Source organism: Trichococcus sp. K1Tr (assembly GCF_028309625.1).
GTDB lineage: Bacteria > Bacillota > Bacilli > Lactobacillales > Aerococcaceae > Trichococcus.
Window position 1 is genome coordinate 1 of sequence record NZ_JAQMHR010000001.1, and the last position, 57,671, is coordinate 57,671.

At 47.5% G+C, this 57,671-nt stretch carries 56 protein-coding genes, 5 tRNA genes, 1 riboswitch and 1 other annotated feature (1 of these 63 running past the window's edge); of the genes, 47 read left to right on the forward strand and 14 right to left on the reverse strand.

All coding sequences use genetic code 11. The features are described from left to right. Positions 1-16 precede the first annotated feature (16 nt). The 5 genes from PH235_RS00005 to PH235_RS00025 all read left to right on the forward strand — a co-directional run bounded on the left by PH235_RS00005 (position 17) and on the right by PH235_RS00025 (position 536). A tRNA-Ser gene (locus PH235_RS00005) sits at positions 17-104 on the forward strand. Positions 105-130: 26 nt separating this feature from the next. After that, positions 131-202 (forward strand) — tRNA-Glu (locus PH235_RS00010). Positions 203-234: 32 nt separating this feature from the next. Further along, positions 235-307 (forward strand) — tRNA-Met (locus PH235_RS00015). Between the two features lie 67 nt (positions 308-374). Then, positions 375-448: transfer RNA gene (locus PH235_RS00020), tRNA-Ile, on the forward strand. A 16-nt stretch (positions 449-464) separates the two neighbouring features. Beyond that, a tRNA-Glu gene (locus PH235_RS00025) sits at positions 465-536 on the forward strand. 92 nt (positions 537-628) lie between these two features. On the opposite strand, the gene PH235_RS00030 is transcribed toward PH235_RS00025, so the two are convergent. Further along, positions 629-1,435 carry a hypothetical protein gene (locus PH235_RS00030; RefSeq protein WP_272160392.1) on the reverse strand — a complete coding sequence of 269 codons (807 nt, stop codon included), beginning with the start codon at positions 1,433-1,435 and terminating at the stop codon, positions 629-631. Positions 1,436-1,673: 238 nt separating this feature from the next. After that, a riboswitch (SMK box riboswitch) is annotated at positions 1,674-1,749 on the forward strand. Between PH235_RS00030 and metK the strand changes: the two genes are divergently transcribed. Continuing rightward, positions 1,747-2,943: a methionine adenosyltransferase gene (gene metK / locus PH235_RS00035; RefSeq protein ID WP_106450954.1), complete on the forward strand. Its 1,197-nt coding sequence runs from the start codon at positions 1,747-1,749 to the stop codon at positions 2,941-2,943. (Overlaps the previous riboswitch by 3 nt.) Before the next feature lie 82 nt (positions 2,944-3,025). Here the strand turns inward: metK and PH235_RS00040 are convergent, their stop codons facing one another. Beyond that, on the reverse strand, positions 3,026-4,018 hold the full coding sequence (locus PH235_RS00040; RefSeq protein WP_272160395.1) for a TIGR01212 family radical SAM protein: 993 nt from the start codon (positions 4,016-4,018) through the stop codon (positions 3,026-3,028). A gap of 321 nt (positions 4,019-4,339) precedes the next feature. Here PH235_RS00040 and PH235_RS00045 point away from each other — a divergent pair, with 321 nt between their 5' ends. Together PH235_RS00045 and leuS are read left to right on the forward strand one after the other, a co-directional pair. Beyond that, positions 4,340-7,483 carry a LysM peptidoglycan-binding domain-containing protein gene (locus tag PH235_RS00045; protein WP_272161022.1) on the forward strand — a complete coding sequence of 1,048 codons (3,144 nt, stop codon included), beginning with the start codon at positions 4,340-4,342 and terminating at the stop codon, positions 7,481-7,483. An 88-nt stretch (positions 7,484-7,571) separates the two neighbouring features. Beyond that, positions 7,572-7,778, forward strand: a binding site (T-box leader). An 89-nt stretch (positions 7,779-7,867) separates the two neighbouring features. Next, positions 7,868-10,282: a leucine--tRNA ligase gene (leuS, locus tag PH235_RS00050; protein ID WP_272160396.1), complete on the forward strand. Its 2,415-nt coding sequence runs from the start codon at positions 7,868-7,870 to the stop codon at positions 10,280-10,282. A gap of 96 nt (positions 10,283-10,378) precedes the next feature. On the opposite strand, the gene PH235_RS00055 is transcribed toward leuS, so the two are convergent. After that, positions 10,379-11,806 (reverse strand): LysM peptidoglycan-binding domain-containing protein, encoded by a 1,428-nt coding sequence (locus tag PH235_RS00055; protein WP_272160397.1) that lies wholly within the window; start codon positions 11,804-11,806, stop codon positions 10,379-10,381. Positions 11,807-12,134: 328 nt separating this feature from the next. Here PH235_RS00055 and PH235_RS00060 point away from each other — a divergent pair, with 328 nt between their 5' ends. From PH235_RS00060 to pepV, 3 genes are all read left to right on the forward strand, one after another. Continuing rightward, complete coding sequence (locus PH235_RS00060; RefSeq protein WP_272160398.1) at positions 12,135-13,793, forward strand: putative polysaccharide biosynthesis protein; 1,659 nt, start codon at positions 12,135-12,137, stop codon at positions 13,791-13,793. 61 nt (positions 13,794-13,854) lie between these two features. Next, positions 13,855-14,598 (forward strand): pseudouridine synthase, encoded by a 744-nt coding sequence (locus PH235_RS00065; protein WP_272160399.1) that lies wholly within the window; start codon positions 13,855-13,857, stop codon positions 14,596-14,598. Positions 14,599-14,699: 101 nt separating this feature from the next. Beyond that, positions 14,700-16,103, forward strand: coding sequence for a dipeptidase PepV (pepV, locus tag PH235_RS00070; protein ID WP_272160400.1), 1,404 nt, complete (start codon positions 14,700-14,702; stop codon positions 16,101-16,103). Positions 16,104-16,197: 94 nt separating this feature from the next. Here the strand turns inward: pepV and PH235_RS00075 are convergent, their stop codons facing one another. Continuing rightward, positions 16,198-16,944, reverse strand: coding sequence for a TMEM164-related integral membrane acyltransferase (locus tag PH235_RS00075; protein WP_272160401.1), 747 nt, complete (start codon positions 16,942-16,944; stop codon positions 16,198-16,200). Positions 16,945-17,214: 270 nt separating this feature from the next. Between PH235_RS00075 and PH235_RS00080 the strand changes: the two genes are divergently transcribed. Continuing rightward, a complete protein-coding gene (locus tag PH235_RS00080; protein ID WP_140185643.1) occupies positions 17,215-17,646 on the forward strand; it encodes a GatB/YqeY domain-containing protein in 432 nt (143 codons plus the stop codon). 112 nt (positions 17,647-17,758) lie between these two features. On the opposite strand, the gene PH235_RS00085 is transcribed toward PH235_RS00080, so the two are convergent. Next, positions 17,759-17,938: a YjzC family protein gene (locus tag PH235_RS00085; protein WP_086941280.1), complete on the reverse strand. Its 180-nt coding sequence runs from the start codon at positions 17,936-17,938 to the stop codon at positions 17,759-17,761. A 249-nt stretch (positions 17,939-18,187) separates the two neighbouring features. Between PH235_RS00085 and PH235_RS00090 the strand changes: the two genes are divergently transcribed. The 5 genes from PH235_RS00090 (at position 18,188) to pheT (ending at position 24,822) form a co-directional block, all read left to right on the forward strand. Beyond that, a complete protein-coding gene (locus PH235_RS00090) occupies positions 18,188-19,501 on the forward strand; it encodes a murein hydrolase activator EnvC family protein (RefSeq protein ID WP_272160403.1) in 1,314 nt (437 codons plus the stop codon). Between the two features lie 115 nt (positions 19,502-19,616). After that, positions 19,617-20,375: a TrmH family RNA methyltransferase gene (locus tag PH235_RS00095; protein WP_272160404.1), complete on the forward strand. Its 759-nt coding sequence runs from the start codon at positions 19,617-19,619 to the stop codon at positions 20,373-20,375. A 337-nt stretch (positions 20,376-20,712) separates the two neighbouring features. Then, positions 20,713-21,027 carry a winged helix-turn-helix transcriptional regulator gene (locus PH235_RS00100; protein WP_443080829.1) on the forward strand — a complete coding sequence of 105 codons (315 nt, stop codon included), beginning with the start codon at positions 20,713-20,715 and terminating at the stop codon, positions 21,025-21,027. A 329-nt stretch (positions 21,028-21,356) separates the two neighbouring features. Beyond that, positions 21,357-22,403 (forward strand): phenylalanine--tRNA ligase subunit alpha, encoded by a 1,047-nt coding sequence (pheS, locus tag PH235_RS00105; protein ID WP_272160406.1) that lies wholly within the window; start codon positions 21,357-21,359, stop codon positions 22,401-22,403. A 4-nt stretch (positions 22,404-22,407) separates the two neighbouring features. Continuing rightward, positions 22,408-24,822: a phenylalanine--tRNA ligase subunit beta gene (pheT, locus tag PH235_RS00110; RefSeq protein WP_272160407.1), complete on the forward strand. Its 2,415-nt coding sequence runs from the start codon at positions 22,408-22,410 to the stop codon at positions 24,820-24,822. A gap of 111 nt (positions 24,823-24,933) precedes the next feature. Here pheT and rnhC read toward each other — a convergent pair whose 3' ends face one another. Continuing rightward, positions 24,934-25,884, reverse strand: coding sequence for a ribonuclease HIII (rnhC, locus tag PH235_RS00115; RefSeq protein ID WP_272160408.1), 951 nt, complete (start codon positions 25,882-25,884; stop codon positions 24,934-24,936). 221 nt (positions 25,885-26,105) lie between these two features. Here rnhC and PH235_RS00120 point away from each other — a divergent pair, with 221 nt between their 5' ends. The 5 genes from PH235_RS00120 to PH235_RS00140 all read left to right on the forward strand — a co-directional run bounded on the left by PH235_RS00120 (position 26,106) and on the right by PH235_RS00140 (position 30,679). Next, complete coding sequence (locus PH235_RS00120; RefSeq protein ID WP_272160409.1) at positions 26,106-26,894, forward strand: cell division protein ZapA; 789 nt, start codon at positions 26,106-26,108, stop codon at positions 26,892-26,894. 29 nt (positions 26,895-26,923) lie between these two features. Further along, positions 26,924-27,469, forward strand: coding sequence for a CvpA family protein (locus tag PH235_RS00125; protein ID WP_272160410.1), 546 nt, complete (start codon positions 26,924-26,926; stop codon positions 27,467-27,469). An 84-nt stretch (positions 27,470-27,553) separates the two neighbouring features. After that, positions 27,554-29,929 (forward strand): endonuclease MutS2, encoded by a 2,376-nt coding sequence (locus tag PH235_RS00130; RefSeq protein WP_272160411.1) that lies wholly within the window; start codon positions 27,554-27,556, stop codon positions 29,927-29,929. 75 nt (positions 29,930-30,004) lie between these two features. Further along, positions 30,005-30,316 carry a thioredoxin gene (gene trxA, locus PH235_RS00135; protein ID WP_106450936.1) on the forward strand — a complete coding sequence of 104 codons (312 nt, stop codon included), beginning with the start codon at positions 30,005-30,007 and terminating at the stop codon, positions 30,314-30,316. Between the two features lie 90 nt (positions 30,317-30,406). Then, positions 30,407-30,679, forward strand: a complete 273-nt coding sequence (locus PH235_RS00140; RefSeq protein ID WP_272160412.1) for a hypothetical protein — start codon at positions 30,407-30,409, stop codon at positions 30,677-30,679. On the opposite strand, the gene PH235_RS00145 is transcribed toward PH235_RS00140, so the two are convergent. Continuing rightward, positions 30,665-31,090 carry a YslB family protein gene (locus PH235_RS00145; RefSeq protein WP_161525956.1) on the reverse strand — a complete coding sequence of 142 codons (426 nt, stop codon included), beginning with the start codon at positions 31,088-31,090 and terminating at the stop codon, positions 30,665-30,667. The genes PH235_RS00140 and PH235_RS00145 overlap by 15 nt on opposite strands. 341 nt (positions 31,091-31,431) lie before the next feature. Continuing rightward, the gene (locus PH235_RS00150) at positions 31,432-31,737 is read right to left on the reverse strand and encodes a hypothetical protein (protein WP_272160414.1); all 306 of its coding nucleotides are present in this window, start codon (positions 31,735-31,737) and stop codon (positions 31,432-31,434) included. A gap of 212 nt (positions 31,738-31,949) precedes the next feature. On the opposite strand from PH235_RS00150, the gene racE reads away from it, so the two are divergent. The 4 genes from racE to cbpB all read left to right on the forward strand — a co-directional run bounded on the left by racE (position 31,950) and on the right by cbpB (position 34,500). Then, positions 31,950-32,774 carry a glutamate racemase gene (gene racE, locus PH235_RS00155; RefSeq protein WP_272160416.1) on the forward strand — a complete coding sequence of 275 codons (825 nt, stop codon included), beginning with the start codon at positions 31,950-31,952 and terminating at the stop codon, positions 32,772-32,774. Between the two features lie 15 nt (positions 32,775-32,789). Continuing rightward, the gene (locus PH235_RS00160; RefSeq protein ID WP_272160417.1) at positions 32,790-33,413 is read left to right on the forward strand and encodes an XTP/dITP diphosphatase; all 624 of its coding nucleotides are present in this window, start codon (positions 32,790-32,792) and stop codon (positions 33,411-33,413) included. Next, positions 33,414-33,932, forward strand: coding sequence for a metallophosphoesterase (locus PH235_RS00165; RefSeq protein WP_272160419.1), 519 nt, complete (start codon positions 33,414-33,416; stop codon positions 33,930-33,932). A 67-nt stretch (positions 33,933-33,999) separates the two neighbouring features. After that, positions 34,000-34,500: a cyclic-di-AMP-binding protein CbpB gene (gene cbpB, locus PH235_RS00170; protein ID WP_272160421.1), complete on the forward strand. Its 501-nt coding sequence runs from the start codon at positions 34,000-34,002 to the stop codon at positions 34,498-34,500. Positions 34,501-34,594: 94 nt separating this feature from the next. Here the strand turns inward: cbpB and PH235_RS00175 are convergent, their stop codons facing one another. Then, on the reverse strand, positions 34,595-35,500 hold the full coding sequence (locus PH235_RS00175) for a mechanosensitive ion channel family protein (RefSeq protein ID WP_272160423.1): 906 nt from the start codon (positions 35,498-35,500) through the stop codon (positions 34,595-34,597). A gap of 270 nt (positions 35,501-35,770) precedes the next feature. Here PH235_RS00175 and PH235_RS00180 point away from each other — a divergent pair, with 270 nt between their 5' ends. Next, positions 35,771-36,235, forward strand: a complete 465-nt coding sequence (locus PH235_RS00180) for a DUF948 domain-containing protein (protein ID WP_272160425.1) — start codon at positions 35,771-35,773, stop codon at positions 36,233-36,235. 40 nt (positions 36,236-36,275) lie between these two features. Then, positions 36,276-36,740 carry a YtxH domain-containing protein gene (locus tag PH235_RS00185; RefSeq protein WP_272160427.1) on the forward strand — a complete coding sequence of 155 codons (465 nt, stop codon included), beginning with the start codon at positions 36,276-36,278 and terminating at the stop codon, positions 36,738-36,740. An 84-nt stretch (positions 36,741-36,824) separates the two neighbouring features. On the opposite strand, the gene PH235_RS00190 is transcribed toward PH235_RS00185, so the two are convergent. Further along, on the reverse strand, positions 36,825-37,934 hold the full coding sequence (locus PH235_RS00190) for a M24 family metallopeptidase (RefSeq protein WP_272160429.1): 1,110 nt from the start codon (positions 37,932-37,934) through the stop codon (positions 36,825-36,827). Between the two features lie 226 nt (positions 37,935-38,160). On the opposite strand from PH235_RS00190, the gene ccpA reads away from it, so the two are divergent. Further along, complete coding sequence (gene ccpA / locus PH235_RS00195; protein ID WP_272160430.1) at positions 38,161-39,171, forward strand: catabolite control protein A; 1,011 nt, start codon at positions 38,161-38,163, stop codon at positions 39,169-39,171. Positions 39,172-39,331: 160 nt separating this feature from the next. Here ccpA and PH235_RS00200 read toward each other — a convergent pair whose 3' ends face one another. Continuing rightward, positions 39,332-42,082 (reverse strand): transglycosylase domain-containing protein, encoded by a 2,751-nt coding sequence (locus PH235_RS00200; RefSeq protein ID WP_272160432.1) that lies wholly within the window; start codon positions 42,080-42,082, stop codon positions 39,332-39,334. A gap of 145 nt (positions 42,083-42,227) precedes the next feature. Continuing rightward, positions 42,228-43,208, reverse strand: a complete 981-nt coding sequence (gene trhO, locus PH235_RS00205; protein WP_272160433.1) for an oxygen-dependent tRNA uridine(34) hydroxylase TrhO — start codon at positions 43,206-43,208, stop codon at positions 42,228-42,230. 172 nt (positions 43,209-43,380) lie between these two features. Here trhO and PH235_RS00210 point away from each other — a divergent pair, with 172 nt between their 5' ends. Continuing rightward, on the forward strand, positions 43,381-44,277 hold the full coding sequence (locus PH235_RS00210) for a diacylglycerol/lipid kinase family protein (protein WP_272160434.1): 897 nt from the start codon (positions 43,381-43,383) through the stop codon (positions 44,275-44,277). Positions 44,278-44,331: 54 nt separating this feature from the next. Here the strand turns inward: PH235_RS00210 and PH235_RS00215 are convergent, their stop codons facing one another. After that, on the reverse strand, positions 44,332-46,140 hold the full coding sequence (locus PH235_RS00215) for a M3 family oligoendopeptidase (protein WP_272160435.1): 1,809 nt from the start codon (positions 46,138-46,140) through the stop codon (positions 44,332-44,334). A gap of 109 nt (positions 46,141-46,249) precedes the next feature. Here PH235_RS00215 and PH235_RS00220 point away from each other — a divergent pair, with 109 nt between their 5' ends. The 4 genes from PH235_RS00220 (at position 46,250) to PH235_RS00235 (ending at position 48,648) form a co-directional block, all read left to right on the forward strand. After that, positions 46,250-46,747 carry a VanZ family protein gene (locus tag PH235_RS00220; RefSeq protein ID WP_272160437.1) on the forward strand — a complete coding sequence of 166 codons (498 nt, stop codon included), beginning with the start codon at positions 46,250-46,252 and terminating at the stop codon, positions 46,745-46,747. A 66-nt stretch (positions 46,748-46,813) separates the two neighbouring features. Further along, positions 46,814-47,551 (forward strand): YebC/PmpR family DNA-binding transcriptional regulator, encoded by a 738-nt coding sequence (locus PH235_RS00225; RefSeq protein ID WP_272160439.1) that lies wholly within the window; start codon positions 46,814-46,816, stop codon positions 47,549-47,551. A gap of 245 nt (positions 47,552-47,796) precedes the next feature. After that, positions 47,797-48,306 carry a DJ-1/PfpI family protein gene (locus PH235_RS00230; protein ID WP_272160440.1) on the forward strand — a complete coding sequence of 170 codons (510 nt, stop codon included), beginning with the start codon at positions 47,797-47,799 and terminating at the stop codon, positions 48,304-48,306. A gap of 45 nt (positions 48,307-48,351) precedes the next feature. Beyond that, positions 48,352-48,648 (forward strand): hypothetical protein, encoded by a 297-nt coding sequence (locus PH235_RS00235; protein WP_272160442.1) that lies wholly within the window; start codon positions 48,352-48,354, stop codon positions 48,646-48,648. 106 nt (positions 48,649-48,754) lie between these two features. On the opposite strand, the gene PH235_RS00240 is transcribed toward PH235_RS00235, so the two are convergent. Beyond that, positions 48,755-49,645, reverse strand: coding sequence for a YitT family protein (locus tag PH235_RS00240; RefSeq protein WP_272160444.1), 891 nt, complete (start codon positions 49,643-49,645; stop codon positions 48,755-48,757). A 169-nt stretch (positions 49,646-49,814) separates the two neighbouring features. On the opposite strand from PH235_RS00240, the gene comGA reads away from it, so the two are divergent. From comGA to xseA, 13 genes are all read left to right on the forward strand, one after another. Beyond that, a complete protein-coding gene (gene comGA / locus PH235_RS00245; protein ID WP_334223625.1) occupies positions 49,815-50,858 on the forward strand; it encodes a competence type IV pilus ATPase ComGA in 1,044 nt (347 codons plus the stop codon). Continuing rightward, complete coding sequence (comGB, locus tag PH235_RS00250; protein ID WP_272160448.1) at positions 50,815-51,882, forward strand: competence type IV pilus assembly protein ComGB; 1,068 nt, start codon at positions 50,815-50,817, stop codon at positions 51,880-51,882. The genes comGA and comGB overlap by 44 nt, the downstream gene beginning before the upstream one ends. Continuing rightward, complete coding sequence (gene comGC / locus PH235_RS00255; protein ID WP_272160450.1) at positions 51,882-52,202, forward strand: competence type IV pilus major pilin ComGC; 321 nt, start codon at positions 51,882-51,884, stop codon at positions 52,200-52,202. Before comGB ends, comGC begins: the two co-directional genes overlap by 1 nt. Positions 52,203-52,222: 20 nt before the next feature. After that, positions 52,223-52,666, forward strand: a complete 444-nt coding sequence (locus PH235_RS00260; protein ID WP_272160452.1) for a prepilin-type N-terminal cleavage/methylation domain-containing protein — start codon at positions 52,223-52,225, stop codon at positions 52,664-52,666. Then, positions 52,641-52,982, forward strand: a complete 342-nt coding sequence (locus PH235_RS00265; RefSeq protein WP_272160453.1) for a hypothetical protein — start codon at positions 52,641-52,643, stop codon at positions 52,980-52,982. Before PH235_RS00260 ends, PH235_RS00265 begins: the two co-directional genes overlap by 26 nt. Then, positions 52,951-53,418 (forward strand): competence type IV pilus minor pilin ComGF, encoded by a 468-nt coding sequence (gene comGF, locus PH235_RS00270; protein WP_272160454.1) that lies wholly within the window; start codon positions 52,951-52,953, stop codon positions 53,416-53,418. Before PH235_RS00265 ends, comGF begins: the two co-directional genes overlap by 32 nt. A gap of 34 nt (positions 53,419-53,452) precedes the next feature. Continuing rightward, positions 53,453-53,773, forward strand: a complete 321-nt coding sequence (locus tag PH235_RS00275; RefSeq protein WP_272160455.1) for a hypothetical protein — start codon at positions 53,453-53,455, stop codon at positions 53,771-53,773. Between the two features lie 249 nt (positions 53,774-54,022). Continuing rightward, a complete protein-coding gene (locus PH235_RS00280) occupies positions 54,023-55,084 on the forward strand; it encodes a M24 family metallopeptidase (RefSeq protein ID WP_272160456.1) in 1,062 nt (353 codons plus the stop codon). Positions 55,085-55,152: 68 nt separating this feature from the next. Further along, positions 55,153-55,710, forward strand: coding sequence for an elongation factor P (gene efp / locus PH235_RS00285; RefSeq protein WP_086627787.1), 558 nt, complete (start codon positions 55,153-55,155; stop codon positions 55,708-55,710). A gap of 26 nt (positions 55,711-55,736) precedes the next feature. Further along, the gene (locus PH235_RS00290) at positions 55,737-56,162 is read left to right on the forward strand and encodes an Asp23/Gls24 family envelope stress response protein (protein ID WP_272160457.1); all 426 of its coding nucleotides are present in this window, start codon (positions 55,737-55,739) and stop codon (positions 56,160-56,162) included. Further along, on the forward strand, positions 56,159-56,614 hold the full coding sequence (gene nusB / locus PH235_RS00295; RefSeq protein WP_272160458.1) for a transcription antitermination factor NusB: 456 nt from the start codon (positions 56,159-56,161) through the stop codon (positions 56,612-56,614). Before PH235_RS00290 ends, nusB begins: the two co-directional genes overlap by 4 nt. Positions 56,615-56,740: 126 nt before the next feature. Then, on the forward strand, positions 56,741-57,580 hold the full coding sequence (gene folD / locus PH235_RS00300) for a bifunctional methylenetetrahydrofolate dehydrogenase/methenyltetrahydrofolate cyclohydrolase FolD (protein ID WP_086627790.1): 840 nt from the start codon (positions 56,741-56,743) through the stop codon (positions 57,578-57,580). A gap of 16 nt (positions 57,581-57,596) precedes the next feature. Further along, positions 57,597-57,671, forward strand: partial view of an exodeoxyribonuclease VII large subunit gene (gene xseA, locus PH235_RS00305; RefSeq protein WP_272160460.1) — the 5' portion only. It continues 1,260 nt past the right edge of the window; only the first 75 of its 1,335 coding nucleotides appear in the window; its start codon is at positions 57,597-57,599; the stop codon falls past the right edge of the window.

Here is a 57,671-nt window from a genome sequence, read left to right on the forward strand (position 1 = left end):
GAAAATTTCTTGTTATGGGGAAGTACTCAAGTGGCTGAAGAGGCGCCCCTGCTAAGGGTGTAGGTCGTTAACGCGGCGCGAGGGTTCAAATCCCTCCTTCTCCGTAGCTTTATCAAAAAAATAAAAGCATGGTCCGTTGGTCAAGCGGTTAAGACACCGCCCTTTCACGGCGGTAACACGGGTTCGATTCCCGTACGGATCATTGTCATGGCCCTTAGGTCATAATATTATTATCGCGGGGTGGAGCAGTTGGCAGCTCGCCGGGCTCATAACCCGGAGGTCACAGGTTCAAGTCCTGTCCCCGCAATTGATTCTGATTTCAGTTGAATGAGGATCTACTATCGCGAATCCGATTCGCGTCATGCGCTTTTGAAGGGCCTATAGCTCAGCTGGTTAGAGCGCACGCCTGATAAGCGTGAGGTCGATGGTTCGAGTCCATTTAGGCCCATTTTTACTATCTTTATGGTCCGTTGGTCAAGCGGTTAAGACACCGCCCTTTCACGGCGGTAACACGGGTTCGATTCCCGTACGGATCATCATTGCAAAGCACTCTTTTGAGTGCTTTTTTCTTATACGTAAACAGGCAGCTGCACCAGTCGAAATCGACCGGTGCAGCTGCCTGTTTCTGTTATACCAAAAATAGTAAAGAATAGACCAGTGTGAAAAGAAAACCGTAGTTGGCCAGATATTGTTCAATTCTGAGGGTGCCTTGAAATCTCCTCTTGAATAAAGGAAAGACCAGTAGGGCGGACAAGCCGAATATGATGATGGCCCATAGCGAGCTGCTGAGATTCAATATTTGAAAGATTGCTGTCGCATAGGCAAGCAGGAAGGAAATCATTTTCAAAGATTTTGAGTGTTTCATCAGCAATTGTTGGTAATAAGTCATTGGGCGATCGCTGCCCGCAGTATTCTTGACCTGAATCTGTATCAAACCAAAGATATGGAATAGGATCAATGGAAGCAATTCGTATTGCAGCTGAAGTGGAATAAAGTTTGCCTGCGAGAAGAATGCTATGGACGAAAGGATGAGTATTTTGAAGAAAGGTCTAAGCAATATCTCGTAAAAAGTATTTGTCATACTGTACGGATAAAATTGTAAAATCGAGTAAACAAAATACAGCAAAAGAATGGCAGCCAGGATCAGGTTCGATAAAGAGAAAATGATGGTCAATGATCCGATCGATAGGATCCCGGAGAATAAAATCATTTTAAAGGGAAGTTTGGCGCCGGATTGTTCACTCTTTGAAAGGAGCCGTTCGAGGGCATGGGTAAACATCAGAAATAGATAAAGCATGGAAAGCAGCAGATAGTTGGGTCCGTTGAATGTCATTCCTCTCCATGCGCCGAAAAGAAGCAGCGTCAAAGGGGCTGTCAGCATCGCCAATAAGGTGTGGTTCATAAGATGCATGTATTTTTTCTTGATTGTCAGCATAATCTCTTCCTTCTTCATTAATGGGTACAGTCAGGGTATCAACTCATATATATTGCGCAAATTCATCATAGGGTAACGTCATTGCGATGTCAAGCTACTGAAGAGTCACAAGCGACCAGAAAATGTTTGGAGGAGTAATTTTTTGTGGGCACGATCCGTGGCGCAAAGATGAAATTCTCTTATTTTTTGTTGCTTTTTCGGCGATGATAGCGTATATTAGGTATGTTGCTTTTCAGAGGCTAATTGCAATATCCCGATAGGATTCACAATATGTGAAGACGCCTTGTAACCAAAAAATGGGGGAATGAAAAATGGTAGAAAAAAGATTATTTACTTCAGAGTCAGTAACGGAAGGTCATCCGGATAAAATTGCTGATCAAATCAGCGATGCAATTCTGGATACACTGTTGGCTGCTGATCCAAATGCGCGTGTTGCTTGCGAAACGATCGTCACGACAGGATTGGTAGTTGTCTTTGGTGAGATCACTACAAGCGCATACGTAAACATCCAACAGATTGTCCGCGATACTGTAACTGAAATTGGTTATACGCGTGGTAAATTCGGTTTTGATGCGGATAATTTAGCTGTGATGGTATCCTTGGACGAACAATCCGACGATATCGCAATCGGCGTCAACGAATCATTGGAACGCAGAGAGTCAGTGACTACGGATTACAATGAAATCGGTGCAGGGGACCAAGGTTTGATGTTCGGTTTTGCGATCAACGAAACGGAAGAACTGATGCCTTTACCTATTTCGCTTAGTCATAAGTTAGCGAAACGTCTATCTGAAGTCCGCAAAGACGGCACTTTGGAATATTTAAGACCGGACGGAAAAACGCAAGTTACCGTGGAATACGATGAGAACGGCAAACCGAAACGTGTGGACACAATCGTTTTGAGCACGCAACATGATGAGAATGTCACGTTGGAACAATTGAAAAAAGATATTTTGGAGCATGTCATCCATGCGGTCATCGACGATGCATTATTGGATGCCGACACTAAATATTTCATCAATCCGACAGGACGCTTCGTTATCGGCGGACCTAAAGGTGATTCCGGTCTGACAGGAAGAAAGATCATCGTTGACACTTATGGTGGGTATGCGCGTCATGGTGGCGGTGCGTTCTCAGGTAAGGATGCTACAAAAGTTGACCGTTCCGCAAGTTATGCGGCCCGTTACATCGCGAAGAACATTGTTGCCGCAGGATTAGCGACAAAATGCGAAATCCAATTGGCGTATGCTATCGGCGTTGCTGAACCTGTATCGATTGCGATCGACACATTCGGTACAAGCGAATATCCTGAGGCCACTTTGATCGAAGCGGTACGCAAAAACTTCAACTTGACGCCAGCAGGCATCATCCAAATGTTGGATTTGCGTCGCCCAATCTTTAAAAAGACTGCAGCTTACGGACATTTTGGCCGTGAAGATGCTGATTTCACTTGGGAAAAGACGGACAAAACAGAAGCTTTGCTTTCATATGTCCAAGCTGGCAAATAATTTAAAGCTCAAAACCACAAATAAAAAAAGGAAAGCGACCGGTATTTGCCGGAACGCTTTCCTTTTTTTCTATTTCCTAAATTTATGACTGAAGTCCACTGCGGACAATGACATCTTCCGCAACCTTAGTTCTGATATTGTGGATCCCTTGATAGGTATTGCGACGTTCCAACTCATGGTCGATTGCGTTCAGCACTTCCCACTTTTTCAGGCTCCACATCGGACCGACGAGGGTGTCCCGCGGTGCGTCACCGGTGATGCGGTGGATGACGATTTCTTGCGGAATGACTTCCAGCTGGTCGCAGACGAGTTCCACATATTCGTCTTTCTCCAGCAATCTTAGCCTGCCTTGATGATAGTCCCGAAGCATTTTGGTGTTTTTCATCAAATGCAGCAAATGAATCTTGATGCCTTGGATATCCGAATCCAGGATGACACGGTTGACGCTCTCCATCATCATGTCATGGGTTTCACCCGGAAGCCCATTGATGAGGTGGGTGCACACCGGTATATGATGCGCACGCAGTTCTTCGACTGCCTTCAGGTAGGTATCATAAGAATGTGCGCGGTTGATGATTTTGCTTGTTTCTTCATGGATGGTCTGAAGTCCCAATTCCACCCATATATAATAGCGCTTGTTCAGTTCAGCCAAGTATTCGATTGTTTCCGGCGGCAGGCAGTCCGGGCGCGTTGCGATCATGATGCCTACAATGCCTTCCTCGTTGACGACCTGTTCATAGCGGTGGCGCAGGATATCCACCGGTGCGTGCGTATTGGTGAAGTTCTGGAAATAGGCGATGTAGCTTTTCACATTCGGCCATTTTTTGTGCATCATGTCGATGCCTTTGCGCAATTGGACAGGCAGCGGATCGATCCGGTCTTGAGCAAAATCGCCGGAACCGGAAACGGTGCAGAAGGTGCAGCCGCCATGCGCGACTGTGCCGTCGCGGTTCGGGCAATCAAAACCGCCGTCGATGGCGACTTTGAAAATCTTTTCGCCAAAGTGTTGTTGCAGATGGTAATTCCATGTATGGTAACGTTTGTTTGTGTCGCTGTATAAAAATTGATTTGTCAATACTTTCACCTCACCATCCATTTTATCATGATTTTTGGCCAGTCAGTAGACTATTTGACAGCTTGTGTTACATTTAAAGGTAGGTCAAAGATAGAAAGGGCTTACTTTTAAGTAACGGAAAGGATTGTTACAGATTCATTTCAATTGTTAAATATTGAATATAGTTATTAAAGCCATTCAAAAATTTGGGAAACAAACATATAATAGACGTATTGGATGATTTTCTTAAAAGAAATTTAAATTATTTCCAGATTATTTTATTTGATAGAATGTTTTCACTGCCAAACGGCAGTATTTTGATACAGGGAGTGGTATATTTTGGTGTTATCCAGAAACGAACGCATCGACCAAAAGAAAAAAGAACAACTGATCAATTCTTTTATCACCACGAATAAAAGACTGAAACGCAGCGTAGCGGTGTTGAGCACATCGTTCTTTATGACAACTGTTGTGAAGCCAGTCCAAATGGCTTTGGCAGCAGAGACGACTACGCTTGGAACAACGGATACACAAGTATATTCCACTAATCCCTTTTTGAACCAGATCATCCCGTCCGCGACCGTAATCGCTGCGCAAAATGACCTGTACGCCTCCGTGATGATGGCCCAAGCCATTTTGGAAAGTGGCTGGGGTACAAGCACTTTATCGAAGGCTCCCAACTACAACCTGTTCGGTATCAAAGGGGAGTACAATGGCGAGTCCATCAATATGGAAACCTTGGAAGACAGCGGTGGGCAGAATTATTATTCCATCAACGCCGAATTCAGAAAATATCCCTCGTATGCGGAATCTCTGCAGGATTACGCAAATCTTCTCGCAAACGGGACCAGCTGGAATCCGACTTATTATGCCGGCGCTTGGAAGAGCAATGCAGCCACCTATCAGGACGCAACGGCTTACCTGACTGGCCGCTATGCAACTGATACAGCCTACAGCACCAAATTGAACAGAATCATTGCACAGTACGGCTTGGATCAATATGATAACTATCAACCTGTCATCGAGGAAGATGTTGAAGAACCGGATGCAGGCAATATCGATTTTGAAACGCCGACTGAAACTCCTGAGCTACCGACTGTGGAGCTTCCGGAGAATACAGACGAAGATACTACAGAACAAGAGACACCCACTGAACCTACAGAGGATGCGGAAGATGCTGTAACACCGACAACGCCAGAAACACCAGAAACTCCGATTCAAGCGGGGGATGCTGTCCATGTTGTCCAATCCGGCGACACGCTATACGCTATCGCTAAAAAATACGGGATTTCGTTAGTCGATCTGTTGTCACTGAATAAATTGAATTCCAATATGATCTATGTGGGTGACCGGCTGGTGCTGCCTGACAGTATCGTCGTTGAGGAAGAGACGCCTATGCAAGAGGTGGATGAAGAAACAACTACGCCAACCACACCAACCGAAACGCCATCAAATACGACAACTGCGTCCTATACGGTAGTCGCTGGCGATACCTTATACAAAATCGCTAATGCAAATGGCTTGACGATCAGTGAATTGAAGAGCTTGAATACTCTGACGAGCGATACCATTTACGTGGGCCAGAAGTTATTGTTGGGCAAAGCGGCAACGACTACTCCGGATACGACCGAAAACGGATCAAACAGCAATACGGGGCAAACGACCACCCAATCCTATACGGTAAAATCGGGAGACACACTGTGGTCGATTGCGAACGCGAACAGCATGACCGTTGCCGCATTGAAGACCGCAAACAGTCTGACGTCCGATGCGATCTATCCGGGTCAACTTTTGAAAACAACCGGTACTTCGACAGGCACTACAACGCCAACTACCGGAACGAATACGGGCACTACGGGAACCACTATCACAGGTGCTTTCATCAAACCGGCCAGCGGATACATTTCATCTCCATTCGGATACCGTACGTCTCCTATCAATGGGGCATTGGAATTCCATCGGGGCATCGATCTTGCAGGCAGCGGCAATATTTCCGCGTCGCAAGCAGGCGTTGTGGAAGTCGCCGCTTATCATTACAGCTACGGCAATTACGTCGTCATCAACCACGGGAAAATAAATGGCGTGACAATCAAAACCTTGTATGCGCATATGCAATCCGGTCTTTCGGTATCCGTAGGACAGACAGTCAGCCAAGGTCAAAAAATTGGCGTGATGGGAACTACCGGCAGTTCGACAGGCGTCCATCTGCATTTTGAAGTGCAGGAAAACGGTACAGTCGTCAATCCGGTGAACTACATCAATGGGACAACGGTGACACCTGGAGTCACAACACCAACGACACCGACAATTACGCCATCCACAGGCAGCAGCGTTGTTGTCGTGTCCGGAGATACTTTGTGGAAGATTGCGACCGCGAACGGATTGACGGTTGCCGAATTAAAAACGCTGAACAACCTGACTAGTGATGCGATCCTGACTGGGCAAACACTGCTCTTGAAGAGCGCGGCCACGGTAACGCCAACCACACCGACAACCCCGACAGTGACGCCGGGAACAACAAGCGGTAACGTAACGGTCGCATCAGGCGACACGCTTTGGAAAATCGCGAACGCAAACGGATTGAGCGTAACTGAACTGAAGGCGCTGAACAATCTGACGAGCGACGTCATCGTTCCAGGCCAAACATTGTTGCTTAAACAAACTACGACAACGCCGAGTGTGACACAACCGACGACACCAACAACACCAACAACACCAACAACACCGTCGACTGCAAGTACGATCACGGTAGCGTCAGGCGATACGCTTTGGAAAATCGCGAACGCCAACGGTTTGAGCGTATCGGCACTGAAAACATTGAACAGTCTGACTTCTGATATGATTGTTCCAGGGCAAGTGTTGACACTCAAGAGCACGACAGTCACTGCGCCAACCGTTACCCAGCCGACGACAACAGCGCCGACAACGTCCACCACGACGAGCACAATCACCGTGGCGACCGGCGATACGCTCTGGAAAATCGCGAATGCGAACGGCCTGACGGTAACTGAATTGAAGGCACTGAACAACCTGAGTTCCGATTATATTTATCCAGGTCAATCGTTGAAAGTGAAGGCCACAGTAACGACCGGGAATGCTTCTACAGTCGTAACGACGCCGGCTGTAACAACACCTTCTGTTCCGACTGTAACGAACAAAGTGTACACGGTCCAAAAAGGGGATACGCTCTATAAGATCGCATCCGCTAATGGCGTTTCGGTTGCCGACCTGAAGACTTGGAATAGTTTGAGCACGGATATCATTTTTGTGAACCAATCGCTGAAAGTGGCTGCAACAACAACTTCTGTGCAGGCAACAGCACCAACAACTAGTGCGCCTGCAGCATCCGCCAATTCGTATACCGTCGTAAAAGGCGACACTTTGTACAGCATTGCCAAGAAGAATGGTGTTAGCTTAGCAGCTTTGATCGAAGCGAATGATATCACGTCCAACGTCATTTATGTCGGGCAAGTCATCACTTTCTAAGTCATCAGCCGAATGATTATTGCAGGCATCAAGTCTTGATGAAATGAGTTTTATTTGTTAAAATAGCAGATGAATCAATTCATAACTGAAACAAACATAGAGAAGGATTAGTAGGGAGCAGCTTTTTTGAAGAGAGTGCATGGGTGGTGAAAATGCACAAAGAGCCTCTTGAACTCGCCTTTGAGTTGTTCCGCCGAAAGCATCAGTAAGCGGGACCGCATCGCTGCGTTACAGGCATGATAAGGAATGCAAAGACATTCAATATAGGTGGTACCACGAAAAACTCGTCCTATAGGCAGAACCAGTGATGGACGCTGCCTATGGGACTTTTTTTATGGCCAATCGCCTGTTTGGATGAATGAAAAGAAAAGGATGTTGCTGGAAATGGGTTATACGCATAAAACGATCGAGAAAAAATGGCAAAAATATTGGGCAGACAACCGCACCTTCAAAACGACCGAAGAGGGCGGGAAACCGAAATATTATGTATTGGATATGTTCCCTTACCCATCCGGCCAAGGCTTGCATGTAGGCCATCCGGAAGGCTACACGGCGACGGATATCGTTGCCCGCGCAAAACGCGCACAAGGTTTTAACGTATTGCATCCGATGGGTTGGGATGCTTTCGGATTGCCGGCTGAGCAATATGCGTTGGACACCGGTAATGATCCGGCTGATTTTACCGAGCTTAACATCAAGACTTTCAAACGCCAGATCCAATCATTGGGATTCAGCTATGACTGGAGCCGCGAAATCAATACGACGGATCCAAGCTACTACAAATGGACGCAATGGATCTTCACAAAATTGTACGAACAAGGTTTGGCCTATGAGGCGGAAGTTTCCGTCAACTGGTGTCCGGCGCTGGGTACCGTCCTTGCCAACGAAGAAGTCGTCGACGGCGTCAGCGAACGTGGTGGCCATCCGGTCTACCGTAAACCGATGAGACAGTGGATGCTGAAAATCACTGCCTATGCAGAACGCCTGCTGGACGATCTGGAATTGGTGGACTGGCCTGAAAGCATCAAAGAGATGCAACGGAACTGGATCGGACGTTCGGAAGGTTCGAACGTCACTTTCAAGATCAAAGATACGGATAAAGACTTCACGGTCTTCACGACCAGACCGGACACGTTATACGGTGCTACCTATGCGGTTATGGCGCCTGAATTGCCATTGGTGAAGGAAATCATGTCAGGTCAGCAAGCCGAAGCCGTTGAAGCTTACATCGATTCCATTTCACTGAAGAGCGATCTTGACCGTACGGAGCTTGCGAAAGAAAAGACCGGCGTATTCACTGGCGCTTATGCGATCAATCCGGTGAACGGCAAAGAAATCCCGATCTGGATTGCCGACTATGTATTGGCGACATACGGAACCGGCGCCATCATGGCTGTACCTGCCCATGACACCCGCGACTATGAATTTGCCAAAACATTCGATTTGGAGATCATTCCGGTTCTTGAAGGCGGGAACGTCGAAGAGGAAGCCTATACGGAAGATGGTTTGCACATAAATTCCGATTTCCTGAACGGATTGGATAAAGCGACAGGGATTTTGAAGATGAATGACTGGTTGTCCGAAAACGGACTGGGCGAAAAAGTGATTTCCTATCGTCTGCGCGATTGGTTGTTCTCGAGACAGAGATATTGGGGCGAACCAATCCCAGTCATCCACTGGGAAGATGGCACATCGACTACGGTTCCTGAGAATGAACTGCCATTGCTGTTGCCGAAGACCGATCAAGTGAAACCGAGCGGCACTGGGGAATCCCCGCTTGCCGTCATCGCTGAATGGGTCAATGTTGTCGATCCTGTCACGGGTATGAAAGGCAGACGCGAGACCAACACAATGCCGCAATGGGCAGGCAGCTCATGGTACTTCCTGCGCTTCATGGATCCGCATAACCGCAACGACCTTGCTTCAAAAGAAAGACTGGACTATTGGCAGAACGTCGATCTTTATATCGGTGGTGCTGAACATGCGGTGCTTCATCTGCTGTATGCGCGCTTCTGGCATAAATTCCTTTACGATATCGGCATCGTCCCGACGAAAGAGCCATTCCAAAAATTGTACAACCAAGGCATGATCCTGGGCGAAAACAATGAAAAAATGTCCAAATCCAAAGGGAATGTCGTCAATCCGGATGACATCGTGGAAAGATATGGCGCAGATACACTCCGCATGTACGAAATGTTCATGGGACCGTTGGATGCATCATCGACATGGAGTGAAGGCGGCATCGAAGGCAGCCGCAAGTTCCTGGATCGCATTTGGCGCCTGCTTTTGGATGAAAATGATAAGATGCGCGACCGCATCACAACCATCAATACGCATGAATTGGACAAGGTTTACCATCAGACAGTCAAGAAGGTAACCGAGGATTACGATAATCTGCACTTCAATACGGCAATCTCGCAAATGATGATTTTCATCAATGAAGCCTACAAAGTGGATGCATTGCCGTTCGAATACGTCACTGGCTTTGTTCAATTGCTTGCTCCGGTCGCGCCTCACTTCGGTGAAGAGCTTTGGGTGAAACTGGGCAAACCGGAAGGCATTTCCTACGTTGCATGGCCAACTTATGATGAATCTTTCCTTGTCGAAGACGAGATCGAAGTCGTTTTCCAGATCAATGGTAAAGTGAAAACAAAAGAAATGGTTCCCTCTGATATTTCCAATGATGACATGATCGCATTGGCATTGGAAAACAGTGTCATCAAGGAAGGCATCGAAGGCAAAACCGTCAGAAAAACCATCGCCATCCCAGGTAGATTGGTCAATATTGTAGCGAATTAATCTGAAATAATAAAGAGAACGCACACCCCCAACTCTGACGGGGTGTGCGTTCTCTTTATTATGTGTGTTCTTTTAAATAGGCTTCTGCGGACATACTTAAGGGATGATCAACACTTGGCCGACACGGATAAGATTCGGATTGGTTATGCCGTTAGCATTCACGAGTTGCGTGATGGTTACGCCATAACGAAGCGCGATCGCATATAAAGTATCCCCGGCTTTGACTGTATAGGACGTTCCGGTTGTCGGTGTAGTTGGAGTCGTCGGCGTTCCGGTGCCAGGTATCGTCAATACCTGGCCGATACTGATCAGATTGGCGTTCGCGATGTTATTGGCGGTAACGATCTGTTGGACCGTCACGCCATACCGCAAGGCGATGGCATACAAGGTATCCCCGGCTTTGACTGTGTAAGTTGTTCCGGTCGTCGGCGTTGTAGGAGTCGTAGGTGTTGTCGGCGTGCTTGTTCCCGGAATCGTCAACACTTGTCCGACGCGGATCAGGTTGGCGTTTGTGATGCCATTTGCATTAACGATCGCTTGGACCGTCACACCATACCGCAAGGCGATGGCATACAGGGTATCCCCGGCTTTGACTGTATAGGATGTGCCGGTCGTCGGCGTTGTAGGAGTCGTAGGTGTTGTCGGCGTGCCTGTTCCCGGAATCGTCAACACTTGTCCGACGCGGATCAGGTTGGCGTTTGTGATGCCATTGGCGTTAACGATCGCTTGGACCGTCACACCATACCGCAAGGCGATTGCATAAAGGGTGTCACCCGCTTGGACGGTGTAGTTGGTTCCTGAACCTGTTCCCGGCGTGCTTGTGGTGTTCATTAGCTGAGAAAGGGTCACGAACGAGTAGCCCATCGCACGCAGCTGATTGATCATGTTCGGCAATGCGGCAGTTGTCCCATTTGCGCCGTATCCGGCATGCAGCAATACGATGGCTCCCGGTACGACGTTGTTGATGACGCGGTTGTAGATGTCAGTGGCTGAATTGCCTGTCCAGTCGAGCGAGTCGATTGTCCACTGGAATGTGTAAGTATATCCGGCGTTTCCGACAGTTTGCAGGACGGTACTGTTATAGGATCCGAAAGGAGCGCGGAAAAATGGTTTTGTGCTCTTGCCGGTGAGGTTTGCGATGATTGTTTCGGTTCGGTTGAGTTGGTTTGTCATCTCGGTTGTCGATACGGTTGTGAAATCCGGATGATTATAGGAGTGGTTTCCGATGTCATGGCCAGCTGCGACAATGTTCTTGATTGCCTGTGGATGATTTTCAGCACCTTGACCAGTGAGGAAGAAAGTGGCTTTTACATTATTGGCTGATAATGTGTTCAGAATTGATTGGATATAATATCCGTCCGATCCATCATCAAACGTTAAGGCAACAACCTTATTGGATGTAGAACCTTGGTAAATAATCTGCGAGGTAGCAGCCAAAGCAGGAGTTGCCGAAAAGGTGAAGAAAAGCAGGAGCGAAAGGATGACTCCGAATAAATGTCTGAACCCCTTTCTTGAGGTGTTCATTTTTATTCCTCTTTTCTATTGCAGCCTGTGCGACACGGTTGACGTGACAGCGTTGAAAGCCAAGTGCCTGTGAATTGTGATTTTGGCAAAAAAATGGATTGGCTCAGTTCTTTCCCACACTTACATTTTACCATAAACGTTTAGGTGATGGTATGAAAACGCATGCAAACAGATGGGCGGTTAGCCTGGAAATGTCAGGGATTATTCTGAAATTGTTAGGATTTTGCAAAATAAGACTGCTATAGATTGAAAAAACCCGGATTTTTGGTAAAATACTTGAGTGATGGTATTATTATCTTTCGTTCATCGGGAAGAAAGCAGGTTGCAAATGTCAACAGATAGAAAAATTAACGAAGAAAATGAAACAACCAACAATAAGATGGTGCAGGGGACTTTTTGGATGACTTTCGGGAGCATTTTTTCCCGCTTGATCGGCGCTCTCTACATCATCCCATGGAATGCCTTGATGGGCTCGACGGATGCGGCCAACACGGCCAATGCCCTTTATTCGATAGGCTACACACCTTATCAGCTGTTCCTTTCGATCGGGATAGCAGGCTTCCCTGCAGCGATGTCCAAGCAGGTGGCCCAATACAATGCAAAAAATCAATATCGCACCGGTATCGACATCTTCAAGAAGAGCATGTTCTTCATGATTTTGACGGGCGCCGTCAGTGCCGCATTGATGTACGGTTTGGCACCGTTGATCGCTGAGAACAGCCCGGCAGCTTCGCCTGAAGACGGAGCATTGGTTATTCGGGCGTTGGCTCCGGCTTTATTGCTGGTGCCAGGCATGAGTTTGATGCGCGGTTTTTTCCAGGGCTATCAGGATATGGTGCCTTCAGCGATCTCGCAAGTGTTCGAACAGGTCGGCAGGGTAATCTACATTCTGGGAGCCACCTACATTGTGATGCAACTTCTGGATGGCAGCATCGCCACAGCTGTTGCGCATTCCACTTTCGCGGCGTTGGTGGGCGCGATTGTTGCAACCATCATCCTACTTTTTTATTACAAAAAGAAAATGGCCGAATATCAGCCATTGATCGCCAACAGTGAACCTTCCAGCAACATCCAGACCACTGCGGCCATCAAGAGCATGTTGCAGGAATCGATCCCGTTCATCCTGATCGGCTCAGGCATCACTTTCGCTAAGCTGATCGATCAAGTGACGTTCAAACCGATGATGGAGAACCTGACGAGCTACTCCGGCAAAGAAATCGAAGATCTTTTCGGACTGTTCAGTTTCAACGCCGACAAATTGATCATGATCATCGTTTCCTTGGCGGTCGGAATGGCCACAGCCGCGGTTCCACTGATTGCTGCCGAGTTCACGAAAGGAAACTTCCGTGTGCTGCAGAGCCAGGTGAGGGAGATCATCCAATTGTTCGCTTTCATCATGCTGCCGGCATCATTGGGGATGATGATCGTTTCAGAACCGATTTACAACGTGTTCTATCCGCTTCATCCGGTAGGTCCTACGCTATTGGCGGTATCGGCTCTGATGAGCATCGTTTTGGGTCTGTTCACGGTTCTCGGGTCGATTTTGCAGTCTTTGAGCCGACATAAGACAATGATCTCCTATCTGCTGGTTGGGCTTGCGGTCAAAGTGCTCATGCAGTATCCGATGTTGGCTTTGTTCGATACGGCAGGCGCATTGGTTGCGACGACGATCGGATTCATCGTGACTGTGCTGTTGAGCGGTTGGAAAATCTATCACCTGACCCATTTCGGGCTGGTTGACACATTGCGGAAAACCGGGAAAATTTTGGCAGTCGCCTTGGTCATGACGGCCTGCGCGTTTATCGCCTTGAAAGCCAGCATGCTGGTCATTCCGATCGATCGCAAGTTGACGGCACTTGTGGTTGTCGCCATCGTAGCGGCAGTCGGAGGCTTCGTCTACTTGTTCCTGACCCTGAAATTACGCATCGCTGATGACATTTTGGGCGCCAAAGCAAACGGCCTGCGCAGAAAAATGCGCATCAAATAAAATAAACAAAACCGAAAAGCAGCCTTAGTGGGTGCTTTTTGGTTTATAAGGGAGAAAAAATATGCGTTTGGATAAACTGCTGTCGAATTCCGGATTCGGATCGAGAAAAGAAGTCAAAGTGTTATTGAAAAAGAAATGGGTGACGGTCAATGGGGAAATTGAAACGAAAGCCGAAGCCAAAGTGGACAGCGAAAAGGACACAATTCTGGTCGGTGGTGATCCTGTCAGCTATCAGGAATACATTTACCTGATGATGAATAAGCCACAGGGCGTCCTCAGTGCGACGGAGGATAATCACCAAAAGACGGTCATCGACCTGTTGGCTTTCGAACTGCATCAGCAGGAACTCTTTCCCGTGGGCCGACTGGACAAGGATACGGAAGGGTTGCTGCTGTTGACGAACGATGGCCAATTGGCGCATTTCCTGCTGTCACCGAAACGGCATGTGGACAAGGTCTACTTCGCGGAAGTAGCCGGACGGATGACGGAAGAAGACCAAAAAGCCTTTACTGAAGGACTCATACTGGAAGATGGTTACCGTTGCCTGCCGGCAAAACTGGAGCTCCTGCGCTATGATGAAGAAAAGGATTGTTCAGAGGTGGAAATCACGATCAAAGAAGGGAAGTTCCATCAAGTGAAACGGATGGTACTGGCCTGCGGGAAAGAGGTCACTTTCCTGAAAAGGTTGACAATGGGGCCTTTGCATTTGGATGAGCAATTGGCAAAAGGGGACTATCGCCCATTGCGCGATGAGGAACTTGCAGCATTGCGGGAACATCTGCCGGAGTCGATTAAAAAAGGCTAAGAAATTGTGGGTTGTTGGGCCTAAATACCAAGCTTTTATTTGGTTATTTTGCCAAAAATGATATGATGATAGCATGATATTTTAAGTTAGGATGTGTGCGTATGGAAATCAATTGGAAAAAAGAAGTGGAAGTCAGAAAAACGGAACTGCTCGAGGATTTGTTCACATTATTGCGGATCGACAGTGTGCGGGACGATTCGAAAATAACCCCTGATGCCCCGGTCGGACCAGGCCCTAAAGAAGCTCTTGAAGCTTTCTTGGCTATCGGCGAACGCGACGGTTTCATCACGAAAAATGTCGGCAATCTGGCTGGACATATCGAATTCGGCGAAGGCGAAGAATTGATGGGCGTATTCGGCCACGTCGATGTTGTCCCTACCGGAACTGGTTGGGATACGGATCCCTTCGTGCCTGTCATCATCGATGACCGCATCTACGCCCGCGGATCCAGCGATGACAAGGGGCCTACGATGGCAGCTTATTATGCATTGAAGATCATCCGCGACCTGAAATTGCCGATCTCCAAAAAGGTCCGCGTCATCATCGGCACGGATGAAGAGAGCGGCTGGAAATGCATGGACCACTATCTTGAAAACGAACGGATTCCGGATTTCGGTTTTTCTCCGGATGCCGAGTTCCCGATCATCAATGGTGAAAAAGGCATGCAGACATTCATGGTCCAATTCAGAGGCGACAACAAAGGCGGCAAGAACGAGCTATTGAGCTTTGATGCAGGCCTGCGCGAAAACATGGTCCCTCAGGATGCGACTGCCGTATTCATCAGCCCGGAGGTCGACAAAATTGAGCAGGCATTCGCTGCTTTCCTTGAAAACAATCCGGTCAAAGGAACGATTTCTGTGGAAGGCGACCAAGTAACTGTCGAATTGATCGGTAAAGCCGCTCACGGCATGAATCCGGCTGCCGGCGTGAACGCGGGCACTTATCTTGCCACTTTCCTGAACAAATTCAACTTCGGCGGACAAGCGGCCACTTTCCTCGAATTGATCGCGGACCGCATCCACCTGCAGCATGATGCACAGAAATTGAACTTGGCTTACACGGATTCGGTCATGGGCGGATTGACCATGAATGCCGGCATTTTCACCTTCACACCTACAACCGGCGGCGAAGTGGCTTTGAACTTCCGTTACCCGCAAGGGGTTTCCGAAGAAGGCATCGAAATCAAGTTGGAAGCGGCATTGGCTTCTTATGGCGTGACGATCGCAAAAGGCGGACACGGCAAATTGCCGCATTACGTCCCTGCTGACGATCCGTTGGTCAAAACGTTGTTGGCTGTCTACGAAAAACATACAGGCCTGAAGGGGCATGAACAATCCATCGGCGGCGGAACCTACGGACGCCTGTTGGAACGCGGCGTTGCCTATGGCGCGATGTTCCCCGACAGCATCGATACGATGCACCAAGCGAACGAATTCATCGCTCTGGATGATCTATTCCGCGCGACCGCCATCTACGCGGATGCCATGTACGAGCTATTGAAATAAATATACTATTTAATAGTTTTATACCGTTAAAAAAACAGAAATGCTGTTCAATCAGCATTTCTGTTTTTTGGTATATCCACCTCAGGCCGATTCGTCATCCCGAAAAATTCCTTCTTCTGGAAATTTCAAAGGGCGCGTAAAGGACAGCCCAGACGATGACGATGGATCCGAGGACCGCAATCAAGTAGCCGGGTGTTCCCAGCCATTTGTCGAAAAGTACTAGTATCGTCCCTGTTTCTATTTGGTTCAGGAACATATAATTGCTGCCGATTGTTTGGTTGACCCAGAAAGCTATGCCGACGAAAGGCGCTGCCAAGTAGATGGAATACGGTAAGTTTTTGATATCCGGATGAAAGCCATCACCGAACACAAAAAGCAAAGGAAGCAGAATCAGCAGTAGGTGTGTCAGAGTATATTCCACAAAATTGAAACTTAAAAGAGGATAAGGCCCCAGATTAGGATTTGCCATGGCAACCAATCCGCCCGGCAAACTGATTCCATACATGAATTCTTGCAACAGCCGATTGTTTGAAAAAACAGCGGCCGTCCCCACTATTGCCGATACGCTGCAGAGGTGCAACGGAAGCAACAGATTTAAAAAGAAGGAAAAATCACCGAAAAAGGCACACCAAATCCAGCGCGAAAAATAAAGCATAACCAATAAGGCAACTATCGTTATTTTTGTATTTCTTCGCACAAAATCAGCCTGCTTGCGATAGAGCTGAATTATCAAAAAGATGATGATAAAAGATAGGATAAGGACAATAATATGAGCTGAGCTGAATGTTCCCACGCCCATCCCGCTTGGCAAATCTGATTCAAAAGTCCAAAAGTATGACATGCTTACACCCTCTTTCGCGAATGAAGTGGACTATTTTCTGAAGGGTATTTTGTTCGCCCTAATTTTACCGTTCATGATGGTTATACACCATATATAGCATCTGTTTTCATTGTGTTTTCCAGGCATGCAGCTCAGCCAATATCCGGATCGGGTAGCAGAGATTTGCCAATTCAGCTTCTATTCCTTAAAATGAGGGGGTGAAGGCTGACCCTTGCAGCAAAAAGATAGCAAAACAGCCCATACTAAAGAATCGAAGGGAGACCTGTAATCATGACATTGAAAGAAAGAGTAAACAAAGATTTCATCCAAGCAAGAAAAGACAAAGATACATTGAAGGCGGATGTCCTGCGTCTCATCAAAACGGAGTACGATTCTTTCCTGATCGACAACAAACGCGAGATGACCGAAGCAGAGCAAATCCATGTTTTTCTGAAGGATATCAAGAAAAACAACGAAGCAATCGACTATGCGAAACAAGTCGACCGCACGGATCTGATTGAAGAGAACCAGAAAAAATTGGCCATTCTGGAGGCGTATGTCCCCAAAATGATGGACGAAAGAGAAGTCCGCTTCTTTTTGGCCGAAAATGGGGTAGCCGAAATGCCGTTGAAGGATGCGATGAAATTCTCGATGCAAGTGCTGGACGGAAAAGCCGACAAAGCGCTCGTCTCCAAAATCATCAAAGAACTGTTGGCAAAATAATGCATCAGACAAGAAAAGGACTGCGCGGCTCAAGCTGCACGGTCCTTTTCTGAAGTGAAATCCAAGGTTCCTCCGCCCTGAATCTTTCAAGTGATCAGTAATAGGCGAATAATCAGTCTTTTTTGATCCATTTGTTTCCGGCTTTGTTTGTAGGTGGAAGTCTGTGCCCTTCGACAATATGGACTTCTTTGCTGCCGGTGATTTTGCCCCCTCTAGGGCCAACTTCTTTGTAGACGCCAGGAGGAAGATTATCCGTACCCGGTTTGTGCAAATCTTTTTGATCGATTTTCATGTTTATTGCTCCTTTCTTTCCTGAAGAGCGACGGCGGAGGCACTGCTTGGTATAGTTTAAGTATATCGCTGCAAGCGCAAACAATCAAATGGTGGCTGTCTTCGGAAGGTATTGTGCAAATTTGAACAATATTTCAGGATTTCCGACTGCTGTAACAAATTGAAATACAATTGTCATATTTCTATCATGTAATAGTATTTTAATTTTGATATACTTCATCTCGTAGAAGAAACAGGAGGAGAAGTATAATTGGGAAAAAAACATATCGCGTTGTTCGCATCAATCTTATTGCTTAGTCCGATTGCAGGTGGATTTACTGCTCAAGCGGCTACATTGGAAGAATTACAACAACAAAAAGATGCTTTGCAATTAGAAACGAATACGATTCAATCGCAGATTGAAGAAAAATCAAATTCATTGAATACTTTGGAATCCGAAAAATCAAACTTGGAAACAAAAGTGAATGAACTTCAATCGCAATTGGATGAATTGATGAATCGATTAGCGGCTCAAGAACAAAAATTAGCTGATATCGAATCAAAAATTCTGGAATTGCAAGCTGAAATTGAAGCATTACAAGTGGTCATCGACCAGAGAACCGAAAAATTAAATACGCAGGCTCGTTATATCCAAACGGATGCGGGTGTTACGGATATAGCTTCAATGCTGTTGTCTTCAGAGAATTTCTCTGACCTAGTCGGAAAAATCACGGTCGTTTCAAAGATTGTGACTGCCAACAAGGACATCGTGGAACAACAGGAAGCAGATCAGCAAAAAGTCGAAGACAGCAAAGTTGCTGTTGAAGAAGAAAAACTTGCTGCTGAAGCATTGAGACAAGACATTCTGATTTCAAAAAATAATGTCGTAGCCCAAAAAGCTGAAATCGACGTCCAAATCGCGCAAGTAATCGAGAACTACGAGTTGACTGAAGCCGAGAAAAATGGCTTGGAATCAACCAGAGCTGACTTGGCTGCACAAACAGAAACAATCAGCAATGACATGGCGGCTGAACAAGCCCGCATCACAGCTGAAGCCATCGCAGTAGCCGAGGCAGAAGCAGCAGCCATCGCAGCAGCGGAAGCTGCCGCAGCAGCAACGGCAGCTAATAATCTGACGGCATCAGCAGCACCGACTACGACTGCATCCAGTAGTTATACTGTAAACTCTAATGGTTTCATAAAACCAGCCAGTGGATACTATTCATCCCCTTACGGATATCGTCTTTCACCGATAACTGGTGGCTATGAATTGCATAGAGGGCAAGATATTGCAGGCAGCGGAGCGATTTCAGCAGCGCAATCCGGTACAGTGGAGACAGCTACTTATCATGCAAGCTATGGCTATTATGTCGTCATCAATCACGGCACAATTAATGGAGTAAACGTTAAAACTTTATATGCCCACATGCAACCAGGGTTATTGGTCGCGCCTGGACAAACCGTGAGCCAAGGGCAACAAATTGGAATAATGGGTACAACAGGGGATTCAACTGGGGTTCATCTCCATTTTGAAGTTCAAGAAAATGGCGGATTAGTTGATCCGCTTACTTATATCGGTGGCTAATATAATAAAAATTTGAAGAGATTGGGAGTTCCCAGTCTCTTTTTTCTGCCGTTGGGTGAAAAGTCAGTAGTAAATGGAGTATAATAGCGAATATGTTGAACTGAGGAGTTACAAAATGGAAAAGATTGTATCGATGAAAAATCAAAAAGTTAAACAATGGAAAAAACTGCAGACCGCCAAAGGCCGGAAAGAGGCGGGGGCTTATCTGATCGAGGGGACTCATCTTTTGAAGGAGGCCATCAAAGCAGATGCGAACATCCTTGAAGTCGTGATGACGGAAGCTTTTCGCGAACAGTCTGATCTGCAGATCGCTGAAGGGGACATCATCCTCGTTTCCCAGGAGATTCTCTCCAGCTTGGCCCAGACCGAGACGCCACAAGGAGTCGTTGCGATCGTCCAGATTCCTGAAGCCGCTCCGATTTTGGAATACAAAGGCAAATACATCCTTTTGGATCAGGTTCAGGATCCAGGAAATGTCGGCACCATTATCCGAACCGCGGATGCTGCCGGGTATACAGGGGTCATTTTAGGGGAGGGATCGGTTGATCTCTACAATGACAAAGTACTGCGTTCCATGCAAGGAAGCCATTTCCATCTGCCTGTATATCGTGGTGATCTGCAAGAGTTGATCCCAGAATTGAAGAACAACGGTATCCCGGTATACGGTACCGAACTGAATGAAGCGGCTGTCGATTATCGGACCGTTTCCCCGACCGATGCGGTTGCGTTGGTGCTGGGTAATGAAGGGAATGGTGTTTCAAAAAAAATATTGGCACTGACGGATAAAAATCTGTATATCCCGATTTTCGGCGAAGCGGAGTCCCTGAATGTCGCAGTTGCGGCAGGCATTCTGCTTTATCACTTCGTCGGCTGAAGAAATTCATGAAAAAAACGCTATTTTTTCAATTAAACGTGAAAAAGTGTTGCCTTTGTGAAATTCCTATCCTATTATAGAAAACAGACATGAACTTTTTGTATGCGAGCAAGCGGACTGCCGACTTCCTGACTAGCATCGTTCGTGATTCTTTTCCTTTTCGGATGGAAGGAAGCGACGGCCACAAGCATTTTTCTGAGGAATTAATTCGGTTAGTGCAGATTGCAGAGCAGGATGCTTACTTTTTGTAAACATTTTGTGACAAAAGGCACATTCCCTTTGACAGGGGAAATGAGGGTGTTTATAATAGGTCAAAGAGGTGAAGGCTGTGAATAAAATGCTGGAAGTAAAAAAATGTATTTGTCCAAAGTTTGAAAAAACATTCTCTATCTTAGGGAAAAAATGGACCGGCTTAATCATCGAAGTCTTGATGGACGGAGATAAACGATTCAAGGAATTGGCCGTGCAGATACCTAATGTCAGTGATCGAGTATTAGTGGAACGCTTAAAAGAGCTGGAAGATGAAAAAATTGTAGTAAGAACCGAAAATCCTGCGGCGGCAATCAAAGTGATGTACGGATTGTCCGACAAAGGGAAAGCTTTGAACAATGTGATGCTGGAAATCCAAAATTGGTCGGATGCTTGGGTCTAATCCGAACTTGACGGAAGCGGCATTTCCGGGTAAACTGGCAAAGTAAGTAAAATGAATACGAAAAGCGTTGAAGGGAACCTTCACGATCTGCAGCTTTTTTCAGGGAATATTGGCCAATGACTGCGAGCCTTTATAGAAGCCGATTGTGATTTTTCACTCCCCGAGCTGACTTTGGGATTTGCCCTGTGCAATGAATAAAGTTCCGGTTTATTACCGTTAAACAAATGAAGTGTCGTTGCTTGCAGCGAAACAAGGGTGGTACCACGAAAATCTCGTCCCTTACCAGGGACGGGATTTTTTTGCATTTTTTCAAGAAAAGGGGACAGAACATGGAATTGAAAGCAAAATTACAAACATTACGTATAGATGCCTTACAACAAGTCGAATCTGCAGAAAATCTGCAGGCATTGAATCAAGTCCGCATTTCCTATTTAGGGAAAAAAGGGCCGATCACAGAAGCTTTGAGAGGGATGAAGGATTTAAGCCCTGAAGAGCGTCCCGTCATCGGAACTTTGGCAAATGAACTGCGCGACGACATCGAAGCCGCCATCCAAGCCAAAAAAGATGCGCTGGAAATCAAAAAAATGGAAGCCGAAATCGCGGCTGAAACGATTGATGTCACCTTGCCGGGCAAAAAAATCGCTCAAGGCACAACTCATGTCTTGACGCAGATCAACGAAGAAATCGAGGATCTGTTTTTGGGCATGGGTTACAAGATCGTGGACGGCCCAGAAGTGGAACAGGACAGCTACAATTTCGAAAAGATGAATCTTCCGAAAGATCATCCGGCCCGCGATATGCAGGACACTTTCTACATCACCGATGAATTGTTGTTGCGTACGCATACGTCTCCAGTCCAAGCGCGCACGATGGAGAAACATGATTTTTCCAAAGGACCATTGAAGATGATCAGCCCGGGGAAAGTCTACCGCCGCGACAGCGATGACGCGACCCATTCACACCAATTCCACCAAATTGAAGGATTGGTCATCGGCGAGAACATCACTTTGGCTGATCTGAAAGGCACGCTTGCCGTCTTTGCCAAAAAATTGTTCGGCGAAGAGCGCGAAATCCGTTTGCGTCCAAGCTACTTCCCGTTCACGGAACCATCTGTCGAAGTCGATGTCAGCTGCTTCAAATGCGGCGGATCCGGCTGCAACGTCTGCAAACAAACCGGTTGGATCGAAATCCTGGGATCCGGCATTGTGCATCCGAATGTTCTGGAAATGTCAGGGATCGATTCCACGAAATATTCCGGTTTTGCTTTCGGCCTTGGGCAAGAGCGTGTAGCGATGTTGAAATATGGAGTGGATGATATCCGCCACTTCTATCAGAACGACATCCGATTCTTAAGTCAATTTGATGTGAAGGAGTAATGAAATGAAAGTTTCCTATAAATGGTTAAAAGAGTATTTAGATCTATCCGATGTAACACCTGAAGAATTGGCTGAAAAAATGTCCCGCACGGGTATCGAGGTGGACGACGTCGTCTATCCTGGCAAAGGTTTGTCCAAAATCGTTGTCGGCGAAACGTTGTCCGTGGTTGACCATCCTGATTCGGACCATCTGCATGTCTGCCAAGTGAATATCGGGGCTGAGGAACCGATCCAGATCGTCTGCGGCGCGCCGAATGTGGCTGGCGGCCAAAAAGTCATAGTGGCTTTGCATGGCGCACGGATCACCGGCAACGCAAAAATCAAAAAGGGCAAGATGCGCGGCCAAGAATCGAACGGAATGATCTGTTCGTTGGCTGAATTGGGCTACTCTGAAAGTGTCGTTTCAAAAAAATATGCGGACGGGATTTTTGTCCTGCCTGCTGATGCTGTTCCCGGAACGGAAGTCGTTGACTTGTTGGAACTGGATGATGCGATTCTGGACATCGACATCACGCCGAACCGTGCAGATGCTTTGAGCATGCGCGGATCCGCCTATGAAGTCGCAGCCATCTACAACAAAGCGCTGAAATTCCCGGAAGCTCCTGTCTCCGAAAAATCAGGTTCTGTTGCGGATTACATCAAAGTTGCCGTTGAGGACACGAACGATGCTCCTGCCTACCATATCCAAGTGATCAAAGACGTAAAAATCGCGGAAAGCCCGCTTTGGCTGCAGAACAAACTGATGAACGGCGGCATCCGCCCGATCAACAACGTAGTCGACATCACGAATTATATCCTGTTGGAATACGGCCAGCCGTTGCACGCTTTCGACTATGATCAAATCGGTTCCAAGGAAATCATCGTCCGCCGTGCCAAAGCGAACGAAATGATGACTACGCTTGATGGAGTGGAAAGAAAGTTGGATACGGATAACATCGTCATCACGAACGGTACTGCGCCGATTGCGTTGGCGGGCGTCATGGGCGGTCTGGATTCAGAAATTACCGATGAAACTGTGACTGTCGCTTTGGAAGCGGCTTTGTTCAATCCGGTTTTGATCCGCAAAACAGCCGGGAAGTTCAACTTGCGCAGCGAATCCAGTTCCCGTTTCGAAAAAGGCATCAACGTAGCGACAATCCTCACAGCTGGACAACATGCCGCTGAACTGATCCATGAGTTGGCTGGAGGCACTATCGTTGCCGGTACGGCTTCTGTCGATACTGTGGAAGTGAAGGACACGGAAGTGGTCATCACTTTGGAAAAAATCAACCGTTCGTTGGGGACTGCCATTTCCAGCGATGAAGTGACTGCCATCTTCAACCAGTTGGGCTTTGCATCGACGTTTGACGGCGAAACATTCACAGTTGCCGTACCGCCGAGAAGATGGGATATTTCCATCTATGCGGACATCCTTGAAGAAGTCGCACGCATCTACGGATACGATAACCTGCCGGAAACATTGCCGATCACACCGGCTTTGCCGACTGCATTGACGCCTAAACAACACACGATGCGCATCACCAGAAGATTCATGGAAGGTGCGGGACTGACCCAGAACATCAGCTATGTCTTGACTACCTCTGAAAAAGCGCGGGAATACGCAGTCGAAGACAAGGAAGGCATCCGTTTGGCTTGGCCGATGAGCGAAGACCGCAGCACACTGCGGATGAACTTGTTGAGCACGCTGCTGGACAATGCCGCTTACAACGTTGCCCGCAAGAACACGGATATCCAATTTTACGAAATCGGTCGCGTCTTCTTCCCGTCAGCTGATCGCGTTTTGCCGGTCGAAGCGGAGCGTTTGGCAGGCGTGATGACAGGAATGGCCTACCAAAAAGATTGGCAAATGGCTGCCGAACCCGTCAACTTTTATCATGCCAAAGGGGTATTGGATGGGTATTTCGAGACGATGGGCCTGAGCGATCAGATCCGTTTTGAAGCTGCCAAATACCTGAAATGGATGCATCCAGGCAGAACGGCTGCCGTCTATCTGGGCGATGCCTATATCGGTTATGTCGGCCAGGTCCATCCGGCAACGGCAAATGCCTATGACCTGAAGGAAACGTATGCTTTCGAAATCGATTTCGAAGCGATCATCGCCGCACCGAAGGAAGTGATCACGCAACAGCCGATCCCTAAATTCCCTGGCGTGACCCGCGATGTGGCTTTACTGGTGGATGAAACCGTCACACACCAACAGATCGTCAAGACCATCAAGGAAAACGGCGGGAAATTCCTGAAAGATGTCCATCTGTTCGACATCTATCAAGGCAAGGGCATCGAGGACGGCAAAAAGTCGGTTGCTTATTCCATGTCATTCCTGAACCCTGAAGCGACGCTTGTCGATGAAGACATCAACAAAGCCTTCGCCAAATTGGTTGCGGCTCTGGAAACCGAATGCGGAGCTGCGATCCGTTAAGGAAACCAGCTTGCTTCATTTTACTGAACAACATAAAAAAACGATTCGCCGTTTCTGAGGCGAATCGTTTTTTGTATAGGCTAGCTTCACGAACCCGTTCCGCTTTTGTTATTATCTGTTCGCCAATCGGATGGCTTTTTGGGTGTTTGCGAAATGGAGTTTCGTGTATTTGTCCAGCAGTTCCAAGCCGCCTTCACGGTACATTTCCGCAGCAATCAGGTCGACGTTGGCGCCGGCACCTGAAGGGATCGGATAACCGGAGGCTGCGGTCATGTCCGCCAAGGTCTTCAGGAAGTAGTAGCGGGCGATGATGGAAGCCGCCGCCACCGCCAGATGGTGGGATTCGCCTTTTGTCTGGAAATGAATGTTTTCCTTCACTTGCACTTTTTGATCGGCGATATGTTTGAAATACGTGGAAGGTAATTCAAACTGATCGACCAGTATCGCTTTGGGCTTTTCCGGAGCGATTTTCTTCAACAGCTGATCGAGCACTTGGTTGTGCAGCAAAGCCTTCATTTTCCCTTGGGACATCGTCGGTTGGACCTCATTGTATTTCTCGGGCATCAAGTTGATGACGCTGTGCGGGACTTGCTGGACTAACTGCTTCGCGATGGTGATGATGCGGGCATCCGTCAGCGCTTTGGAGTCCTGGACGCCCATGTTTTTCAGCAAGGGCAACTGTTCGGCGGACGCGTAGACAGCACAGACAGTCAAGGGCCCGAAATAACTGCCGTTGCCGACTTCATCGCTGCCGATGACGGACCAGGTGGAAAAGCCTGCAGGGAGGCCGGTTTTGCTCGGGACCTCTTTTTTTAGGCCGTTTTTTGCGGCAGTGAGTTTTGAATCCCCAACCTTCTCGCTGGATGGTTGCCACTGCGCTGCTTCGCTTTCGGCGTTCTGGCCTTGGAACAGCACTTTCCCGGAGTTGTAACCGGTGATGGTGGTCTGGTTCTTTTTGGCTGTGAAAAGGCTGTGCGGCACTGGTTTCACAGCATAATCCTGATAAAAGACGGCCATCTTTTTCAGTTGGCCCGGCGTTGCTTTCAATACGACATTCGACATATTCTCATCCTTGCTCTATTTGATTTTTCTGTGCAACTTTTTGTTGGTAGCATCCCTTATTCTATCACAGGAAGGGCACTTCTTGATGGTGAAATGTGATGGGAGTCAGCAGGCTATTTCCGGTAAATGGGCAGGTTTGCGAACAGGAAGAGGTTTATACTGCAATTTGCAAGATTTATGTTAAAATATACTAGACAGTTTTTTAATGGAGGTCTTTTATTATGACGGAAAACAAAAGAAGATTCAAAACAATCATAGCAGGGAAGACCTATACGATTGTGGGAAATAAAGCACCAGAGCATTTGACTGCGGTATCGGAATTGGTCAATGCGCAATTGGAACAGATCAAACAAGCAGCACCGGCGCTTGGTAGGGAGGAGCGCGGTATTTTAGTGGCTGTGAACGCTATTTCCGATCAGATCACGAAACAGTTGGAGATGGAAGAGTTGCTGTTGAAAGTTGCAGCGCTCGAGAAAGCTTTGCAGGAAAACCAAAGCGTTACACACTCTGTTCCCGTTGAGGAAACAGAGCAGATTGAGCCGGAGAAGGCTTTAGCTGAGGCGCCCAAACCTGAAGCGGTTGCCGAAGTTGAACCAAAAACTGAGGCGGTTCCTCTGGTCGAGGAGAAAGCAGCTAAAGAAGCAAGCGAACCTGAAACAAGAGCCATCGAAACGCCTGAAAAGCTCCAAGTTGCTGAAAAGATGACTGGTAATGCGGTCGCTAAGAAGGCAGTGGCTACCTTTGCGGGAAAAAAGCGCGATAACGAGAGCCAAACAGTCAACTCTATGCCTGCAACCATCAGTGAACTGCAACAAGCTGCACGTGAAGCCAACGACCTGCCGGCCAGGAAATCCAATTCAAAATTGACGAAGACGACAACAGCTTCCGAGGCAGCACTGAAACGGGCGCAACACAGAACCCAAGTGCGTTCGGCATTGGGTGTCAACAGGAATGCTGAAAATGCCATTCCGCCTTACACCAAAAATCACGAGCACGATGGAAAAAAGTAGTGAAAAGACTGTAGAAATCAGGTGAAAAAATGCTTACGTTGATCATAGTGCTCTCATTATTGTGGGGCATCTATACAGGCGTCAGAAGAGGTCTTATTCTGCAGGTTGTCTACACCTTGGGATATTTCATTTCTTTCTTGGTCGCCAGAGAATACTACGCCGTTGTTGCGGAGAAAATCGATCTGTTGGTCCCGTACCCATCCGTCGAGTTCGGCAAAGAACTGATATTTTACTCTGAACAGGTGTCTTTTGTCCTGGATCAGGCGTTCTATAACGGTTTGGCGTTCATCCTGTTGTTGTTCGCAGGCTGGCTTGTCACGCGATTTGTCGGGAGCATGCTGAATTCATTGGCGTTCTTCCCGATCATCAAACAGCTGAATGAGCTGGGTGGCGGCATACTAGGATTCCTGATGCACTACATCGGGATCTTCCTGTTGCTGACGCTCGCATCCATGATTCCATTGGATTTTATCCAACAGCTTTATGTCGATAGCGAACTTGCGGCATGGATGGTATCAGAAACGCCATATTTCTCACGTTTGATCTATGACTGGTGGATCGGCATCATTCAGTAACAGAATGTTAATTTAACAGAAGGGACTGTATAGTGTACTATATCGTCCCGTTTTTTTGGTAGAAGCACTTTTTAGGAGAATGAGATGAATAATAAAATTAGCAAAACATTAGAGTTCGAAAAAATAAAACAACAGCTCCAGAATTTTGCTGCAACCGACCAAGGGAAGGACCAGATTCAGGCTTTGCGGCCCGAAACCGATCCGGAAAAAGTCGTTGCATTGCAAAATGAAACGGAAGACGGCAGAAAGGTGTTGCGCCTGAAAGGCGGGATTCCGATGCCGAGGCTGAAATCCATCCGCAGCCACCTGAAACGTCTGGAGATAGGCGGCACCTTGAACGGCAAAGAGATCGCCGAAATCGGACGGGTATTGTCGACGACAAGAGAAATCATCCAGTTCTTCCAATGGTTCGAAGACAACGAGATTCCCTTCTTTGTCCTGGACGAATTGGTTGCTAGGCTGGTCGTATTGCCTGAAATCACAAGAAGGATCCAAGCAACCGTCTATGAAGATGGGACGATCCAGAATGATGCCTCGCCTGCCTTGAAAGGAATCCGCACAGGAATCAAGCAGGGCGAACAGAATATCCGGACCAAATTGGATGACATCATCAGAGGCAACAAAGCGTCCTACCTCAGTGATGCCATCATCACCATCCGTAATGACCGGTTTGTGATTCCGGTCAAGATCGAATACCGCAATCACTTCGGCGGGATTGTCCACGACCAAAGCTCAACGGGGCAGACGCTTTACATCGAACCGCAAGCCATCCTGGATCTGAATAATCATCTGCGCCAGCTGGCTGCGCAGGAGAAAGCGGAAATCGAACGGATCTTGTATGAATTATCGATGGAAATCGAGCCTTTCACACAGGAATTGTACGGGAACAGCGAAGTGTTGGCGACTTTGGATTTCATCAACGCAAAAGCGCGTTATGCCGATTCCCTGAAAGCGACACGCCCGATCATCAGCAAAGAGAACCATATCGCCATCTGGAAAGCCAGACACCCGCTCATCGATCAAAATGATGTAGTCGCGAACGATCTGATCCTCGGCGAAGCATACCAAGCCATCGTCATTACCGGTCCGAATACGGGCGGAAAGACGATCATGCTGAAAACACTCGGAATCATCCAGATGATGGGCCAATCCGGGCTTCAGATACCGGCGGATGAGGACAGCCAAATCGGCATTTTTACGGAAATTTTTGCGGACATCGGAGATGAACAGTCGATCGAACAGAGCCTGAGTACGTTCTCCTCGCATATGACCAATATCGTCTCGATCCTTAATCAGATCGATGACAAAAGTCTGGTGCTGCTGGATGAGTTGGGTTCCGGAACCGACCCGCAAGAGGGAGCTTCCTTGGCCATCTCGATTTTGGACTACATCGGCGGCATCGGCAGTTATGTCATGGCCACCACCCATTACCCTGAGCTGAAAGCCTACGGTTACAATCGCTCCGGCACGATCAATGCCAGCATGGAATTCAACGGAGAGACTTTGGCTCCGACTTATCGTCTGCAGATAGGCGTTCCCGGACGAAGCAATGCCTTCGATATCTCGAAGCGACTCGGCCTGAATCCAAGCATCATCGATCAAGCGCGCAGTTTCATCGATGTGGACAGCCAAAACCTGAACGAGATGATCGCGGATCTGGAACAGAAGCGACGCGTCACCGAAAAAGAATCCTTGCAGCTCCAAGCGCAGTTGGAAGAATCCGACAAGTTGTTGGCGGATCTGAAGCGCGCCAACGAAAAACTGGAAACCAACAAGGAAAAAGTCATCGAAGACGCCAAGAAAGAGGCCAACAAGTTGGTCGATACGGCGAAAGAAGAAGCGGAATTCCTGCTGCAGGAAATCCGTGAAATGCAGCTGAACATGGGGACTTCCGGCAGCATCAAAGAACACGAGCTGATCGATCTGCGCAAGCAATTCAATGATCTGCGCCAAGAGGAATCTTTGGTCAAAAACAAAGTGCTGCGCAAAGAAAAAGAGAAAAAGATGTTCAAACCCGGCGATGAAGTCATGACGGAGACGTATGGCCAGCGAGGCACACTCGTTGAAAAGAAAGGCAACGCTGAATGGGTCGTGCAGATGGGGATCATGAAGATGAAGTTGCCGGAGTCGGACCTCAGGCTGATCAAAGAGGAACCGCAGCAACAAAGAAGACAAAGGCAGATTGCCACTGTCAAATCGGCTTCAACCAGTCACGTGGCGACGCAGCTTGATCTCAGAGGCCAACGCTATGAAGAAGCTTTGGCTGAAGTCGATCAATATTTGGACGCCGCTTTATTGGCTGGTTATCCGCAGGTCACTATCGTTCACGGAAAAGGGACAGGCGCCCTCCGCAAAGGGGTGGGCGACTTGCTGAAGCGTCATCCGCAAGTGCTGTCCTACGAGTATGCAGCGGTTAACGCCGGTGGAAACGGCGCGACGATCGTGACGTTCCGCGGCTGAGCAGATTGATTGGTACTGAGCAAAACCTCTGCTATAATGAACACATAACGATGAATTGTGAAGGGAGTAAATACAATGGTAAAAATATTAACAGATGCAAATTTTGAGGCAGAAACGAAGAATGGGGTCGCACTGGTGGACTTTTGGGCAACTTGGTGCGGACCTTGCCGCATGCAATCACCGATCATCGATGAATTGGATGCAGAAATCGGCGACAAAGTGACTTTCGCTAAAATGGATGTGGATGCTAACCCGCAAACGCCAAGCCAATTCGGCATCATGGGAATCCCGACATTGTTGATCAAAAAAGATGGCCAAGTCGTAGAAAAATTAGTCGGCTACCATGCAAAAGAAATGCTTGAAGAAACGCTTGAAAAATATATCTAAACAATAAGAAAGAGTTGCCGGTGTCCTGATGTTTCAGGACTTCCGGCAACTCTTTTTTTTTTTGGAACTTTGTGGTGGAGGTTGTCATTTTTGACGAATGGTAGTTGGCCGGAGGAGAGCCAACGAACCGGATGTGCAACTCCGGTCAGAGCTGCACCACCGGAGTTGCACGTTCCCATCGCAGTCCCTCCTCCGGTGAGGGTCCCTTCACCGGAGGACAGCGGGGTGGACGGGGCCTCAGCTCCGGCCAAGGCGGCTTCGCCGGAGAACAGTCAAATCGCGTCGCATTCCCCAAAAAACGCGCAAGCATCCCGGCAATTCGCTGCCGGGATGCTTGCGCGTTTGGATTCATTCGATGAATAGGGTGATGATGACTTCTTTTTTCTTGTCTTTCCCGACGAGGATTTCTGCTTTTGCTTCACAGGGGAGACCGGTCGTCATCTGGATCTGCTGCGCCAAAAATCCGGCTTCCAGTTGGAAAGAGGCCTGCTCGTTTTGGGTGCGGACAGTGATCAGATCGCTTTCCAGACGGTATTGTTGCGTATTTTTTTCTTTTTTGAGCAGTTCCAGCTGTCCGAAACCGCAATAAATCATCGCTTCATATAGGTCTTCCTGACTTTTTAATGGGAATTGCCGAGCCAAATCTTTTCCGGCCCAATACAATATTTCATCGGTATGTTCGCCAAGGATGTTACCCAGAAGGTAATCCCTTATCAATAAATAGGAGAAGTGTTCGTTATCGATAATACGGGCATTTTCGTTTTCAGGATTCAATTCATTTCCCCCCTTAAATCTACACTTCATTATACACGTATTTTAAATAGTGGATAGAGCCTATTTTCAGGCGATGCCTATCAATGGCGTTTTTTTTCAACATCAGGCATAATAGGGTTAAGAAATCCAATACTCAAATTGAAAGGAAGATGTTTATGTGGACTGCCAAGAAAGTTTTGGGATTGATGCTGCTGTTGATTCCGGTCTTCAAATATATTTCAGACTGGAAAAAAGAAGAGGAACAACGCCGCTTGCTGAACGGTTGAACAGACATCTCCATCCATACATAAAATGAAAACTCGTTATACCGCATTGCGCGATATAACGAGTTTCGTTTGTGATTATGACCTGATACCGTGCACTCTTTTGATGTTCAGCCCAAAAAGGATGCCGTTCCCGGGTGCGGTGATGTTTACCGCATCTTCGATTTGGTTGATGATTTTTTCGGAATGTTCTGCCTTGGTCAACACCAGCAGGATTTCCTTTTCCGGTTCCAAAGCCAGATTGAACAGCTTCTTGTTTTCGTGCATACCGGATCCGCGGCCGGCAATGACGGTGCCGCAGTAGGACTCTTCGCAGCGCGCGCTTTCGAAGACGCGGTCGATCATTCCTTTGTCGACGACGGTTACGATCGATTGATAACTCATCTGTGTGTCCACTCCTTTTCCTGGTTACTGAAATTGAGACAATTGTAGCACAGATATTTCTGAACAGCCAATAAACGGCAGTGACCCTAGAAAAAGAGACCCTATTTTCCGCAAAAGCGAAGCAATTTCGGATGAAATTTGCCTCATTTTCACCAAAACAGTGCATCTTAAGGTAAAATAGAGATACGAAAACAAATAAAGGAAGTTACTGCATGAGCAAAAAAGCAATCGGTTTTATTGACTCTGGTGTCGGCGGCTTGACCGTCGTGAAACAAGCAATGAAACAACTTCCCAATGAATCCATTTATTATCTGGGGGATTCCGCCAGATGCCCCTATGGACCAAGGCCCAAAGAAGAAGTGATTCAATACACATGGGAAATGACACAGTTTCTGCTGAAGAAAGATATCAAAATGTTGGTGATCGCCTGCAACACAGCGACTGCAGCCGCCTTGGACATCATCCGCGAGCGTGTGGACATCCCGGTGGTCGGCGTCATCAATCCCGGCAGCCGTGCGGCCATCAAACATTCGAAAAATGAACGCATTGCCGTAATCGGCACAAAAGGCACCATCAACAGCGACGTTTATAAACAAACCATCAAGGACAAAGACAAGGGCATTTCGGTCATCAGCATGAGCTGTCCCAAATTTGTGCCGCTTGTGGAGAGCAACCAATACAACGGATCAATCGCCAAAAAAGTGGTTGCGGAAACGCTGAAACCCTTACTGAAGGAATCGATCGATACCCTCATTCTGGGGTGCACGCATTATCCGCTTTTGACACCGCTCATCCAAAATGTGATGGGTCCTTGTGTGACACTTATCGATTCCGGTGCTGAAACGGTATCCGAGGTGAGTACCTTATTGGACTATTTCCGCTTGGCGGAAAGTTCGCACAACAAGGAAGCATCCGAATACCGTTTTTATACGACGGGTTCGCCCAAACTATTTTCGGATATTGCAGAAAACTGGCTCGGACAGAGAAATTTTACAGTTGAAAAAGTTGATTTGGTAAATTTGATTGAAAATGATTGAGAAATGAGGGATACGATGAACACAACTGAAAAAAAGAAAATCGTGATAGCGACTAAAAATCCGGGAAAAGCCAAGGATTTCGCCGTCCTTTTTGAACCAAAAGGCTATGAAGTCGTGACTTTGTTGGACTACCCGGAAATAGAGGATGTTGAGGAAACCGGCTACACATTTGAAGCCAATGCGCGGAAGAAAGCTGAGACGATTGCTGATTTATTGGGCATGACGGTCTTGGCGGACGATTCCGGCATTTGCATTGATGCATTGGATGGCCAGCCAGGTGTGTTTTCAGCCCGTTTCGCCGGTGGAATGAAAAGCGACGCCGCCAATAATGCCAAGGTGCTTGCGATGCTTGGGTCCCAGAAAAACCCGTCCCGAAAGGCACACTTCCATTGCACGTTGGTGCTGGCCCATCCGGATCGGGAGAGTCTGGTTGTCGAAGGGGATGTCGAGGGCGAAATCGCCGAGTTTCCGAGCGGAGACAATGGTTTCGGATATGATCCGTTGTTTTATTTGCCGCATTTAGGCAAGACGATGGCGGAATTGAGCGATGTCGAAAAAAATCAGATCAGCCACCGCGCGAATGCCCTGAAAAATCTTGAGAAAAGTTGGGCAGCTTGGCTGGAAAAGGAAGCGGATTAGATGATAAAAATACTTGCAGTCAGCGACAGTCACGGCCAAAAAGATATTCTGAACGAATTGGCTTTGCGATATGCGAATCGGGTCGATCATTTTGTCCACTGCGGCGATTCGGAATTGAGCAGTTCCGATCTGATTTGGGGGATCATGTCCACCGTGATGGGGAATTGCGATTATGATTATCAGATGAATGACGAATACCGATTCGAGGCCGGCGACAAAAATGTGCTGGTTGTCCACGGGCACCGTCATTCTGTGAGGGGCTCCGTAGCCGGATTGAAGCTAGCAGCCCAGCAAGCGAATGCTTCGCTGGTATTTTATGGGCATACCCATATCGCCAAAGCGGAGCAGGAGGATGGTATTCTGTTCATCAATCCGGGCAGCATCAGTCAACCGCGAGGCACACTGACGGAAAAGACCTACTGCATTGTCACGCTGGACGGCAAATCAGCCACAGTGACGTATTTCAATGACCGCCATCAGGAAATGGTCGAGCTGAACAATCAATTTCAAATTCTTTGATCACATGCAATGAAGGTGCTTCCGACGGCTTAGACTCCGGATGGACACCCTTTAGGAGGAAATACAAATGATTAGTAACGAAGTAGCCGGGTTATTGCTGGATAATGACGCGTGCGGGGATCTGATGATCCACGGTGAAAATGTCGCCAATGTACATTGTTCGAATAACCTGAACCATGCGTTTCTGGTCCTGTCCCAAGTGAAGTATTCCGTCATTCCCGTATTGGATTCAAAGTCCCGTATCAAAGGACTGATTTCCATACCGATGATCATCAAGGCCATCACGGAAATCGATGCGATCCGCTATGACAAAATGGAAACACTCAAAGTGGAAGATGTGATGGACAGTAATGTACAGACCATCCGCCCATGGACGGACCTTGAAGATATCCTGAACTATCTTATCGATCACAATTTCCTATGCGTTACCGAAGATGATGGCAAGTTTATCGGCATCATCACGCGCAAAGAGATTCTGACGAGAGTGAATCACTTGGTGCACGGCATCCACCGCATCTATAAATTAGAGAAAATAGAGGAGAAGGAGGAAGTCGCATCCAAAAGATAGCATGCGGATTTCTGCTTCAAGCCTAACCTTATAAATCAAAAAAGTGCTTCACTTCCAAACACATTGGAGGTGAAGCACTTTTTTCGTAAGGAGTTTATGTTTTCGGTACAGTGTACGGCATAGCCGGAATCTGGATACCAGCTTCCAGCAGTGCGGAACGGTAGTTTCCCAAGAACAAGTTTTGGATGCTGTACTGCTGGCCGTTCAATGTATAAAAGATCACCCGATAGGCAAGCTGGCCATTCCCCTTGTCGGTGATGCCAATGACATTCGGGCCTTTGACGATTTCCGGATGCTCCGGCACGAGCCGGTCATTGACGGTTTGGATGACCTGATTGACCGTTTCAAAATTGGTATCCGGATACAAGAGAATATCGATCATTGCCCGCATATCATTTCGGGACAGATTGCTGATGGTCGTGATGGTATGATTCGGCAAAAAATGCAAGGTTCCATCAAAACTCTTGATCTGTGTCGTCCGCAGCCCAACGTTCACGACAGTGCCATCGATGCCGCCGATGACAACATGATCGCCTACATCAAATTGGGATTCCAGGATGATGAAGAAGCCATTGACGATATCATTGATGAATTGTTGCGCGCCAAGACCAATCGCCAGACCCGCAAGACCCGCACCAGCCACTAACGTAGCGATCGGAACACCCATGATGGAGAGGACTCCGTAGGTCAAAAAGAAGAACAATAGATAACGCAAACCATTCTCGGCTATTTTATAGATGGTGGTAGCGCGATTCTGCGTGATGTGCTTGGTCAATATTTGTTTTTCGAAAGTCCGATGCAACACGTAGTTGGATAAACGTTTTAAAACAAAAAAGATGAGCAGCAAAAAAAGCAAGGTTATGCCTTTTGAAATAAACAAGCCCAAAATCTCTTCCCAAGCGATGCTGTTCCACCATTTGACGAAAATATTTGAGTTCGTCACCACTTCCTCTATCAAATCTTGCGCAAGAGCACTGTCTTGTGTACTTGCATCATTCATAAAAAACCCCTCATTTCTGAAACAATTGTTACCATTGTATCAAATAACCTGGCTTATTAAAATGAAGATACGATTACGTTTTTTTGAAGAAAGCATGTCCGGAGCAGCAGAATCCATTTCCAGGTGAATTGGCGTTGTTTTAAAGGGGTTTCAATAGCATATCGGAAATGTCTATGGTATCATTTTATTATAAATGAAATAAATCTTATAAAAATTCGTACAATGCTTTGACAGATGTGAGTATGAATTAAGAAGGAGTGAGTACAAATAATGGGGTATGGTGAAATTGCAGCTTTGATTGCTGCGCTAGCTTTTGCGGTATTGGTGGTTTTCATCATCTTGGCTTTGAGGAAAGTCACTGACATCTTAGGCGAAGTTGAAAAAGTGACCCAGGAAGCGAATAAAAGCCTGGCTGTCATCACTAAAGATGTCGATCACTTGTCGATTGAAGTCGAAGGCTTATTGAATAAAGCCAACACGCTGGTGGACGACCTGAACGGGAAAATCAGCAAAACAGATCCTTTATTCACCGCAATCGGCGATTTGGGTGTGACTGTCTCCGATGTGAACCAATCAACCAGAAATTTGGCAGTATCACTTAAAGGCGGAGGGAAAGGCGTCAAAAGCGCATCCGGTTCCTCCACTGTCGGAAAGCTAGGACGGACAGCAATGGCAATTGCCCGTCAACGGCAAGCGAAGAAAGAATCGAAGGATACAAAGTTCAAAACTTACTGAAGCGTCAACCAAACCATAAACGAAAAGGAGATTGAATATTATGACAAAAAATAAAGGCGGATTTGTATTAGGGGCAATCATCGGTGGGGCAGCTGCAGCTATAACAGCTTTATTGTTTGCGCCAAAACCAGGTAAAGACTTGCGCGATGACATCACGGAGGAAGTCAATAATCTGCTCGATACAGCGCGCGATTACGCAGACATCGCTGTAGAAAAGGGCAATGAGTTCATGGATGTCGCCAAAGAAACTACCGAGGACATCAAAATCAACTTGAAGGACACGACTTCATCCATCAAGACACAATTTTCCGAAACATCCAAACATGTAGGTGATGATTTAAAGAAAGTAAAGGAAGAAATCAAAGAGAAAGCCACTGATGTGAAAGAATTTGCCTCTGTCATCGCTGAGGAGGGCAAAGAAGAAGTTGCAGCCGTAACGGAAGAGAAAAAAGCGGCAGTGGAAGAAAAAGTTGAAGAAATCAAAGACAGCGTGGAAGACATCTAAACGCAACAAAAAAAACAGGCAATCTGCCTGTTTTTTTGTTGAAGGAAAGTATTATAGGCTAGTCTGTTTCACAAGCACAACCGACTAATCAATCAATTTTGAATAGGTGTCTATGCCAGTGGGTGTGTGCGTGAAGGATTCAAAGCTTTCAGCGGTCACAAACCCGCAATCCTCGACCCTGACCCCGATGTCCCCTTCGATGTAGATGCCGGGCTCGATGGAAAAACACATGCCTTCAGTAAGGACCAGTTCATTGCCTTCCATGATGGATGGGTATTCGTGCACGCTTTGACCCAAGCCGTGACCCAGACGATGGTTGAAGTAGCGGCCAAAGCCTGCATCCGCAATGATCTTCCGCGCTGCGGCATCCAATTCGCCGGCTGTGATGCCGGGGCGAACCGCAGCCATCGCTTCATCATGTGCTGCCAACACCAAATCGTAGATCTTTTTTTGGTGCGCAGATGGCTCGTCACCAAAGAAAAGGGTGCGTGTCACATCACTGGCATAGCCTTCGTGCATGGTTCCCAAATCGAACAGCACAAACTGGTTTTGCTTGAGCTTTGTGTCGCCGGGGACGCCATGGGGACTGGCTGCATTTTCGCCGAACAGCACCATGGTGGTGAAGCTCATTTCGGCTACGCCTCTTTTTTTCAGCTGGTATTCAATTTCGGCAACGACTTCCAACTCGGTGATGCCCTCGCGCAGCGCTTTGGCGCCTATTCTGAGAGCTTCGTCCGCCCAATGGCCTGCTTCCTTCATGAAGGTCAGTTCTTGCTCGTTCTTGATCAGGCGCATTTCCTGAAGCATTTCGCTGATGTTGTGCCCGAAAGTTGCCGTCGGGAAATGAGTCCGCAAAGCTTCCATGCGTTCGACAGTCAAGAAATCTTTTTCGATGGACCAGTCCGACTGGTGTGAATGACGCTCTTTTATGCTGGTTGCCAGCATTGTCCAAGGATCTTGCGTATCCATGTAGCTGACCACATCAAATTCCGCAGCGGTATTCCGCGCATCATTTTCTTCCAGCGCAGGGACGAACAGCAGGGGAGGTGCATCCTTGAAAAGGACAGCCGCCAAGATCCTTTCATGCGGATCGCTCCTGTATGAGGAAACGTAAAAGACATTTTTAGGGTCGTTGAGAAATACGATATCGACATCTTGTGTTTTCATCAAATTGATAATTGAGTTTAAAGGCATTTTTAATGTGACACCTTCCTTTCTTTAGTATTATAGCATATAATGAGGGTTCGATTTCTGAATAATGCAATGTGAAATTTTCATGAAAACTTTTATAAAACGCTTGCATATCTCGTGAAACCATGGTAAATTCTTTATAAGCTTGTAAAATAATCAATATTTACAACATTATGTTGAATAATGGAAAATAAAAAATTGAAAACAATTGAGATAAGGAGCAACATAAATGGAAAAACAAACGATTACAATTTACGATGTGGCTCGCGAAGCAAACGTCTCCATGGCAACTGTTTCCCGCGTAGTGAACGGTAATCCCAACGTGAAACCATCCACAAGGAAAAAGGTATTGGAAGTCATTGAACGTTTGGATTACAGACCGAATGCGGTCGCCCGTGGTTTGGCAAGCAAGAAAACAACGACTGTCGGGGTTATTGTACCTGATGTCACTAACTTGTTCTTCGCATCTTTGGCACGCGGAATCGATGATATCGCTACAATGTACAAATATAATATCATTTTAGCGAACTCCGATCAGAATGACCAGAAAGAAATCCAAGTATTGAACACCTTACTTGCTAAACAAGTGGATGGCATCATCTACATGGGCAATAAGATCACAGATGAGTTGCGCGCAGAATTTTCCCGTTCCAAAACGCCGGTCGTGCTGGCGGGAACAATTGATCCTGAGCAACAAGTTGGAAGCGTCAATATCGATTACATCGGCGCAACCGAAGAAGTAGTTGCGAACATGATCGCGAACGGCAAGAAGAATATTGCTTTCGTATCAGCATCTCTTTCCAATCCGATCAATGGACAGCATCGCCTGAAGGGCTACAAGAACGCTTTGGTCAATGCAAATATTGCCTTTAATGAGGCTCTTGTCTTCGAATGCGAGCCTACTCTTCAAAATGGTGAACTATTGGCTGAACAATTACTTGAAGCTGGAGTTGATGCAGCGTATGTAGCTGGTGATGAACTTGCCATCGGCCTGCTGAATGGTATCATCAATGCAGATGTCAGCGTTCCTGAGGCGTTTGAAGTCACTGCCAGCAACAATTCCCGCATAACAGAAATGGCGCGTCCAAAATTGACGTCCATCATGTTGCCGCTGTATGATATCGGCGCTGTTGCGATGCGTTTATTGACTAAAATCATGAACAAAGAAGAGATTGATGAAAAATCCATCATCCTTCCTTACAAAATCGTCAACAGAGGAACAACATTACCTAAAAAGTAATCGGTCCATCCGAAAGACAATCAAGCCCAAAAAGCCCTGCATCCGAAACAGATGCAGGGCTTTTTTCTATTCAGAACAAGAACAAGGCATCTTGCTTTTCTGATTCGGCGGCAAGCAGCTAACGACAAGTAAAAGGCTGCCTCTAGCGGCAGCCTTTCGCTTATTCTTCTGTTGTTGGGGCTTCGTCAGCAGGTGGAGTTTCCTCTTCTGCTTCCGCGTCATCGGGTGCTTCTTCATCTTCGGTTGCGGGCGCGTCCTCTGCATCAGCAGCATCGTCTGCAACGTTGTTTCGGTTTGCCGCTGCAGCAGCCGCCGCTGCCGCATTGCGTCTCGCTGCTGCTTCAGCCAGGTAAGCATCCCAAAATTCTTCCAGATCTTTATCGGTAGCACCTGGTGAGAATTGATAGGAGATTTCTTTCGGTAAATCATCTGCTTTGAACAGATCGCTCCTTGTGGCACCGTTAAGGGTGACGGACAATCCATTCGCGAAGGACACGGTTCCGGCTAAAGTTCCGGTTTCGGCCAACACCGATTTTTCGACAATCCCTTCCGGTTGTTGGTGCGTCTGATCGGTGCCAAGGATGTCCGGATTGATGCTGTAGATCTTGTTGGCGATCTGGGACCAGTAATTCAGATTTCGCCCGGTCGGAAGGCCTTGGTTGTTAGGATCATAGAAGACATGCTCTCCCTTGTAATTGTCATAACCCATCCAAGAGCTGAGCGTGACGGTAGGGGTGCTGGCGATGAACCAGATATCCCGGTTGGCTTCCGATGTACCTGTCTTTCCGGCCCAATCAGCGCTGAAATTGAGATAGTTGTTGATTGATCTGCCTGTGCCATCGGTGATGACGTCGCGCAGAATGTCCAAAGTCAGATAAGCGGTGTCTTGCGAGAATACTTCAGTCGTTTCGGATTCGTGCTGATAAACGACTTCCCCGTGCTTGTCCGTGATCGTTTCGATCAGATAGGGCGAAACGTGATCGCCTCCGGTTGCGAAAGTCGTGAAGGCACTGGTCTGTTCCAAAACGGTAGGGCCGTCATTCGTTGCTCCGATCGCCAAGGATGGATTGCCATATTCCGATTCGTCGATCGAAGTGATGCCCATTTTTTCAAGGTATTGCCCCGGATTCATGCCTGCATCGTTCATGGCGACATAGAGCTTGATCGTAGGGTTGTTTTTTGATTGGTAGAGCGCTTGGCGAGCAGTCATGTAAGTATTGGAAATGGTGTCGCCGAAGTTTGTAGGCTCCCATAGTGTGCCATCGGGCTGTTTGATGCTTATTTTCGTATCAGGCACCATGGAAGCAGGGTAAATCAGGTTCTGTTCGATCGCCGGCGCATAGACCAGCAACGGCTTGATCGTTGAGCCAGGTGAGCGGTTGGTGCTGAAAACGTGGTCCACTTGATTGACCGAGAAATCACGGCCCCCGATGAATCCGATGATTTTCCCGGTCTGGTTCTCGATCAATACACTACCTGTTTGGGCAAGCTCCGTCACTTCCTGCGTGACCCCATCTGCATCAACATAGGTATCCACGAATGTTTCTCCCAAAGTTTGCCCATATTCTGATGCGACTTCCTGCATGCCGTTGTAGATGTCTTTGTCGACCGTGCTGTACACATTGTAACCGGATAAGCGCAACGTGTTGTCCGCATTAGCATAATATTCGTTGTACAGTTCGGTGTCCGCTTCCAGATCCTCCAAGGTGAGGTCGTTAACGGCTGCAGCCTGTTCCATCAGCACGAGGATCGCCTCACGTTCGACGGCTTGATAAAGGTAACTGTTCCTGTCCTCTTGCGTGGCGTGGGCGGCGATGAAATCCTGGGTGATGTCATATGCGATTGCAACATCATACTCTTCCTTCGTGATGTATCCTTCGCTGAGCATACGGAAAAGAACGGTATTTTTCCGGTTCAGGGCCGCAGTCAAATCTTCTTTCCTTTCTCCATATTGCGTGAAAGGGGTGTAGGTATACGGATTCTGCGGGATTCCCACCAGAAAGGCTGCTTGGGCCAACGAAACATCGGCTGCATGGATGCCAAAAATACCATTTGCCGCTTCCTCTATGCCAGCGATATTGGAACCGCTGCTGTTTCGTCCGAAAGGAGAGACGTTCAGGTAGGCTGTCAGTATTTCATCCTTCGTAAAGAAATTTTCAAGCCGCAGCGCCAACAAAATTTCATTGGCTTTGCGGGAAAAGGTCACTTCATTCGACAGTATCTGTTGTTTGACGAGCTGCTGCGTCAAGGTGGAGCCGCCGCTTTGACTGCCGAAACCGGTCAATTCAGTCACTAAGGCCCTCAGAATGGCCTTGGGCACGATCCCTTCGTGGTCGTAAAAGTTTTCGTCTTCCGTTGCGATGAGCGCCTCTTTGATGATCGGAGAGATGCTTTCCGACCCGACGGTAGTCCTGACCAAGTCGGTGCGGATTTCTGAAATGGCTTCGGTATTTGCGTAGTACATAGTGGAGACGAGTTCGACATTGCCGATGTCCTCAGCCATGCTTTCGTATGTAGGGGCTGTCTCTTTTGAAATCAAATTAGCGAAGTAACCCAATCCTGCGCCACCCCCAAAGATGCCCAACAGGATCATCAACAATACGATTCCGGTAAAAATATTCCGGATCACACCAAAAAAAACATTGAAACCGAAAGCTCCTTTTGAGAGAAGAGGCTTCATGTTTGTTTCTGTGTCCAGTTTCCGTTTCATTCTTCGCAAAGTCACTTTGCCTTGATCCATACGCTTGTGGGTCCTTTGCTCCCAAAGTAAGGCTTTTTCCTTAGTTCTTGCAGCATTTTCTTTCGTGAAAATCCGCTGGAGGCTGCCATTTATCGATTGCCCAAGACGTTTTAAAAATTCCCCGGTCTTTTTCAGCCATTTTTTCGCTTTATTTCCATCTGGATTGTTCATAAATTCCCTCTTTCCTTTTCAGGTGGTCACTTATCAGTATAACAAAAAAGCTTTGCCCTGACTATTACATAGCATGAACAATCACTAAGTCGGAGGAACCCAAAAAAATCAGCAAGGAATGTTATCCTTGCTGACCCCGTTGCTGTTATGCTGTTGTGGCAGCAGAGCTCTCAAACGGCTCACCGATGGCGGCCAAACGCTCCGCTACGTCAGACTGCGTCAATTGATTGCGCTGCACATAATAATTCGGCTGGTGGACGCGGCATTCATGCGAGCAGCTGCGCATGTACTTGTGTTCATTCTCTTCGGAACAAAGCATTCTGCGGTTGCAGCTCGGATTGGCGCAATTCGCGTAGCGTTCGCATGGCGTACCGTCGAACCAATCTTTTCCGACCACGACATGTTCGATGCGATTGATGTCGACACCGATACGCTCATCGAATACATACATTTTCCCATCCCATAGGTCGCCTTTGACCGTTTCGTCCTTCCCGTAGGTTGCAATCCCGCCATGCAGCTGACCGACATCCTTAAAACCTTCCTTGACGAGCCAACCTGAGAATTTTTCGCAGCGGATGCCGCCGGTGCAATAAGTCACGACGCGTTTTTCCATGAATTTTTCCTTGTTGTCGCGGATCCATTGCGGCAATTCGCGGAAGTTTGCGATATCCGGACGGACAGCGCCGCGGAAGTGGCCGAGGTCGAACTCATAGTCGTTGCGGGCATCGATGACCACTGTGTTTTCGTCAAGGATAGCTTCGCGGAACGCTTCCGGGGACAAGTATGCACCAGTCAATTCATTTGGGTCAAGATCGTCTCCTCCCAGGTGCAACGATACGATTTCCTGACGAGGACGGACAAACATCTTTTTGAAGGCATGGCCGTCCGTCTCATCGATTTTGTAAGTGATGTCGTTGAAGCGCGGATCTGCGTTCATATGCTCAATGTATGCTTGCGTTTGTCCAACGGTCCCGGAAACTGTTCCGTTGATGCCTTCTGGTGCGACCAAAATTCTTCCTTTTAAGCCGATTTCTTTGCAGAATCCTAGATGTTCTTGCGCGAATGTTTCTGCATCCTCTATCGGTGTATATTTATAATAGAGTAGGACACGATATTCTTTTGTCATACTGCTCCCCCTAATTCAATCTGTTTTACTTCGAACGTTATGAAATTATACACATTTTGTAAGCGAAAAGCCAAGAATATGCTCAAAGACGAAAAAAAGGCGTCACGCTTTATATGGGAGGGTGCTGCGTGCTAAACTTGCACTGAACACAAAAAGAAAGCGAGGGAATAAGATGGGCATTTGTACATTGATCGTAAATCCGTCGTCTGGGGGCGAAAAAGCTACTGGCTATTTGGATTTGATGCGGACGCAATTAAGCGAAATGTTTGAAGAGGTCACCGTCAAAGACACCGAAAAACAGGGGGATGCCGAACAGTTTGCCCATGAAGCGGCAACCCACGGGCATGACGCAGTTTTCTGCATGGGCGGCGATGGAACAGTCAATGAAACCATCAACGGGTTGGCGGCAGCCGGGAAAACCGTATCCTTCGGGTTTGTTCCATTGGGCACCGTCAATGACCTTGCAAGAGCGATCGGCATCCCTTTGGAACCGGAACAGGCCATCGCAATGTTGGACAAGGCAACCTTGGTCGATTTGGACATCGGCAAGGTCAATGATCGTTATTTTGTGTCGAATGTCGCTGCAGGTGCGATCCCCGAGGCTGTCGAAGGGGTCAGCGCGGAAGAAAAAACAAAATATGGTCCACTGGCTTATTTCATAGAAGGAGGAAAAGCATTAGCGAAACAGACCATGCATCGGTTCCGCATTACAGTGGATGGAGAGACCTTTACACAGGAATCGCCACTCATTCTGATCGCGTTGACGAATTCGATCGCCAGCTTCGAAAGTTTCATGCCCCAAGCAAAAGTCGATGACGGCAAAATGCGGATGGTCGTTTTCAAGGAGTTTAACTTGTTGGATTCGGTTAAATTATTGCCGAAGCTCATCAGAGGCGAAATCAAAAATTCGGATGCGGTCATCTACAAATCATTCAAACAAGCCACTATTGCTCTTGAAGATGGCGATAGTTTGATCACCAATGTCGACGGTGACAAAGGCCCGGCATTTCCGCTGGAGATCGAGATACTGCCTGCCTTCATCAAAGTTTATGGGCCGGCAGCCACTTGAATAAAAATAAATCCCCACGACCGATAATTCAGGTCGTGGGGATTTGTTCTGTCCTCAGATGTATTTTTCGGTCAAACGCAGGAATTCTTCCACGTCTCCCGCCATGATTTCCAAGCCTTGGTTCCAGAAATCCGGTTGCGTGATATCGGCTCCAAGATGCTTCATCACAAGGTCTTCAGTTGTCATCGATCCGGTATCCCGCAGCAGCGAAATATAGGTTTCTTCAAAATCACCATTCTGCTGCAGCGATTGCGCATAAATCCCCAGGCTGAACAGGAAGCCAAACGTGTAAGGGAAGTTGTAGAATGGGACGTCATCGATGAAAAAGTGCAGTTTGCTCGCCCAAAATAGTGGGTGATATTCACTCAAAGTCTCTTGGTAAGCCTCCTTCTGGGCAGCCTCCATCAGACCGGACAAACGTTCTGCCGTGACAAAACCGTTCATCCTTTCGGTGTAGAATGACTTTTCGAAAAGATAACGGGCATGGATATTCAGGAACATGGCCGTCGCATTTTCAAGCTTCGTATTGAGCAGGGAAATTTTTTCTTCATCGCTGCTGACTTCCCTGACAGTAGCAGCGCTGATGATGGTTTCCGCAAAAGTCGATGCCGTTTCGGCGACGTTCATGGCGTAGCGCGTGTTCAGATCCGGCAGGTCGCGCATCACGTGGGAATGGAAGGCATGGCCCAATTCATGGGCGAGTGTGCTCATGTCGCTTGCCGAACCCGTAAAGGTCATGAAAATCCGTGATTCTTTCGATTCCGGATAATCTTCGCAATAGCCGCCAGGTCTTTTTCCTGAGCGGTTTTCGGCTTCAATCCAGCGATTCTTGACGGCATCCAAGGAAAAGTCAGCCAGTTTCGGACCGAAGGATGCGAAGTGTTCGATGATGTAATCGACCGCTTCGTCGAAGCTGAAGGTTTTTGATTGGAAACTGCCGAGCGAAACAGGGGCATCGACATCATACCAAGCCAATTTATCCTTGCCCATCAGAGCGGCTTTGCGGTCCAAGAACGAAAGGAACGGCTGTTTGTTCGCACTGATGGCCTGCCACATCGTATCCAAGGTCTCGCGCTTGATGCGGTTGTAGCGCAACGGCTCAACCAAGAAATCCTCATCCTGGTGCGCCTCGAAATCCGCCAAACGGAAACCTTGCAGGTGATTCAGTGTATCGGCGAATGCTGGAGCAAGTCCACCCCAAGCTTTTTCCCATTCGACGAATATTTTTTTGCGCACGCTCGGGTCGGGATCGGCATACATCCGATTCATGGCTTGGCCGGCGGATAGTTCGCTCAAAGTTCCATCAGCCTCCTCAAAGGGAATCTTGATGAAGGATACGAGCGTGTCATAGTGTGCGCTCCAACCGTTGAAACCATCGACACGCAATGTCGCCAATAAGGCTTCTTCCTTGTCGGACAGGAGGCGGCTGCCTTGTTGGCGCCATTCCGACAGGGCGAATGTAAGCGGGGAAAAGGCAGGCTTTTCGACCAACAGATCCCAATCGCTTTCTTTGACGGCGGTTACTTTTTTCTTCAGAGTCGTTTGAATAATCGTTAATTTGCTGTACAATTGAATTATTCGCGCATGGATCGCGCTTGCATCCAAATCCGCGACATCGGCTGATTGGACACCCGTTATGAAACTGTTGCATTGCATCAAGGCTTTTGCGTACAATTCCTCGTAATGAAGCAAATCCTGAAAATCAGGATATTCCGGTTTGTCTTGATCGGGGTCCCAAGCGTTTGCTGCGGATTCGAAGTCCTTCAATCCGTCTTGGATCGACTGTATCTTTTCCAGTAGTGCGGGCGAAGAACTTCCGCCTTCAAAAAATGAGTCCAAATCCCAGGTAAGGCTATATTTCATGTTGTTCATCCTCTCAGACTGAATTGACTAACGTAATGCCATAATTTCATTATAACAATTTTCAACAAAATATAAAAAAGAATTCACATCAAGAAAGGAAAAAAGCTGCATGCAAAGAGAACAAAAGAGCAATTCATACATAGTGGGCGCCATTCTGATCATGGGTTACCTCTATTACCGCGCCACTTTCCAACAAGATCTTTATGCGTTGCCGAACATCATCGCGAACCTGCTGCAGGCACAACCGCTATCCGGGTTATTCGCAACCTTCACCTTCCGCTACGGGGAGCAGGTAATCAGCATGGAGTCATTGGGCTATTTCGGATTTTTGGGATTCTTCGGCAGCAAAATCTGGTTGTTCCTGTCCTACTCCATACTGGCTTACCTTTGGTATGGCGGACTTTCCGGGAAAATGCGGGAGGCATTTACGCCTATGATTGTAGCGCTGTTGCTTTCCGTGAGCTACGCGGCTGCGGATGAATTTCACCAGTCGTTTGTGTCTCCTGCATTTGCGATGAAGGAAGACGTCATTTTGGCAAGCGTAGGGGTAATTTTGGCGATAATCGCCGGTTGGTTCTTCCTGACTTCCAGAAAAGGCAGAAAGTGAATTGCCATAAGCGGTTACTTTTGATAAAATGATTGAGTAAATTAATAGATGAGAAGAGGGATCTGAATGTCAGGACATTCAAAATGGAGTAAAATCAAAGGCGCAAAAGGCGCTGCAGATCAAAAACGAGGTAAAATTTTCCAGAGATTATCGAAAGAAATTTATATGGCTGCAAAAAACAGCGGTCCGGATCCCTCATCTAACCCGAGCCTGCGCATGATCATCGATAAAGCGAAAGCGGCGAACATGCCGAACGACAACATCACCCGCGCCATCAAAAAAGCAACATCTGCTGGAGAAGGCGAAAACTATGAAGAAATCACTTATGAAGGCTACGGCCCGAACGGTGTGGCCGTTTTGGTCCATGCTTTGACCGACAACCGCAACCGTACCGCCACAAACATCCGGGTCGCTTTCAACAAAAACGGAGGATCTTTGGGAGAATCCGGTTCGGTGAGCTACATGTTCGACCGCAAAGGTTATATCGCGATCGAGCGCGAAGACTTGGAAGTGGATGAAGACACGATGTTGATGAGCGTGTTGGAAGCCGGTGGGGAAGAGTTGCAGACGAGCGATGAAGTATTCGAAATCTACACAGATCCTACCGATTTTGATGCGGTTTGCGAAGCGTTGAAGGCAGAAGGCTACGTGTTGGCCGAAGCGGAAGTCACGATGGTTCCGCAAACTTTGTCGGCTATCGCAGCGGATAAAGAAACGCAATTCAGAACGATGCTGGAAAAACTGGAAGAAGACGATGACGTCTCCGAAGTATTCCACAACGCTGATCTGGACGAGGAAGAATAATTTTTTACAGAAAATCAAAAAAGGTTGCCTACCACTGTCTGTTGACAATGGAAGGCAACCTTTTTTCGGATTCGTCTTGGCCACACCTAAGTGTCAATGCCGCCTTCCTGCAATCGCTTTCTTCTTTGGCTTGTAGTATAATTTAGTTAGCCAAAGTCGAACTTTCCTTGGACTTTTCGAACAAGGCTCTTAAAGCGAAGCTATCATTATCCGATCGGGATAAACAATGAATGGGGGACAGCCGTATGGCAAAAGTAATATTTGTGATTGCACCTGAAGACTTCCGTGATGAAGAATTATTCATGACCCAGGAAGAGGTTGCGAAATGCGGACATGAGATGTGGATCGCCAGCCACAAGACCGGGACCTGCATGGGTGTGCATGGCGGGATCGCGCAGTCGGATCTCTTGGTTGAGGATGTCGATACGACCAGTTTTGATGGAGTGGTGTTCGTTGGGGGAACGGGAAGCCGCGTGTTCTTCGACGATCCGCATGCGTGGATGTTGGCACAGGCGATGAATGGGCAAGGAAAAATGGTTGCTGCAATCTGCATCGCGCCGGTCATCTTAGCGAACGCGGGTTTGCTTAAGAAGAAAAATGCGACTGTTTTCGAATCCGAGATTGCAGCTATCGAAGCCAAAGGGGCAGTTTATTCTGAATCCGGTGTGACCGTCGACGGCAATATCATCACTGCGAACGGTGCGGATCAAGCAAAACAGTTCGGGCTGGAAATCTGCAAGTTTTTGGCTGGCTAAAGTGGAAACACGGCTGTTGGTGAGGAATTGGAGGCGGCAGGGAATATGGAAGAACTGAAAGCCAGAATAGAGCTATTGAAGGAACGGGATCCGGTCAAGATGCAGGACCTGGAAAGGAAATTCGGATTGCTGAAGTTCGAGCTCCAGGAAGCGAAGAAAGCGGTGGAGCAGCAGGAAATCACCTTGGCGGATGTGAAAGGCGAATGGATCAAAGACAATTCGGAGGAGAACCTCGCCGTCATGCGCGAGGAAGAACAGAACCTGAAGATTGCCAGATTGAACTACAACGCCGCAGTGGAGAAAATGGACATCATGAAGACCGTCGTTTTTCTACTTTCCTGACAGGCTGAAAACAGTAAGATAAAGAAGCATACATAACGAAAAAGATCGGCAGGGACATTTTGAATGCTCCCTTACCGGTCTTTTTCGTTATGCAGTTTTTTTGCGATCATTTCGACTGCTCGTCGATGAAGTCGTTGATTTTTTGTTGATAGTGCTCATCCGAAATCAAATAAGAGAATCCTTCGCCGATGACGCTTTGGGCTTCGCTGATTGTGAAGAAAGCCTTCGGATCGATGGCTGTCACAATCCGGTTGAGCGGCATCAATTGCTGTCTGTTGACGACAATCAAAATCACCTTCTTCTGGCTTTTGGAGTAATAGCCTTCGCCTTCCAAAAAAGTCATTCCGCGGCCGATTTTTTTATCGATTGCCTCAGCGATTTCCTGATGCCGCTCCGAGATGATAAGGACTTGTTTCTTCGGATTGAACCCTTCCAGGATGAAATCAAGCACTTTCGTTTGCACATAGAGATGCACGACAGTCAAAACGACATTCTCCAGCCCGATGACGAAGATGGAAGGTCCGACGACGAATAGGTCCAATACGACCAGTGCGATACTGGTGCTCCAGCCGAGATATTTATTGAAAATCAAGGCGATGATATCGGTCCCGGCCGTGGAACCTCCCGCCTGCATCACGAGGCCCAAGCCTGTACCGACCAAAAATCCGGAGCAAAGCGGCGCCAGAATGATTGTTTCCATCGGATAGCGCCAAGCAGCCGTCAGATAGAGAAACACCGACATCAACAGTGTGGCCAAAAGCGTCAGCCTCATGGTCGATTTTTCCAAAAAGCGGAACCCGATGACCAGTATGATGGCGTTCAATACGAAACTCGTTATGGCTACCGGGACATCCATGGTATAGAAGGCCAACAAACTAATGCCGGTGACGCCGCCTTCACCAAGATGGTTCGCAACGGAAAACATATTGATGCCCACCGCGAACAAAAATGTTCCGATCGCAATCAGAAGCATCGAACCAGCAACGTTTTTTTTCAAAAAGTTCACCTCCTTTGTACTTGAGTGATCCCGTATGTTTTTCGCGTACGGGACCGCTATTTATGCCAATATAACATATTTTTAACTAAGTTTCTCGTCTGATAAAGAGCGGACGAGAGGATTTTGCAGAAGCTATAAGTGACGGCAAAATAGAAATGAGGTGATGAATATGGAAGAAAAAGCAGAGAGCCTGTTGGCCGATGCAATGCGGCTGGGTGTTTCCGACATCCATCTGCTCCCTTATGAAGACCACTATGAACTCTTTTTCCGCGTGAGTACCGGATTGTCAAAAGTAGCGGAGTATTCAATCGAAAAGGGTGGACGACTGATTTCTTATTTTAAATTCCTTTCGAACATGAATGTGGGCGAAAGGCGGAAACCGCAATCCGGTGCTGTCAGGTACCGGCTGAACGGAAAAAAAATAGAACTGAGGCTGTCCACCATCGCAAATTTCCGCTACCAAGAGTCGCTTGTCATCCGCATGCTGTACGCCAATCCGGGTTCTGAGCCGGGATTGCACGCATTTTTCCCGGCCCAGGAGGCGGAGTTGCTCGACCTGTTGGACCACAAGAGCGGGCTGGTGCTGTTTTCTGGACCTACCGGGTCCGGCAAAACAACAACCATCTATCATTTGCTGCGCAGGAAATACGCCGATGAACCGTTGCAGATCATTACGATGGAAGACCCGGTCGAAATTGAGGAGCCGCTGTTTCTGCAGGCCGAAGTGAACGAAGCGGCGGGCATAACCTACGATCTGCTGATACGCCAGTGTCTGCGCCATCATCCGGACATCCTCGTCATAGGCGAAATCCGGGATGAGGAAACAGCCAAAATGGTAGTGAGAAGCGCATTGACCGGACACTTGGTGATTGCAACGATCCATGCCAAAGAGTCGTTCGGGGTATTGGAAAGGCTGCGGGAACTGACTATTTCTTCCGAACAAATGAAGCAGACGCTGCTCGCTGTAGTCTCCCAACGTCTGATCGCAAAATATTGTCCGCTGTGCTCCGGTAAGTGCACGATTCACTGCGCCCACTATCATGTAAACGAAAAGTCGGCTGCCATCTACGAAATATTGGCAGGCAAGGAGCTGCAGAATCATCTGCAGAACAAGGAGGACGGAAAGCGGTTTGTCACACTGAATGATAAATTGCGAAAAGCCTATGCATGTGGATACATTACGGAAAAAAATTACCTGGAGAATCTCGTCTGAAAAACGTTGGCAGGCAAAAGAACAGGCTTATTTTCTGAGGCGCTTGGGTGAATTGCTGAAGGAAGGTTTTTCGTTGTCCGAAGGGCTCGCCTTTCTGAAGATGATGCAACCTAAGCGCGTGGACGATATCCAGCGCATGCTGGCCAAACTGGAAAAAGGCATCAATCTTGCGGATGCATTGGCTGGATGCGGCTTTTCGGAGCAAGTCGTATCGCAGCTTCGGCTATCCTTCCTTCACGGGAAATTGACGGAAACTTTGCTGTTTTGTTCAGACTTCCTGACGGAAAAGGACAAACAGCTGCATAAGCTCAGGAATGTCTTGGTCTACCCGTTGTTTTTGCTGGTGTTCGCGAATGTTATGCTGATTGCGATCAGGCAAGTCCTGCTTCCCAGTTTGGAAACGATGCTGGTGCCCTCGGAAGAAGGTTCCGGCGTGATAGTCCGAATCATCCTGATTTACCTGGAGAACCTGCCGCTCATCATTTTGGGCACTTTGGCATTAGGTGCCGGTTTGTTCCTGATGGCAAAAAGTTATTTGAAAAAGAAGTCAGCTTTCCAAAAGTCGTTGCTGTTCTGCAGGATCCCGCTCTTCAGCAAATGGGTCCAACTCTACTATTCCTTCTTTTTCAGCCGTGAATACGCCTATTTCTTCCGCAACGGCATGCAGTTGAACCAAATCGTTTCGCTGATGCGCGGCGATGAAGGGACTGCCTGGATGAAGGAAATATCCGGATTGGTGGAGGAAGGGTTGATGCAGGGAGACAGCCTGACGACGATCATCAAGCGTTATCCGATCTTCAAAGAGGAGATGGGGTGGATCATCTATCACGGCGAACTCACCAGCCAGTTGCCGATCAAGTTGAGCATGTACAGCGAAGAATGTTTCCGACTGCTGATTGCGGACATCGAACAGAAAATCGGCTGGCTGCAGCCTGTCTTGTTTCTCATGGTCGCCGTCATCGTGATGGCGATCTATCTTATATTGTTGATGCCGATGCTTAGTTCATTAGGAGGTATGTATTAATGAAAACGATCAAAAAAACACTAAAAAATAAAGAAGCTTTTACTCTTATGGAAATGGTCCTCGTCCTTTTCATCATTTCGGTGCTGATGCTGATGATCATCCCAAATGTGGCGAACACGAAAACTAGCGTGGAGACCAAAGGGACGGATGCTTTGGCGGTTGTCGTGCAGACACAGGCTGACATGTACGAGCTCGATACGGGGACGGAAGCTGCCAATTTCGCTGAACTCAAGGCTGGTGGTTACCTAAGCGACAATCAAGTGACCCAAGCAACTGCCAAACTGACAATTACAGGAGGAAATGTTTCTAAAATTGAATAATTTAAATGACGGGATAAATAATGTATAAAAGCGGATTTACATTATTGGAGAGCCTGTTGGTGCTGATGATCGCATCCATGATTTTGCTGCTCACCCCGCAATTGGAAACCGCAACGGATGAATTCGCGTTCAATCTGTTTTTGGACGATTTCCTGACGGAACTGCACACGGCTCAGAGTTATGCGGTCATCACCGGGAACGGCGTTAATATGGATGTCGTGCGACCAATCGGCGCAACGCATTACGCTGTTTTTAAAGACGGCGCCGGATCGGACCGTTACATCAACCGCAAGCTGCTGTTGCCTGAAGGATCAAGAGTGATCCAAGGCTACACCGGATTCATCAAAGGGGGCAGCGGGTATCTGCAGCCGAATTCCATCATCATGGAAACGGCCCGATATCGCTATACCATCACAATCCAATTGGGGAGCGGTCGTTATGAAGTCAACAAAGCTAAACGATAGCAGCGGTTATATGCTTTTCGAAAGTCTGATTGCTTTGGCCATGGTCAGCATCTCGCTCTATGTGCTGCTTCCGCATTCCGTTCAATTTTTCACGACATTAAAAGCGGCGGGAGCGGAAGTTGCCTACTGGCGGGTCGCGCAGGACCAGATGCAGGTCATCGCCAAGGGAGGAAATCCAATCGGAAGTCAGGCTTCCGGAGGGATGCTGTTCACCACTACTTGGAATCCGGAAACCGCACAACTTATAGTGAGCGGTGGTGATGGGACAGAAAGGGTGAAGGTGCGTGCCGACGAAATCCAAGCGGGAAGTCCATAAACAATCGCAAGCCGGCTTCACTTTGTTGGAAGCGGCTTTTGCACTGACTGTCAATACGATGGTGCTCCTTCTGATGATGGGAGGCATGGAGGTGATCCGCACTGCGAATATCCAGCTGGAGAAGACCCAGGATGCGGAATGGCATCTTTTCCTGATCCAACTCGAGCATGAGTTGGCGGACGAGTTGTTGGTGCAAAAGACAAGCACGACCATCCGCACCAAATCACAAAATCCGGCCGATACCGCTGCGTATACCTATGAATTCCGTATCAATAAAGTCCTCCGTTACAAAAACGGGGCCGGCTATCATCCGATGCTGCTGCACGTCAAAGCGCTGAAATACGAGGTGACCAATGAAGGGATTTCTGTCCAGGCTACGCTTTCGGACGACCAGGCGCGCAGAGCGCATCTCATCCTGCCGAAGGCACCCATTTAATAGGGATCGTTCACGGGGAAAGCGCGGCTCGATCTTGCCGATCACCATTTTCTACTTGTTCCTTTCACAAATGATGCTTTTCGGAATCATAAGGGTTTATGAGAATCAGCTCTATCTGTACAGATTGACGGAAAACCACTACAAAGCGCAAACTTTGCTGGCCTACACAGACTACTGGCTGAAGGATCATAACAAAGCATCGACTCCGGAAAATCGGATCGTACCGGCTTCCCTGTCTTTCGAAGAAGGAATCGTGCACTGCGTGGCGGATGCGAGCGGCAAAGTCACTGCCACCGTGACCCTGCAAAATGCCTACAGCGAAACGCTGGTATTGGAAATCCTGTCTCCGGAGTGATACGCTAAAAAGAAAGGTCTTATAGAGAACGAGACCTGAGATAAACAGTATAGAAAACCGAACAAGTAACCCAGAGGTTCGTCGGGTTACTTGTTCGGTTTTTTGGTAGTTCATCGAATTTGGAATCGAATACTGACCCCAAAGCTCTTATAGACGAATTTCCTCTATCTATGCGGGCTCTTTTTTGATATACTTGATAGGTATGTTTGTAAACAAACAGGCTATTTTTTTTGGAAGGAAGTATGTGAAATGAGTAGAGTCTCAAAATTGCAGGCTGCCATCAAAGCGAAGAAGATGGATGCAATGCTGGTGACAAGTCAATATAACTTACGTTATGTTTCCAATTTTACGGGTACGACCGGTCTGGCGGTCATCACTCAAGAGGAAGCTTTTTTTGTGACCGACTTCCGTTATACCCAGCAAGCTGCATCACAGGCGCAGGGGTTTCAGATTATTCAGAATAAAGGGCCGATATTCGATGAAGTGAAAAAGATTGTGGAGGAAAAGGGACTTTCGTCTCTAGGCTTCGAAGACGCCATCATGTCTTTCCGCAGCGTCGAGGATTTGGAGGACCTGGTGACTTGCGATTTGCTTCCTTCTTCAGGCATCATCGAAGAATTGCGTGAAGTCAAAAACGAAGCAGAAATCCAGACTATCAGACGGGCTTGTGAAATTGCGGATGCCGGATTTATGTTTATCCTTGATCATATCCGTCCAGGGGTTTCGGAAATAGAGATTGCTAACCGTTTGGATTTCCGCATGCGCGAATTGGGAGCGAGCGGTGTTTCGTTTGAAACGATTGTCGCCAGTGGCATCCATTCCGCTATGCCGCATGGTGTGGCCAGTCCGAAGTTGATCGAAAAAGGCGACTTCGTGACGCTGGATTTCGGTTGTTATTACAATGGCTATGTTTCGGATATGACCCGCACGGTTTCAGTGGGGCAACCGCATGCAGAATTGAAGAAGATTTACGAGATTGTGCTGGCTGCCCAATTGCGCGTGAATGCAACGGCAAAAGCTGGCATGACCGGCATCGAAGTCGACAGTGTCGCACGCGACTACATTACGGAACAAGGGTACGGAGATGCGTTCGGCCACTCCAATGGCCACGGAATCGGGTTGGAGATTCATGAGGGACCGAATACATCGCAAAAAGCCGGGAAAGTGCTTGTCCCAGGAAATGTCATCACAAATGAACCGGGCATCTATCTCGCTGGTCTTGGCGGCGTCCGGATTGAAGATGATCTTGTGATCAGGGATAACGGCAACGAGATTTTGACGCATTCTCCAAAAGAATTGATTATTTTATAAAAAAATAGAATCCGAACTAAATTAATGGTAAACTTATTTCAAATGAGTTGCCACAGGAGGAATTATTAATGATTTCAGTAAATGATTTTAAGACAGGCCTGACGATCGAAATTGATGGAGGGTTATGGAAAGTTGTCGATTTCCAACACGTAAAGCCAGGTAAAGGTGCGGCTTTCGTCCGTTCAAAATTAAAGAATCTTCGCACAGGAGCTGTACAGGAAAAAACTTTCCGTGCGGGTGAAAAAGTCGGGAAAGCGCATATCGCGAACCGCAAAATGCAATTTCTGTACGAAAGTGCCGGTGCTTATGTCTTCATGGACACTGAAAACTATGAACAGATTGAATTGAATGCAGGCCAAATCGAATATGAATTGAACTATCTGAAAGAAAATATGGAAGTCAACATCCTGATGTATGAAACAGAAACAATCGGTGTCGATCTTCCGAACACAGTAATCCTGCGAGTGGAAGAAACTGAGCCAGGGATCAAGGGCGATACAGCTTCAGGCGGTTCAAAACCGGCTAAAATGGAGACTGGATTGATGGTCAACGTACCATTCTTCGTGAATGCTGACGATATGCTTATCGTCAACACAACGGACGGTTCTTACGTATCCCGCGCATAATGTTTCCCAAGAAAGGAGAATGACAGATGATGGAAGAAACAAACATTCCTTTAGCAAACGGTCCGGCTCCACTGGGAGAGATTGAAATTGCTCCTGAAGTGATTGAAGTGATCGCGGGTATTGCAGCGAATGAAGTAGAAGGTGTTTATGCGATGCAAGGGTCTTTCAAGACCGGCGTCAATGAATTATTGGGACGCACTGCCCATAACAAAGGTGTACACTTGACAGTCGATGAAAATGGTTTGGCGGTTGATGTGTACTGTTACATTAAGTACGGGACTTCCGTACCGAAAGTCGCTTTGGATATGCAAGAAAAAGTGAAGGAACAAGTCCTTTACATGAGCAATCTCGAAGTGTCGCAAGTGAACGTCCATGTGGTTGGCCTTGTCGCACCGAAGCCCGAAGACAATACCTATCTTGATTTGGATGCAGAATTGGGGGAGAATGCGTGAGCACTTCCCGTTTAACCAGAAGAGAAATCAGGGAAAAGGCGCTCCAAGCCCTTTTCCAATTGAAAACGAACGAAGAATTGACCCCTGAAGAAGCCATCAAGCAAGCGGTTCTGAGCGATTCAGAGGAATGGAACAGCGAAGAGGATGTCGAAATCCAGGATTATCCTTATTTGGTCACATTAGTGCATGGCGTTTTGGATAATCAAGCGGCGATTGATGAAGCGATCCAACCTTACCTGAAGAACTGGACTGTGGGCAGATTGGCCAAAGCAGACGCTTTGATCATGCAGATTGCTGCTTATGAAATGCTGTTGGGAGATACGGAACAGGTGCCTCAAAGGGTAGCGTTGAATGAAGCAATCGAAATTTCAAAGCTTTATTGCGATGAACAGTCGAGCAAATTCATCAATGGCGTATTGTCCAACCTAATTCCTAAAACGGAAAATCCTTAATGCTTCGGCATAAGGGTTTTTCTTTTTTTGTCGATGAATTCGGGCAAGCCAAGCCCGCTTTTCTAACCGTAATCCAAGATAATATGTTAAAATAGACGGTAACACCAAGGAAAAGGAGATTGATTAATGGAAACGATTATCATGGATGGAAAAGGCTTAGCCAAAAAAATGCAGGATCAGATGAAAGAACAGGTAGCAGCATTGACAGCAGAAGGGAAAACCCCGGGTCTTTGCGTCATTTTGGTCGGCGAGGATAAAGCGAGTCAAGTCTATGTCCGCAATAAAGAGAAACAATCCGCAGCAATGGGCATGAATTCGCGTGTCGTTCGTCTTGCGGCAGATATTTCCGAAGCAGATCTCCTGGCAGAAGTTGAAAAGCAGAACCAAGATGAAAGCATGCACGGCATTCTGGTACAGTTGCCTTTGCCGAAACACATAGATGAACAAAAAGTTTTGCGCGCCATCCGTTATGAGAAGGATGTGGATGGTTTCCATCCGATGAACGTCGGCAACTTCTTCCTGGGCAATGAATCAGCTTTGCCTTGCACACCGTACGGCATCATGAAGATTTTGGAAGAATACAACATCGAACTTGAAGGTAAAAAAGCATTAGTGATCGGCCGCAGCAATATCGTCGGCAAACCGATGTCCATCATGCTAATGAACGAAAACGCGACAGTCACGATCGCTCATTCCCGCACTAAAAACCTGAAAGAATTGGCTAAAGAGGCTGATATCCTGGTTGCGGCGATCGGCAGAGGCCATTTCGTCACTGCTGATTTCATCAAAGAGGGCGCAGTCGTCATCGATGTAGGGATGAACCGCAGTGCAGAAGGCAAATTGATCGGCGACGTGGACACGGCCGGTGCAATGGGCATCGCAAGCCATATCACACCAGTTCCTGGCGGTGTCGGTCCGATGACCATCACGATGTTGTTGCAACAAACAATCGATAAAGCAAAATAATCAAGGAGGCACAAAGTTGGAACCTGTCTATCTCAGCGTCACTGCTTTAACCAAATACATCAAAAGAAAATTTGATGCCGATCCTTATCTC

Coding starts and splice junctions, on each gene's coding strand:
- PH235_RS00030 (WP_272160392.1), bottom strand. CDS start 1,435: ATGCTGACAATCAAGAAAAAATACATGCATCTTATGAACCACACCTTA.
- metK (WP_106450954.1), top strand. CDS start 1,747: ATGGTAGAAAAAAGATTATTTACTTCAGAGTCAGTAACGGAAGGTCAT.
- leuS (WP_272160396.1), top strand. CDS start 7,868: ATGGGTTATACGCATAAAACGATCGAGAAAAAATGGCAAAAATATTGG.
- PH235_RS00055 (WP_272160397.1), bottom strand. CDS start 11,806: ATGAACACCTCAAGAAAGGGGTTCAGACATTTATTCGGAGTCATCCTT.
- PH235_RS00060 (WP_272160398.1), top strand. CDS start 12,135: ATGTCAACAGATAGAAAAATTAACGAAGAAAATGAAACAACCAACAAT.
- PH235_RS00065 (WP_272160399.1), top strand. CDS start 13,855: ATGCGTTTGGATAAACTGCTGTCGAATTCCGGATTCGGATCGAGAAAA.
- pepV (WP_272160400.1), top strand. CDS start 14,700: ATGGAAATCAATTGGAAAAAAGAAGTGGAAGTCAGAAAAACGGAACTG.
- PH235_RS00075 (WP_272160401.1), bottom strand. CDS start 16,944: ATGTCATACTTTTGGACTTTTGAATCAGATTTGCCAAGCGGGATGGGC.
- PH235_RS00080 (WP_140185643.1), top strand. CDS start 17,215: ATGACATTGAAAGAAAGAGTAAACAAAGATTTCATCCAAGCAAGAAAA.
- PH235_RS00085 (WP_086941280.1), bottom strand. CDS start 17,938: ATGAAAATCGATCAAAAAGATTTGCACAAACCGGGTACGGATAATCTT.
- PH235_RS00095 (WP_272160404.1), top strand. CDS start 19,617: ATGGAAAAGATTGTATCGATGAAAAATCAAAAAGTTAAACAATGGAAA.
- PH235_RS00100 (WP_443080829.1), top strand. CDS start 20,713: ATGCTGGAAGTAAAAAAATGTATTTGTCCAAAGTTTGAAAAAACATTC.
- pheS (WP_272160406.1), top strand. CDS start 21,357: ATGGAATTGAAAGCAAAATTACAAACATTACGTATAGATGCCTTACAA.
- pheT (WP_272160407.1), top strand. CDS start 22,408: ATGAAAGTTTCCTATAAATGGTTAAAAGAGTATTTAGATCTATCCGAT.
- rnhC (WP_272160408.1), bottom strand. CDS start 25,884: ATGTCGAATGTCGTATTGAAAGCAACGCCGGGCCAACTGAAAAAGATG.
- PH235_RS00120 (WP_272160409.1), top strand. CDS start 26,106: ATGACGGAAAACAAAAGAAGATTCAAAACAATCATAGCAGGGAAGACC.
- PH235_RS00125 (WP_272160410.1), top strand. CDS start 26,924: ATGCTTACGTTGATCATAGTGCTCTCATTATTGTGGGGCATCTATACA.
- PH235_RS00130 (WP_272160411.1), top strand. CDS start 27,554: ATGAATAATAAAATTAGCAAAACATTAGAGTTCGAAAAAATAAAACAA.
- trxA (WP_106450936.1), top strand. CDS start 30,005: ATGGTAAAAATATTAACAGATGCAAATTTTGAGGCAGAAACGAAGAAT.
- PH235_RS00150 (WP_272160414.1), bottom strand. CDS start 31,737: ATGAGTTATCAATCGATCGTAACCGTCGTCGACAAAGGAATGATCGAC.
- racE (WP_272160416.1), top strand. CDS start 31,950: ATGAGCAAAAAAGCAATCGGTTTTATTGACTCTGGTGTCGGCGGCTTG.
- PH235_RS00160 (WP_272160417.1), top strand. CDS start 32,790: ATGAACACAACTGAAAAAAAGAAAATCGTGATAGCGACTAAAAATCCG.
- PH235_RS00165 (WP_272160419.1), top strand. CDS start 33,414: ATGATAAAAATACTTGCAGTCAGCGACAGTCACGGCCAAAAAGATATT.
- cbpB (WP_272160421.1), top strand. CDS start 34,000: ATGATTAGTAACGAAGTAGCCGGGTTATTGCTGGATAATGACGCGTGC.
- PH235_RS00175 (WP_272160423.1), bottom strand. CDS start 35,500: ATGAATGATGCAAGTACACAAGACAGTGCTCTTGCGCAAGATTTGATA.
- PH235_RS00180 (WP_272160425.1), top strand. CDS start 35,771: ATGGGGTATGGTGAAATTGCAGCTTTGATTGCTGCGCTAGCTTTTGCG.
- PH235_RS00185 (WP_272160427.1), top strand. CDS start 36,276: ATGACAAAAAATAAAGGCGGATTTGTATTAGGGGCAATCATCGGTGGG.
- PH235_RS00190 (WP_272160429.1), bottom strand. CDS start 37,934: ATGCCTTTAAACTCAATTATCAATTTGATGAAAACACAAGATGTCGAT.
- ccpA (WP_272160430.1), top strand. CDS start 38,161: ATGGAAAAACAAACGATTACAATTTACGATGTGGCTCGCGAAGCAAAC.
- PH235_RS00200 (WP_272160432.1), bottom strand. CDS start 42,082: ATGAACAATCCAGATGGAAATAAAGCGAAAAAATGGCTGAAAAAGACC.
- trhO (WP_272160433.1), bottom strand. CDS start 43,208: ATGACAAAAGAATATCGTGTCCTACTCTATTATAAATATACACCGATA.
- PH235_RS00210 (WP_272160434.1), top strand. CDS start 43,381: ATGGGCATTTGTACATTGATCGTAAATCCGTCGTCTGGGGGCGAAAAA.
- PH235_RS00215 (WP_272160435.1), bottom strand. CDS start 46,140: ATGAAATATAGCCTTACCTGGGATTTGGACTCATTTTTTGAAGGCGGA.
- PH235_RS00220 (WP_272160437.1), top strand. CDS start 46,250: ATGCAAAGAGAACAAAAGAGCAATTCATACATAGTGGGCGCCATTCTG.
- PH235_RS00225 (WP_272160439.1), top strand. CDS start 46,814: ATGTCAGGACATTCAAAATGGAGTAAAATCAAAGGCGCAAAAGGCGCT.
- PH235_RS00230 (WP_272160440.1), top strand. CDS start 47,797: ATGGCAAAAGTAATATTTGTGATTGCACCTGAAGACTTCCGTGATGAA.
- PH235_RS00235 (WP_272160442.1), top strand. CDS start 48,352: ATGGAAGAACTGAAAGCCAGAATAGAGCTATTGAAGGAACGGGATCCG.
- comGA (WP_334223625.1), top strand. CDS start 49,815: ATGGAAGAAAAAGCAGAGAGCCTGTTGGCCGATGCAATGCGGCTGGGT.
- comGC (WP_272160450.1), top strand. CDS start 51,882: ATGAAAACGATCAAAAAAACACTAAAAAATAAAGAAGCTTTTACTCTT.
- PH235_RS00260 (WP_272160452.1), top strand. CDS start 52,223: ATGTATAAAAGCGGATTTACATTATTGGAGAGCCTGTTGGTGCTGATG.
- PH235_RS00265 (WP_272160453.1), top strand. CDS start 52,641: ATGAAGTCAACAAAGCTAAACGATAGCAGCGGTTATATGCTTTTCGAA.
- PH235_RS00280 (WP_272160456.1), top strand. CDS start 54,023: ATGAGTAGAGTCTCAAAATTGCAGGCTGCCATCAAAGCGAAGAAGATG.
- efp (WP_086627787.1), top strand. CDS start 55,153: ATGATTTCAGTAAATGATTTTAAGACAGGCCTGACGATCGAAATTGAT.
- PH235_RS00290 (WP_272160457.1), top strand. CDS start 55,737: ATGATGGAAGAAACAAACATTCCTTTAGCAAACGGTCCGGCTCCACTG.
- folD (WP_086627790.1), top strand. CDS start 56,741: ATGGAAACGATTATCATGGATGGAAAAGGCTTAGCCAAAAAAATGCAG.